Raw genomic sequence first — 54,467 nt, 5'->3', positions numbered from 1 at the left:
TCTTCTGTGCCAGGTCACCAGGCAGGAAGCCGAGTTTCTCGCCGGCCTCGACTGCCGGGCGCACCAGCAGGATGCGCCGTACCTGCTCGCGCTCCAGTGCGTCCACCGCGCAGGCCACGGCCAGGTAGGTCTTGCCGGTGCCGGCCGGGCCGATGCCGAAGTTGATGTCGTTGTCGAGGATCGCCTTGACATAGCGCTGCTGGTTGGCGCCGCGCGGCTTGATCACGCCCTTCTTGGTGCGCAGGGTCACCTGCGGCAGGTTGCTCGGGTTGACCAACTCCTCAACGCCGGACTCCTGCAGATACAGGTGTACCAGATCGGGCGACAGCTCGGTGGCTTTGGTTTCGCGGTACAGCTTGCGCAGCAGGGTTTCGGCGGCCTGGGTCTTGTCGGCGGCGCCGAGCATCTCGAACTGATTGCCACGGTTGCGGATTTCCAGGCCGAGGCGCTCTTCGATCAGGCGCAGGTGCTCGTCGAACTGGCCGCAGAGGTTGGCGAAACGGCGGGCCTCGAAAGGTTCGAGGGTGAAACGATGGGGTTCTAGGGAAGCGTTCAAGGTGATGGTGTGATCGTCACTTGGCTAGGTATGGAAAGGCAGCATAACGCTGGCCGCCGACAACGCAAAGTGTCGGCGGCTGCGTCTTTAGTGGAGGGTCTCGGTATCGAGCAGGGTGCCGCGCAGCGAGTGCGGCAGGGCGTCGTCGATGTGCACGTCGACGAACTGGCCGATCAGGCGCGGGTTATCGCAACGGAAGTTGACGATGCGGTTCTGCTCGGTGCGGCCCTGGAGCATGCCCGGGTCTTTCTTCGAATAGTCGCTGACCAGGATGCGCTGCACCGTACCGACCATGCGTCGGCTGTTCTCGAAACCGTTCTGGTTGATGCGGTGCTGCAGCAGGGCCAGACGCTGCTTCTTCACTTCTTCCGGGGTATCGTCGACCAGATCAGCGGCCGGGGTGCCCGGGCGCGAGCTGTAGATGAAGGAGAAGGAGAAGTCGAAACCGACGTCCTCGATCAGCTTCATGGTCTGCTCGAAGTCTTTTTCCGTTTCCCCTGGGAAGCCGACGATGAAGTCCGAGCTGATCAGGATGTCCGGCACGGCGGCGCGCAGCTTGCGGATGCGCGACTTGTATTCCAGCGCGGTGTGGTTGCGCTTCATCGCTGCGAGGATGCGGTCGGAGCCCGATTGCACCGGCAGGTGCAGGTATTTGACCAACTGCGGGATCTCGGCATGGGCGGCGATGATCGCGTCGGAGAACTCCAGCGGGTGGCTGGTGGTGTAGCGAATGCGCTCGACACCATCGAGGGCCGCCACGGCATGCAGCAGTTCGGCGAAATCCGCGATATGACCGTCCGGCGCTTCGCCACGGTAGCCGTTGACGTTCTGCCCAAGCAGGGTGATTTCCTTCACACCCTTCTCGGTGAGGGAGGTGATTTCCATCAGTACGTCGACCAGCGGGCGGCTGACTTCCTCGCCACGGGTGTAGGGCACCACGCAGAAGGTGCAGTATTTGCTGCAGCCTTCCATCACCGAGACGAAGGCGCTGGGGCCGTCGACGCGCGGTTCGGGCAGGCGGTCGAATTTCTCGATCTCGGGGAAGCTGATGTCCACCTGGGCGGTCTTGGTGGTGCGCGCGGCGTCGATCATTTCCGGCAGGCGGTGCAGGGTCTGCGGGCCGAACACCACGTCGACATAGGGTGCGCGGTCGCGGATCGCCGCACCTTCCTGGCTGGCCACGCAGCCGCCGACGCCGATCACCAGATCCGGGTTGGCCTGTTTCAGCTCGCGCCAGCGGCCGAGCTGGGAGAACACCTTGTCCTGTGCCTTCTCGCGGATCGAGCAGGTATTGAGCAGGATCACGTCGGCTTCTTCGGGTTTTTCCGTGACCTCCAGGGCCTGATGCTCACCCAGCAGGTCGACCATGCGCGAGCTGTCGTACTCGTTCATCTGGCAACCGTGGGTTTCGATATAGAGCTTCTTGGTCATGGCACTGTCTGAGGTGGTTAAAAAATGACCGCGCATTATAGGCGTGTGCCAAGGGCGATGCTACCGCTCAACGTGTGCGCGAAAAATCTCGCTGGGGTATCAGCTCGTTGTCCTGCAACAGGTAGAGGGCATCGATCAGATCGTAGGCGCTGCCGCCATAGCAGTCGCGCCCTTCACCGGTCAGGCGCAGACGGTACTGGCTGTCATCTTCTGCCACCCGCAACGCCTGTATGCTGCAGCAGCGCGACGTATCGACGAACGGACTATCGATATCGGTCTTTACGGAGCGAATCTGGCGGATAGGTTTTCCCTGTTGCCATTGCTCAAGCCGGGGGCAGTTTGCCGCTTCTGCGCCAGGCATGAGCGCCAGGCAACCTCCTGCAGCGGTGGCAACGCTGGCCAGTGCGCCGCTTACGGGGTATGGGCAAGGCGTCGATGCATAAGCGCCAAGCCGTGCCTCATGAGCCGCGGTGCATAACCGCTGGTTGGTTTCCAGAGCGTGCTGCAGTCGGCCCGAGTCCTCCAGATTCTGCTGGATGATGTTCTGGGGGCTGGCCGGGTTGTCGATCAACTGTGCGAGCAGGGCGATGCAGTCCTGTTCACGACCGGCCTTGAGGTAGCTGAAAGACAGATCGCTGCGTAGCCAATACCAATTGGCATCCAGAATTTCGGGATTACAGGCATCCTGACGCTGTTTGACCTGCTCCAGGCGAGTGATCGCGGTCTCGTAATCGCCCCCGGATACCAGGGCGTCGACCAGCGGGCGGCGCAGCGCCTCTGTCGAGCAATCCTTTTCTGTAGCGTACGCGGGCAGTGCCAGTACGACGCTGAGCAGCAGGGCGTATGAAATACGATGGCGTGGCATGGGGTTCATCCTTGATGGGCGTTGCATGTTATTCCAGTTGCTGGTGCGCGGTGTCGTTCGGGTGTGCTGTGCTATCCTGCGCGCCCCGTTTTTCCTGACTTCGAGCCTTCATGAGCAAGCGCGATCCCATCTACAAGGTGATTTTCCTCAACCAGGGCCAGGTATACGAGATGTATGCCAAGCAGATCTACCAGAGCGATCTGTGGGGCTTTCTGGAGGTGGAGGAGTTCGTCTTCGGCGAGCGCAGCCAGCTGGTGGTCGACCCCAGCGAGGAGAAGCTCAAGGCGCAGTTCGAGGGGGTGGTGCGCAGCTTCGTACCAATGCACGCGATCATCCGCATTGACGAAGTGGAGCGCCTGGGCACGGCGAAGATCAGCGAAGCCAAGGGCGGCGGCAATGTCATGCCATTCCCCATGCCGATGCCGGACAAATAAGCGGAAGGTTACAGCTGTAGGATGGGCCGGGCGGCGTTCCGCTTCAGCCCACCGGCGGTGTATTTGGTGGGCTGAAGCCCACCCTACGGGTCAGGGCAGCGGCGCGAAAGGCGAGCGACCTTCGGCGGTCTGCAGTTCCAGCAGATAGCTGCGGAAGATCTGCCCCAGCACCTGGCTGGCGATTTCCAGTTCATCGCGACGCATTTGCGCCGAGACCAGGTCGGCGCTGTCCATGGCTTCGTCCGAGCCATTGACCGACGCCATCTTCAATACGATGTAGGCCTGCACGTTGTTGGCCGGTACGCCTTCGCCGCGGAAGAACATGGTGCCCAGGCGCAGTTGCGCTTCGGCGTGACCCTGTAACGACGCGCGCTCGAACCAGGTCAGGGCTTGCTTGAGGTCACGTGGGGTGCGTTTGCCGTCGTAGTAATACTCGCCCAGCTCATAGGCCGCCTGCATATTGCCGGCGCGTGCCATTTCCTGGCAGCTGGCCAGTGCATCGGGCATTTCTTCGGGAGCGGCGTTCAGGGCGCAGCTGCCGCTGGCGGGGATCAGCAGAGAGTTGCCGCCTGCGAACGCAAACAGCGGGAGGAAAAGCAACAGGCAGCCCAGGGACAGGGTGCGGCCGGTGCGGTTCATCTGGATAACGGGACCTCGGCAGTTCAGGTCGGGTGACGTGCCCGGTCGGCGCAAAACGTGCCGACCGTCGCATTATGGAATAAACCGCGTGCTCCTTACAAAGGCTTTACCCGGTCTGTCGTTTCGCACTTCCCGGCAGGCTCAGCAGCAGCCAGGCCAGCAGCGGGTACGCCGGTGTGAGCAGCACGTGAAACAGGTCGATACGGCGCAGCGGCCCGATCACGCCCTCGGTGCCGACCGCCAGGCCAGCCAGCAGAAACAGGCCCACCACAACAGCTGCGCTGATCGCTGGCGCCCGGCGCGGCCATTGGACTGCGCCGGCATAGAGAATCAGCACCAGCGTGGCCAGGTTCAGCGCCAGGCGGTAATCCTCCAGGTAGCCAAGCTGGCGGAACAGTTCGAAGAAGGCGCACAGCCCGAGCAGGATTCGCCCCCAGTTCGGTCGGCTCCAGGCCCAGCCACGGCCCAACGCCAATGCCGCAGCGCCGAGCAGGGGCAGGCCGAGAAAGCTGCTGGCCTGCGAGAGCCACAGGTGCGCGGGCTGCCAGCTTGGGTCGAAGCCGTAGCGGATCACGCCGACGCAGGCCGCCGCAGCTGGCAGCAGAAAACCCAGCAGCGCGCAGAACAGCGCCGGCTGATCGCCTTCGCCGTAACGCCCACGTGCCCGGCCGATCAGCCAGACACAGGCGGCGCACGCCAGTGCCAGCAACGCATCACTGAAGGCGGTGCTGTATTGCATCAGGCTTTTTTCAGCTCGGCGAAGGCGCGCTCGGCGGCGGCGAAGGTGATGTCCAGCTCCTTGTCGCCATGGGCGATGGAGGTGAAGCCCGCTTCGAAGGCGCTCGGTGCCAGGTACACGCCACCGTCCAGCATCAAGTGGAAGAAGCGGTTGAAGCGCGCGCTGTCGCTGGCCATCACGTCGGCGAAGGTGACGATATCGTCGGCGCCGCTGAAGTACAGACCGAACATGGCGCCAGCTTGCGTGGTGACGAAGGGGATGCCAGCGGCATCGGCGCGCTCCTGCAGGCCCGCGAGCATGCGCGAGGTGTAGTCGCTCAGCTCGGCGTGAAAGCCTGGGCGGCTGATCAGCTTGAGAGTGGTCAGGCCGGCAGCCATCGCCAGTGGGTTACCCGACAGGGTGCCGGCCTGGTAGACCGGGCCGAGCGGGGCGATGCAGCCCATGATCTCGCGCTTGCCACCGAAGCAGCCGACCGGCATGCCACCGCCGACGATCTTGCCGAAGGTCGACAGATCCGGCGTGATGCCGTAGTGCGCTTGCGCACCGCCGAGGGCGACACGGAAGCCGGTCATCACTTCATCGAAGATCAGCACCACGCCATGCTGGTCGCACAGTGCGCGCAGGCCTTCGAGGAAGCCCGGCGCCGGCGGCACGCAGTTCATGTTGCCGGCCACCGGCTCGACGATGATGCAGGCCACGGTCTGGCCGACTTCGCTCAGGGTTTGCTCGACTGCGGCGATGTCGTTGAAGGGCAGGGTCAGGGTGTGTTTGGCGAAGTCCGCCGGCACCCCGGCCGAGCTCGGCACGCCCTGGGTCAGCAGGCCGGAGCCGGCTTTCACCAGCAGGCTGTCGGAGTGGCCGTGGTAGCAACCCTCGAACTTGATGATGCTGTCGCGACCGGTGTAGCCGCGGGCCAGGCGGATGGCGCTCATGGTCGCCTCGGTGCCGGAGCTGACCATGCGCACCATTTCCATCGACGGCACCAGGCTGCACACCAGCTCGGCCATTTCGGTTTCCAGGGCAGTCGGCGCGCCATAGGACAGGCCATGTTCGAGCTGACGACGTACCGAGTCGAGTACGTCCGGGTGGCTGTGGCCGAGGATCATCGGGCCCCAGGAGCCGACGTAATCGACGTAGCGTTTGTCGTCCTCATCCACCACGTAGGCGCCTTCGGCGTGCTTGAAGAACAGCGGCGTGCCGCCGACGCTGCGGAAGGCGCGCACCGGCGAGTTGACGCCGCCGGGGATGTGCTTCTGGGCGTTGGCGAAGAGGATTTCGGAGCGGGACATGGCAGGTTCTCTCTGAAAGGGATCAATCGAACAGCGCGGCGAAGGCGCGGGCGCGGTCTTGCACCTCAAGGGCGGAGTCCGCAGCGAACAGGGCGTGGATCACGGCAATCATGCTGGCACCACGGGCGATCAGTCCGGGTGCGGTTTCCAGGGTCACGCCGCCGATGGCGACGATGGGCTGTGCAAAGCGCGTGCGTGCCTGATCCAGCAGCTCCACGGTAGCCGCCGGAGCGCCGGGTTTGGTGTTGGAGTTGAAGAAGCGGCCAAAGGCGATGTAGCTGGCGCCTTCGGCGACGGCGCGCTCGGCCAGTTCTAACTGGGCATGGCAGGTGCCGCCGATCACTGCCTCGCTGCCGAGGCGGGCGCGGGCGGCGGCCAGCGAGCCGTCAGTCTGGCCCAGATGCAGGCCGACGCCCAGGCGCGCGGCCAGCTCCAGGTCATCGTTGATGATCAGCGTGGCGCCGTGGCGTCGGCACAGTTCGGCCAGCGCCTGCGCTTCATCGAAGCGGCGCACGGCATCGCCTAATTTGTCGCGGTACTGCAGCAGGCGCGCGCCGCCAATCAGCGCTGCTTCGGCGTAGGGCAGCAGCTTGCCGCCGGCCAGCAGCGGTGTGTCGGTTATGGCGTAGAGGCCGCGCAGTGACGTCATTGGCCGTAGTCCAAAGGCAGACGGCGTGGCACGTACTGGCCGTGGCCGGGTTGTTCGGCGTCGCGCAGGGTACGCCAGGTGTAGTCCAGGGCACTCTTCACCGCGCTGACCAGTTCCTCGCCCAGCGCCAGGCGACCAGCCAGGGTGCTGGCCAGGGTGCAGCCGGAGCCGTGGTAGCTGCCGGGCAGGCGTGCGCAGGTAAAGGTGTGGCGGCTGCCGTCGCGGCTATAGAGACGGTTGTGCACTTCGGCTTCGTCGCCATGGCCGCCGGTGATCAGCAGGTGCTCGATGAAGGGCAGCAGCTTCTCGGCGCATTCGTCGGCCGAACCTTCCGGCAGCTCGGCAAGGATGCGTGCTTCCGGCAGGTTCGGTGTGGCAATGGTGGACACGGCGAACAGCCGTTCACGCATGGCGAAGCCGACGTCGTTCTTGCCCAGCGAACCGCCGCCGCCGGCGCGCAGCACCGGATCGCAGACCAGCGGTACGCCAGGCAGCTGGCTCATCACTTCGAGCACGTTCTCGACCATCTCTACCGAACCGAGCATGCCCAGCTTGACGGCGGCCACGGGCATGTCGGCAATCACGGCGCGGGCCTGGGCCAGTACCCAGTCGCGATCGAGTACGCGGAAGTCGGTGACGTTGACGGTATCCTGCACGGTCAGGGCGGTCACCGTCGGGGCGGCGTGGCAGCCTTGAGCCAGCAGGGCTTCGATATCGGCCTGCAGACCGGCACCACCGCTGGGGTCGTGACCGGACATGCAGAGCACTACGGGGCGGGAGTTTGGCATTTTCATGGTGCGCGAGCTTATCACTAACGGCCACCTGATCGCTGCACGGCTTGGGTGATGGCACTGGCTCGAGGTAGCTGGCATGCGACGCCTCTGAGCGGCATGTGCTGAGGAGGCGAGTCTCGAACTGCGGCCTGAATCTGGAAAAGCGCTACGCCAGCCCCTAGAGTAGGGCGATTCGAATATAAGTCTGCCGTGCGTGACGACATCATCAGATGGGGTAATGGGGTCCCGATGTCGTCCGACAGGGCTCGTGGGGTCGTATGCACCGGCTGCTCCTGCTCTTCTTGAGCCTCGTTTTTTCCTCGCTCGCGGGCGCCGTTACCTTCGACGAACAGATGCGCATTCTGCCTTTGGGGCAGAGCATGTACGTGTTCGAGGACGTACGTGGCGACGCCAGCATCGATGATGTCGCTTCGCCGGCCGTGCAGGGCAGCTTCCGCCTGCATGACAAGCCCGTACTCAATGCCGGTTATTCGCGCTCGGTTTTCTGGTTGCGTCTGGATCTTGAATATCGCCCGGTGAAGGCGAAGGGCGACCGCAACTGGCTGCTGGAACTGGCCTACCCGCCGCTCGATCACCTTGAACTCTACCTTCCCGACAAGCATGGCGGCTTTGCCCTGGCGCAACGCACCGGCGATGCGCTGCCGTTCGACAGCCGGCAGATTCGCCAGAACAACTACCTGTTCGAGCTGAACCTCGAGCCGGGGCAGGTCAAGCGCATCTACCTGCGTCTGGAAAGCCAGGGTTCGATCCAGGCGCCGCTGACGTTGTGGGCGCCCAACGCCTATCTGGAAGAACAGCCCGGTCGCATCTACGTACTTGGCATCATCTACGGCGTGCTGCTGGTGATGCTGGTGTACAACCTGTTCATCTTCCTCAGCGTGCGCGACACCAGCTACCTCTACTACATCCTCTATATCGCCTCGTTCGGCCTCTACCAGATATCGGTCAACGGCGCGGGCATCGAGTTCTTCTGGCCCAACAGCCCCTGGTGGGCCAACGCCGCCACGCCTTTTTTGATCGGCTCGGCGGCGCTTTTCGGCTGCCAGTTCGCGCGCAGCTTCCTGCACACCGCCGAGCACAGCGCCTGGGTCGATCGCCTGTTGCTGTTGCTCATGGCCTGTGGGGCCGTGGTGATGATCCTGGCGCTGTGCATCAGTTATGCAACGGCGTTGCGCCTGGCCACCTACCTGGCATTGCTGTTCACCGTGGTGATCTTCGCAGCCGGCATCCTGGCCTGGTTGCGCGGCATGCGCGTGGCGCGCTACTTCATCTTCGCCTGGACGGCGTTCCTTGTCGGCGGCATCGTCAACACGCTGATGGTACTGGGCTATCTGCCCAACGTCTTTCTGACCATGTACGCCAGCCAGATCGGCTCGGCGCTGGAGGTCAGCCTGCTGTCGCTGGCATTGGCAGACCGCATCAACGCGATGAAGGAGGAGCGCGCACGCATCCTCCAGGAGGCCGGGCGCAAGCTCGAGGAGTTGAACCAGGAGCTGGCTGACAGCAACCGCTTCAAGGACGAGTTCCTCGCCACCGTCACCCATGAGCTGCGCACGCCAATGAATGGTGTGATCGGCTCGCTGGAGCTGATGCAGACGGTGAAGATGGATGTCGAGCTGGAGCAGTACCAGAAGACCGCAGCTGCCTCGGCGCGCGACATGATGCGCATGGTCAACGATATCCTTGCCCTGACCGAGCTGCAGGCCGGCAAGCTCTACCCACGGCGAGAGGCATTCAGCCTGCGCGGCCTGTTCGACGGGCTGCGCGCGCAGTACGCGCCGCGTGCCGAGGACAAGGGCCTGACCTTCACACTGGAGCTGGACGACAGTTTGCCCGACACCCTGGAAGGCGATGCCACCAAGCTGGCACAGGCCCTGGGCTACCTGCTGGACAACGCCATCAAGTTCACCAGCGAGGGAGGTGTGAGGCTGCAGGTCGGCCGCGCTGGCAGCCAGGGCAATAATCTGCCGTTGAGCGTGATGGTCAGTGATACCGGCATCGGTTTCGCCCATGGCGAAGGCGACCTGTATCAGCGTTTCCACCAGCTCGACGGCTCCATGACCCGCAAGTACGGCGGCCTGGGCATCGGCCTGGCGATCTGCCGTCAATTGGTCGATCTGCTAGGCGGCAGCCTCAGCCACGAGTCGCAGCCTGACGTCGGCAGCCGCTTCCGCCTCAACGTACCGCTGACCCTGCCGGAACAGCAGTCGGCGCCGGTCTCGCGCTCACAGCGCTTGCCGAGCGGCATCGCGCTACGTCAGGCACAGCAATGCACGGTGCTGATCGTCGAGGACAACGCGATCAACCAACTGGTGACGCGCGGCATGCTGCTCAAGCTCGGCTATCGGGTGCGCACCGCCGACAACGGTGCCGAGGCACTGGAGTTGCTGCGCGGCGAAAGCGTCGATGCGGTGCTGCTGGACTGCCAGATGCCGGTGATGGACGGTTTCGCCACCTGCCGTGCGATTCGCGCCTTGCCTGGTTGCACCGATGTACCGGTGCTGGCGATCACTGCGCACAGCCACAGTGGTGACCGGGAGCGTTGCCTGGCCGCGGGCATGAGCGACTATCTGGCCAAGCCAGTCAAGTTCGAAGAGCTGCGCGTATTGCTGCACGACTGGGTGCTGTGCCAGCCAGCAGCGGCCTCCGGTGGCGCTGCACCGGTCTGACGGACGGCCAGATGTGGATCGCTGAATTCCCGATTCGGCGGCAGATTTGGCCGGATCGTCCCTTTAGCCATGGTCTGAATCCTGATTCACTGACCGGCAGTGAATCAGGATTCAGACCATGGCCTACCGCATCACCGAAGCACGAATCGACCGCGACCAGGCGCAGCGTCAGCGCATTCTCGCTTGCGCGCTGGAACGGGTCAGTGCTGGTGGCTTCGCGGCCCTGACCATGCAGGCGCTGGCGGAGGATGTCGGCATCGCCACAGGCAGCCTGTACCGCCACTTTCGCAGCAAGGGCGAGCTTGCCGCCGAAGTCTTCGCCGCTGCCAGCCAGCGTGAAGTCGATGCCCTGGCCGCCGCCCTGCGCGGGCCGGGCAGCGCCAGCGAGCGTCTACGCAACGGCCTGGAGCAGTTCGCTGCCCGTGCCTGGCACAGCCGCCGCCTGGCCTTTGCGCTGATTGCCGAACCGGTCGATCCCGAAGTCGACGAGCAGCGCCTGCTTTACCGCGAAGCCTACGCCGAACTGTTCAGCGACCTGCTGGAGGAGGGCGCCGGAGCCGGCGAGTTTCGCGTCGAGCCGATCGGCCTGGTGGCGGCCTGCCTGGTTGGCGCTATTGCCGAGGCCCTGGTCGGGCCACTTTCACCGCCTGCTCGCGCTGCGCGCGAAGCGGGTAAACCCACTCTGGAGCTGGCGCAGGTCAGCGCCAGCCTTGCCACCTTCTGCCTGCGCGCCGTCGGCGCCGAGGAGCCCACGCGATGAGACCCAGCCTGCACGCCGAAACCCATGAGGTGTTCAACCAGGTGCCGAGCCTGGACGGCGCCAACCTCTATCGCCTCGACTTGCCGCTGCAGGAATGGGTTCGCCGCTATGACGGCGCCTGGGCGGACGAACGCCTGAGCGCCTATGGTGCGCTGGCCGGCGGTGCCCTGATGCAGGCCGGCTTTCTCGCCAACGAGAACAAGCCGGTGTTCAAGAGTCATGATCGCTACGGCAATCGCATCGACCTGGTCGAATTCCATCCGGCCTATCACGAGCTGATGCGTACGGCCGTCGAGCACGGCCTGCCGTCGCTGCCCTGGACCGATCCGCGTGCCGGCGCCCATGTCGCCCGTGCTGGTCTCACCTACCTGCACAGCCAGGCCGAAGCGGCCAGCGGCTGCCCGCTGACCATGACCTTTGCCGCGGTGCCCGCCATTCGCCTGCAGCCCAACGTGGCCGAGCAGTGGCTGCCGAAGATCCTCGCCACCGAATACGACCCGCGCAACCTGCCGATGGAGCAGAAGACCGGCGTCACCATCGGCATGGCCATGACCGAGAAGCAGGGCGGCACCGACGTGCGCGCCAACACCACTCGTGCCTATCCCATCGGTCTCGGCGGGCCGGGGCAGGGCTACGAGTTGGTTGGCCACAAATGGTTCTGCTCGGCGCCGATGTGCGACGCCTTTCTCACCCTGGCATACACCGACAAGGGCCTGTCGTGCTTCCTGCTGCCGCGTCACCGCCCGGACGGCACGCGTAACGCGTTCTACATCCAGCGCCTGAAGAACAAGCTGGGCAACTGGGCCAACGCCTCCAGCGAGGTGGAATATCGCGGCGCCTTCGCCTGGATGCTCGGCGAGGAAGGGCGCGGCGTGCCGACCATCATCGAGATGGTGGCCATGACCCGTTTCGATTGCATGGTCGGCTCCAGCAGCCTGATGCGCCAGGCTCTGACCCAGGCCGCCCATCACTGTGCGCATCGTCAGGTGGGCGGCAAGCTGCTCGCCGATCAACCGCTGATGCAGAACGTGTTGGCCGACCTGGCGCTGGAGAGCGAAGCCGCTCTGGCACTGTGCATGCGCATGGGCCGAGCGCTCGACCATCAGCATGACCAGCAGGAAGACAAGTTCGCCCGCCTGGTCACCGCCGTGGGCAAGTACTGGATCTGCAAGCGGGCACCGGAAATGATCTACGAGGCCAGCGAGTGCATGGGTGGCGCCGGTTACGTCGAGGAAACCATCCTGCCGCGCCTGTACCGCGAAGCACCGGTCAATTCGATCTGGGAAGGCTCCGGCAACGTGCAATGCCTGGACGTGCTGCGCGCATTGTCCAAGGAGCCCGGCGTACTCGATGCGCTGTTCGCCGAGCTGGGCGACGGCCACGGCGATGCTCGCCTGAAGGCGCATATTCAGCGTTTGAAAGCCGATTTTGCCGATACCGCCGATATCCAATACCGCGCGCGCCAGCTTACCGAAGACATGGCCGTGGCGCTGCAGGCCAAGCTGCTGCTGGAGGCGGGCAACGCCACCGTCTCCGATGCCTTTATCGCCAGCCGCCTGGAGGGCCGTGGCCGGGTCTACGGTACTCTGCCACGCGGCGTCGACGCCGAGGCGCTGCTGGCGCGTAGCACGCCGCACCTGGCCTGATCGGAGATCCGCATGCAAGCACATCCGCGTTATCGCGAGTTGGTCGAGCGAGGCTTCGCCGATGCCAATTTCATCAACGATCTGGGCATTCGTGCCACTGATTGTGGTCCGGGGTGGGTCGAGGCGGAGCTGGATATCCAGCAGCGCCACTTGCAGCAGAACGGTTTCATCCACGCCGGTGTGCAAACCACTCTGGCCGATCATGCAGCCGGTGCCGCTGCTGCGACGCTGGTGGCCGAAGGGCAGACGGTGCTGACGCTGGAGTTCAAGGTCAACCTGCTACGACCTGCGCGCAGCTCGCGGTTGTTCTGCCGCGCCGAGGTGCTCAAGGCCGGGCGCCAGGCGACAGTGGTCGAGGCCGAGGTGTTTGGCGAGGAACACGGCCAGAAACGCCTGTACAGCAAGGCTTCGGTGACCATGGCCGTGGTGACTCTGTCGACCTGAGCGAGGCCCAAATGTGATCACCGGCACGCTGTTTTTTAGCTGGGCAGGCGAGTAATCTTGCCGCCGATGGTTCTGCGTGCACGCATGTGACGCGGATGAAAAGGGAACAGGGTGCGGCGAATGTCGCCAATGCCCTGGCTGCCCCCGCAACTGTAAGCGGCGAGCGATGCCCGGATGCCACTGACTTCGGTCGGGAAGGCGGGCGAAGTGCCAAGCCGTGAGCCAGGAGACCTGCCATCGGCAACGGGCGTTTCGCCCACCCTTCATCCGAATCGCCGCGCGGTGGGCGCGGCAAAGGAACTCGCATGCATATCGAACCCGGTGTCGTCGAAGGCGCCAAGATTCTGCTCAGCTACGCAACAGCCGTTACCGCGTTTGGCCTGACTGCCAAACTCGCCCTGGACAGCGTCCGCAACAATGGTGGTGTCGCCGCCCTGGCGCTGCGCAGCCTGCTGACCACCGTCCTGGTGTTCTGCTTCTTCGAACTATTCCCGCATCACCCGGTAGGCGTTTCCGAGGTGCACCTGATCCTCGGCTCGACACTGTTGTTGCTGTTCGGTGCCGGTGCCACCGCCATTGGTCTGGCGGCTGGTTTGCTGCTGCAAGGCCTGCTGTTCGCTCAGTTCGACCTACCGCAATACGGCATGAACGTCACCACGCTGTTGATCCCGCTGTGGGGCATTAGCCTGCTGGCCAAGCGCATCGTCGCGCCCGGTACCGCGTACGTCGATCTTTCTTACAAGCAGGCGCTGGCGCTGTCGACTGCCTATCAGGGTGGCATCGTCGCCTGGGTCGCTTTCTGGGCCTTCTACGGTCACGGTTTCTCTAGCGACAACCTGGCAGCCGTGGGCAGCTTCGGCCTGGCCTACATGAGCGTGATCCTGATCGAGCCGCTGATCGACCTGGGTGTGCTGGCCGGTGCCAAGGCGCTGTCGCGCTTCAGCCAGGGGCCGCTGTTCAACGTGCGCCTGCATCAGGCGGCCTGATCGGCGCACTCAGCGGCGGCGTTGCCAGATCAACTTGCCGGTATTGCTCTCGGTGACCAGGTACTGGTCGCTGAAACGGTAGTAGGCAGCAGGCTGATAATCGGCAGCGCCAGCCAGGCGCACCATCAGCATGTTGCCCTGGCTGACCCAGTGGCCGCTGTACTGCACCTCGCCGGGGCTGTCGTAGTTCCAGTCGCTGCCGCCGCCAACGGAGCGACTCCACTGAGTGACGCTGCCGTCGGCATTCAACTGCAGGGTCATCAGTGTGTTGAACGAGGCGAAGTCGGCGCCGTTACTGTTGATGATCTTTTCGTGCACCCAGATGCCGACCAGCTTCGGGTCCTGAGCGCCTGACGTGGACGGCTTCGCCACTGCCGCCTCGCGCTGGAACAATGCCTGACGCTCCAGTACTTCGCCGTTTCTTGGATTACGCGCGGCGATGCTGGCGTTGAGCATGGCGTTGGCGTAGTTGGCGTTCATGTTCGCCAGCAGCAGGCCCGATTGCGGGTCGCTGATCTCGGCGCGCAGCAGCTTGCCGTCATACTGGCCCTTGACGGCCAGGCGCAGCTGTTTGCCTTCCACGTACTCGCCTTCCACTGCCGTACCGTTCTGGCGCAGGATCAGCTCGCTCGGCTGGCCGTCGAGCACGGCGCGGTAGTGGCCGTCCAGTTCGCCCGCTCGAGCGGCGAAACAGAACAGGGCAAGTAGCAATGGCGTGATGATGCGGAGCATGGGGTGGCACTCTGGCTGGCTGATTGCCATAAGCCTAGCGGCGGGCCGGGCGTCGCGCGCTATGTTTTCGTCATCGTATGCAGGCAAGATAGGCGCGTACGTTCAGTCAGGAAGATGCGCCGTGAAAGCCTGCTCAGATGATTTCATCATTGCCCACACTCCCGAAGAGGCGGTCGACTGCCTTGCCGCTTTGCACCAGGAAGCCACCGGCGCCCTGAGCCACGCGCTCAAGCGCTACCTCAAGGAGCGCATCCGCCCGGATGCCAGCGAGCACTGCCTGTTCCGCTATCCCGAACTGCGCCTGACCTACCTGTGCCAGGGCGAGGTGCCGACCACCGTGCGTGCCTATGCCAAGGTGCAGGTGCCGGGCACCTACGCCATCACCGTGACCCAGCCGGCAGCCTTCCGCAAATACCTGCTGGAACAGCTGCGCCCGCTGATGAACGACTTCACCCTGCGTGTGGAAGTCGGCCGCAGCCAGCAGAACATTCCCTACCCGTACGTGGTTGAAGGTGGTGACGAGCTGGCCGGCAGCGGTGTGACCGCCGCCGAGCTGGCGCGGGTATTTCCCAGTACCGACCTGTCCGCTGCTACCGACGGCACCGCCGATGGCCTCTACGACTGGGAGAACATCGATCCGCTGCCGCTGGCGCTGTTCGATGCGGCACGCACGGACTTCTCGCTCAAGCGCATCCAGCACTACACCGGCAGTGACTGGCGCCATGTGCAGCCATGGATCCTGCTGACCAACTACCACCGCTACGTCGACCAGTTCATCCGCCATGGGCTGGACATGCTGGTGGGCAACTCGCGCTTCACCCGCATGGTGCTGCCGGGCAATGTGGTGGTCGAACGTGGCATGGCCGAAGGCGAGATGCAGGCGATCATCGAGAACGTGGTCTGGCACCGTTACCAGATGCCGGCCTACCACCTGCAGGCCGAGGACGGCCACGGTATTACCCTGGTCAATATCGGCGTCGGCCCGTCGAATGCCAAGAACATCACCGACCACCTCGCCGTGCTGCGTCCGCACTGCTGGCTGATGATCGGCCACTGCGGCGGCCTGCGTCAGTCGCAGACCATTGGCGACTACGTGCTGGCCCACGCCTACATGCGCCGCGACGGCATTCTCGACCGCGTGCTGCCGCCGAACATTCCTCTGCCGGCGCTGGCCGAAGTACAGCAGGCGCTGCAGGAAGCCGCCAAGCTGGTCACTGGCGAAGAGGGCGACGAACTGAAGAAGCGCCTGCGCACCGGCACCGTACTGACCTACGACGACCGTAACTGGGAACTGCGCTGGGCTCAGGAGCGCCCGCTGATCAACCTGTCGCGCGCGGTGGCGGTGGACATGGAGAGCGGCACCATCGCCGCGCAAGGCTATCGCCTACGGGTGCCCTACGGCACGCTGCTGTGCGTATCGGACAAACCATTGCACAGCGAGATCAAGCTGCCCGGTGCGGCTGGTGCCTTCTACGAGCGCGCGGTGACCCAGCACCTGCATATCGGCATCGCCGCGCTGGAGCTGATGCGCAGCCAGCTCAACTCGCTGCATTCGCGCAAGTTGCGCAGCTTCGACGAGCCGCCGTTCCGCTGATTAAGCAGGGCGTGGCCTGACGCACAGTCCGGTCACGCTCTGGCGGCACTGATCCTTGCTCTGGTTTAGACTCGTCCTCGTCATGGACGAACGAGACAATACGCATGGAACAGGCACGTCTACTGCTCACGGCGCTGTGGGAACCCTTCAGCTTTTTCAGTCTTTTCCTCTACACCGGCCTGGCCCTGATGCTTGGTGCGGTTGCCGGTCTGTTGCTGGCGCTCAAGCTGCAGCGATTGGGTTGGCTGGCACGCAACAACCGCTGGCACCACTGGCTGCTCAAACTCTACTTTCTGCTGTTGCCGCTGGCCGGAGGTTTCCTCGGTTTCCAGGGTGGGCTGTTGTATGGCAGCCAGCAGCAGATCAATCGCCATCTCGATAGTTACGCGCCTTTGGTGCAGGAGTTGGCCGACGATATCTGGAGTGATTTCCAGGCCTATGTCGAGGCGCAGGAGGCGCAAGGGTCGTTGGCGGTCCGCGAGGTCAGCGTGCAGACGCTGCTCAATCAGTTGGCGTTGGAGTACGTCCGCAACGAGCGCTTGCTGGAAGCGGCCGAACGTACCGAGGCATCGATGGCAGAGCGTATCGCCTTCGACCTGCTCGACCGCCTGCGTGCCAGCCTGCTAGGCAAGGCGATTGGCGAGATGGCGGTCGAGAAAACCGCCCGCTACAGCGGGCTTAACGAGAAGGTGTTGAATCAGGTGCTGGATGCCCGTATCGAGCAGCTGTTTCGCGCCGAGTTTCTGCTGGGGCTGCTCAAGCAGCAGATCGGTCACGTCTTCAAACCGCTCTATATCGCCTTGTTGATTCAGCTTGCCCTTCTGCTGGCACTGATCGCGGCGGAGTGGGGCGTTTCTCGCTGGCTACGGCAGACGCCCAGAGGTTTGCCTTCCGAGCCGCTTGCAACGGTCTGAGTTTAGGCCGCGACCGGCGCCTCGTCGCGCAGCAGCTCGGCCAGGGCGGCACGGTCAATATTGGCGCCGCTGAGTACCACGGCTACGCGCTGGCCGGCATTGAGCTCGCGCTCCTGCATCAGCGCAGCCAACGCCGCTGCGCCGGCGCCCTCGGCGAGATTGTGAGTGTCCTCGTGGTAGGCGCGGATGGCGGCGCGGATCTCCTCGTCGTCGACCCGAACGATGCGCGCGGCACCGGCGCGAATCATGTCCAGCGCCAATTGCTGCGGCTGGCGGCAGGCCATGCCGTCGGCCAGCGTATCGGCGCGTTCGGTCTGCACCAGACGGCCCTGCTCGAAGCTGCGTGCATAAGCGTCTGCGCCGCTGGCGACCACGCCGATGATCTCGGTATTGAGGCCGAGCAGGTCGCGGGTGCGGATCATCCCGCAGATGCCCGAACCGAGGCCGATGGGCACATAGACCCGGCGTAGATTCGGCACCGCCTCCAACAGTTCCAGGGCGTAGGTGGCTACGCCGCGCACCAGATCCTCATGCAATGACGGCACCCAATGCAGGCCGTCGCGTTCGGCGATGCGCGCGGCCTCGGCTCGGGCCTCGTCGAAGTCGCGGCCATGTTCGATCACTTCGGCACCGAGGGCGCGCATCGCGGCGTTCTTCTCGCGGGCGTTGCCATGCGGCACCAGGATGCGAATGGTCAGGCCTGCCGCTCGCGCGGCCAGCGCCAGGCTCTGGCCATGGTTACCACGGGTGGCGGTGACCAGCCCGCGCACCTGCGGCTCGCGGCGCAGCAGGGCGTCGATATAGACCAGCCCGCCGCGTACCTTGAAGGCGGCCGTCGGGGCGTGGTTCTCGTGCTTGACCCAGACCTCGCAGCCGGTGCGCTGCGCCAACAATGGCCAGCTCAATTGCGGCGTAGGTGCCATATGGCGGTGAACCAGTTGCGCGCTCTGGCGCAGTTGGGCGAGGTCGAACATGACGGATGCTCCGGGTGGCGTTGACCTGGATGCTAGTGCGGCGCATTGTATGGGTAAATCTTTATATTGCATGGCAAGCAATGTGGCTTCCTGATCTTCAAGACAGCTCTCTACCGACTTACCTGGCATTGGTCGAGGCCATTGCTGCGGCCATCGGTCGTGGCGAGCTCAAGCCTGGCGAACGCCTGCCGCCGCAGCGCCGACTGGCCTGGACGCTGGGCATCAACCCGAGCACGGTGATGCTCGCCTACCGCGAGGCGGCCCGGCGGCATCTGGTTTCCGGCGAGGTTGGCCGTGGCACCTACGTGCTGGCTGGCAGCCGCGAAGCGAGCCTGTTCCGGCTCAAGCAACCAGCCATGCAGGGCGACCTGATCGATCTGTCGACCAACGTGCCGGTGCATGACCCGGACAACCACGATCTCTCCACCAGTCTTGCCGCACTGGCTGCACGTGGCGAGCTGGACGCGTTGCAGGCCTACCCGTCGGCAGCCTTGGTCGAGCGCGCCCACCTGGCGGGGGCGACTTGGCTGCGTCGCCGTGGCCTGGCGCTGGCGCCGGGTGGCCTGCTGCTCTGCGCCGGTGCCCAGCAGGGTGTTTCGGCGGCGCTGCTGGCGTTGTGCGAGGCGGGCGAGCCGATCCTGGTGGAGCGCTATACCGCGCCTGGAATCAAGGCCGCTGCACGCCAGTTGCGTCTGCCACTGCACGGCGTGGCGATGGATACACGCGGCATTCTGCCTGATGAGCTCGACCGCCAGGCGCGTGCCACTGGCGCCCGTGTGGCGGTGCTGACGCCCTGTTTGCAGAACCCCACTGGCGCCAGCCTGGACGCCGGGCGCCGCGCGGCCATCGCCGAGGTGGCGCGGCGCCGTGGCTTGTGGATCATCGAGGACGATGTCTACGGCGTGCTCGGCAGTGAGGCGCCGCTGGCGGTTCAGCTTCCCGAGCGTTGCCTGTTGATCAGCAGCCTGTCCAAGAGCGTCGCGCCCGGCTTGCGCCTGGGCTTTATCGCCGGCGCGCCGGAGCTGCTCGAACGTATCGACCCCGAAGCCCAGGCAACCCGTTGGGCGGTCACGCCGCTGAGTCTGGCGCTGGGCTGTGAATGGATCGAAAGCGGCATCGCCGAACAGCGCCTGGCCTGGCAGATCGACGAACTGCAGCAGCGTTGGCGCCTGGCTGCGCGCGTGCTCGGGCCGCGCATGCCGCAGGGCAGAGCGGTGGCACCGCATCTGTGGCTCGATGGTGCGCCGCCGGCTGGTTTGGCTGAGGCGTGTCGGCAGAATGGTGTGGAGGTGGTGCCGGCAGAAGTGTTCGCGGTGGAGGCCAATCCGGGGCATGCGGTGCGCATCAGCCTCGCGGCGGCAGCCAGTAGGGTCGAACTCAAACGGGCGTTGGAGGGGATAGTTGCGGCTTGGCCGCTGGGGTAGCCGGCGTAGTCGCGAAGCAGTACGCCGTTGTGTGGACTCTATGGCGGGGGACGTTTCCTGGTGGGCTTGGTGTGCGCCTTTGCATGGCCCGGCGGGCTGTTCGCTTCGCTCCTGAGCCCGCCCTACGGGGTTGCGAGTTTCATATGCAGGATCGGGAAGGGGCGGCCGGCACCGTCCAGTCGCGAGCGATCGGTCACGACGAACCCCAGGTGCTGATAGAAGCCGACGGCCTGCGGGTTTTGCTCATTGACGTCGACGCGGGTGGAGCCCAACTCGTCGATCGCGTGAAGCATCAACCGCTTGCCCACGCCCTGGCCGTGGCAGGCCGGATCGACGAAGAGCATTTCCACCATGCCTTCGCTGGTGCCGAGAAAGCCCAGTACTCGCCCCGACTCATCGCGTGCGCAGGTCAATTGCACGGCCGGGAAATACTGCTCGCGGAGCAACGGCTTGATCACCTGCAGGTCGCTTTCGGGCAGGAAGTGGTGGGTGGCGCGCACGGCAGCCTCCCAGATTTCCACCAGAGTGGGCAGTTCGGCATCGGTGGGTGTGTCGAGAATCAGCGGCATGATGGCGGGTATCCTGAGTGAAACAGGGCGCAGAGCATGCCAGCTCCGCGCCCATGCTGTCATTTGCTCGCGTCAAGCACCACGCGATAACGCGCCTTGCCGCTGCGCAGATGCTCGATAGCCGCGTTCACCTGGCTCATGGGAAATTGCTCGACCTGCGGCAGAATCTGGTGCCGCGCGCAGAACTCGAGCATGGTCGCCATGGTTTTTGGCGAGCCCACCGGCGAGCCGGACAGGCTCTTCTGCTGCGGAATCAGGTTGAACACGTGCACAGGAATGGCGCTGGGCACGATGCCGACGAAGTGCAAGCGCCCCTTGCCGCGCAAGGTGCCGAGCAGGGCAGTCCAGTCGAGGTCGGCGCTGGCCGTGACCAGAAGGAAATCCAGGGTGCCGGCAATCGCCTTCATCGCCGCGCTGTCGGTGGAGGCCACCACCTTGTGCGCGCCCAGGCGCTTGGCTTCGTCCTGCTTGTTCAGCGACGAGGTGAAGGCCGTCACCTCGCAGCCCCAGGCGTTGAGAAAGCGTAGCGCCAGATGGCCGAGGCCACCGATGCCGACCACGCCGACGCGGTCGGTGGGCTTGATGTCGAATTCCAGCAGCGGGCTGAACACCGTGGAGCCGGCGCAGAACAGCGGGCCGACCAGCGCCGGGTCGAGGCCGTCGGGCAGCGGCACAGCCCAGGCCCAGTGCGAGCGCAGGCGGTCGGCGAAACCACCGTGGCTGCCGACGATGGTCGGCTTTACCGAGCGGCACAGCTGGTGCGCGCCTTCCATGCACGAGCCGCAATGCATGCAACTGCCCTTGTACCAGCCGATGCCGACCCTCTGGCCCAGCTTTAGCCCGCGCGCCTGCTCGCCGAGACGAACGATGGTGCCGACCACTTCATGGCCGGGAATGAAGGGATAGCGCGCATTGCCCCATTCGTTGTCGATCATCGACTGGTCGGAATGGCAGATGCCGCAGTATTCCACCGCTACTTCCACCTCTTCGGCGCCGAGCGGGCCGGGGTCGTAGCTCAGGCGCTCCAGTGGCGCCTTGGGGGCCGTGGCGGCCCAGCCGGTGAAGGTAGCGAGTTCGGCACTGTTGCTCATGGGAGGCTCCCGATTGCAGAGGTTGAGTCAGCAGCTTAGCTGCCGCTGCGCAACTGGGAAGCACCATCAGTGCCGCTGATCGTGGGTTACACTGCTTGGCTCATTTTTATCGAAGCCTGTTGCATGTCACGCCCTCGTCCTCCTGCCAATCGCCGTCCTGCCGCGCCACGCCGAGTGGCCAATGCGCCACCCGCGCAGCCGCGCCTGTTGATCCTGAACAAGCCGTTCGACGTGCTCACTCAGTTCAATGACGACCAAGGCCGCGCCACGCTCAAGGATTTTGTCGATGTGCCCGGTGTCTACCCGGCCGGTCGTCTGGATCGCGACAGTGAAGGCCTGCTGTTGTTGACCAACGACGGACGCCTGCAGGCGCGTATCGCCGACCCCAAGCACAAGCTGGCGAAGACCTACTGGGTGCAGGTGGAGGGCGAGCCGAGTGAGGAGCAACTGCAGCAGTTACGCACTGGCGTGATGCTCAACGACGGCCCGACTCTGCCGGCCGAGGCACGGCGCCTGGACGAGCCCGAGCTATGGGAGCGCAACCCGCCGGTACGTTTTCGCAAGAGCGTGCCGACCAGCTGGCTGGAACTGGTGATTCGCGAGGGGCGCAATCGTCAGGTGCGGCGCATGACCGCTGCGGTTGGCCTGCCCACCCTGCGCCTGGTGCGCGTGGCCATCGGTCCCTGGCGGCTCGATGGCCTGCAGCCGGGGCAGTGGCGTGAGTTAGCGGCCAGGCTGGATTGAGATCAGGCGTTTTGTCGCAGGGGCGGCCTTGGCGAACATGACCTGAATCAATAACCGGCCTTGATCACGGCGATACCTTTGTTCAGCACTTCACGCCAGGCCTGGCGCACATCCGCGTCGCATTCCTTGTCGTGCTCGCTGATGGTCAGCAGCAGCGCGTCGAGCCACAGGTCGTAGAGTTCGGGGCGGATGTCCAGACGCTGGCGCGAGTGCGATTCGCCGAGGGCACGCAGCTTGGTATCGGGCATGCCACGGGCGTGCATCACCAGGTTCATGATGCCCTGGCGAAGCAGCTGCTTTTGTGCAGGCATATCGGTATCGGTGAATTTCTCGCGGATCAGCGGTGAGCTGGCGAGGAAGTGCCGGTAAAAATCATCGAAAAAGGTGAGGCTGGCGCAGCAGCGTCCATAGCTCTGCATCACCAGATTGGCGGCGCTCATGTGTGGCTCCTTAAGTGGGCAGCTGGCCGCATCGAAGCGGCGGCCTGGAGACGATCAGACGTATCGTACGGGCTCGGCGATACCGCTCAACCGTGAATGCCGCGCGCGGTCTCGATGATGTAGGTGATGATCGGCTTGGCCAGGAAGGCGAACAGGCACAGGCCCAGGCCCAGGAACAGCACGGCAGTGCCCAGGCGCCCGGCCTTGGATTTCTTGGCCAGGTCCCAGATGATGAAGAACATGAACAGCATCAGGCCGCCCACCAGGACGTACATCATCAGCGCTTCGAATTGTTCGGTTTCCATGGGGCCTCGTGATTCGCAGGGAAAACGCAGGGCGAAAATTATACGCGCCCTGGCTTGGACCGCGGCATGATCCGTTTCACCCTGCGACTTTCAGTCGCGCAGGTGCTGCAAAGGCAACTGCGTGCTGGAAAGAATCTGCTGCAGCACGAAGCTCGAACGCACGCTGGAGACACCGTCGATTCGAGTCAGGGTGCCCAGTAGCAGCTTCTGGTAATGATCCATGTCCGGCACTACCACCTTGAGCTGGTAGTCGGCGTCCATCCCGGTGACCAGGCAGCACTCCAATACCTCAGGGCATTTGCGTATTTCGTCCTGGAAATGCTCGAAGCGTTCCGGCGTGTGCCGGTCCATGCCGATCAGGACGTAGGCTGTCAGGCTCAGGCCGAGTTTCTTGCGGTCGAGCAGGGCGACCTGGCCAGTGATGTAGCCATCGTCTTCCAGTTGCTTGACCCGCCGCGAGCAGGGTGAGGGCGACAGGCCGATACGTTCGGCGAGCTCCTGGTTGGACAGAGCGGCGTTGCGCTGCAGTTCGGCGAGAATATTCAGATCGTAACGGTCGAGTTTGTCCATTTTTTTATCGCCTCGTTATTGTATTGCGATGAATTGTGCTCCTTTAGTGATTTATTGCGCAATGGTCGAGTTGATAAGCAATCTTCGCAATCTTATTTCGGTGCCGCAGGCGTAAGCTTTATCTCAGTTTCACGGCCCGGACGACAAGTCCTACCGGCCTCGCCCAACCAGGTGAGCCGGCGCCGACGGTCCTACCGGATCGCACCGGCACCCGGGTCCGCACTGCCCAACCAGGCAGGCGACGAAAGCGGCGACAACATCGCCAGCACCGGACAGATTTCCCGAGGGGGCCGTAAGGCCCCTTTTTTATTGACTGGAATTTTGGCCTGAGCGCTGAGCGGGAATGTTCGGGCGAGGCGACTAGTGCTGGACCACTTCCTGCGGGTCGGCATGCACCAGCACTTCGGCACGTGGATAGTGCTCGTGGATGGCCTTTTCCACCTCGACGCAATGGGCGTGGGCCTGCGACAGGCTCATCTCGCCCGGCAGTTCCAGGTGCAGCTGGACGAACCAGCGCGTGCCGGAGATGCGTGTGCGCAGATCGTGCGCACCGAGTACCCCCGGCACCGAGGTGGCCAGCGTGTACATGTGCTGGGTGGTTTCGCCAGGGAGCTCCTCGTCCATCAGGACGGCAATCGCGCCACGCACGATGCTGATGGCGCTCCAAAAGATGTAGAAGGCGATGCCGATGGCGAAAATCGCGTCCATCTGCTGCCAGCCGAAGCGGGTCAGTAGCAGGGCGACGAGGATGCTGCTGTTGAGCAGGATGTCGGAGCGGTAGTGCAGCGAGTCGGCGTGGATGGCGGTGGAGCCGGTTTCACGCACCACCTTGTGCTGGAAAAGCAGCAGGGCCACGGTCAGTGCCAGTGACAGCAGCATCACGGCGACGCCGACCCCTTCGGCTTCCAGCGGCTGTGGTGATTGCAGGCGCTCGACACCCTGCAGGCCGATGAGGATGGCGCTGACGCCGATGAACAGCGCCTGGCCCAGCCCGGCCAGTGCTTCGGCCTTGCCGTGGCCGTAGCGGTGGTCTTCGTCGGCCGGGCGCAGGGCGAAGTGCACGGCGATCAGGTTGATCAACGAGGCCGCGCTGTCGAGCAGCGAGTCGGTGAGGCCCGCCAGCAGACTGACCGAGCCGCTCAGCCACCAGGCAATCGCCTTGGCCAGCACCAGGGTTAGCGCCACCGTCAGTGCTGCCCGGGTGGCCAGGCGCATCAGCCTGGCGTGTTGCGGGTTGTGCATGAGTCAGGCAGCCGGGCGCAGGCCGTAGGCAGCCAGTTGCTCGGCGCTGCCGTTGTGCTGAATCAGGCGCGGGTCGTCCAGCGGCAGTTGATGCCCAGTGCTGGTTTCGATCAGTGTCTTGAGCGCGTACTGGTCGACCTTGCCGTCTTCGCCGATCAGTTGCTTGAGCTGCTGTGGGTCGACCTGAACGGTCTGGCCCTCGGGCAGGTAGATGGCGCCGGTGGCGAAGTCGATGGCAAAGGCGATCAGGCCGGGAATCACATAGAACAGGATGCCGATGGCATTGGCCCCGGCGATCACTGGGTCGATCCGGCCCTCGATCTGGCCGCGGCGATCCGGGTAGAAGATAGAACCGCAAGCGCTCAGTTGAGCGAGCAGAGTAGCGGCGACGACGCCGGCGATGACACGGGATTTCGTGCGCATGAGCACCTCCAGAAAAAGTGGCGCAACTATAGCAAGGCGTTGATTGCAAAACTGCTGTCCGCTGCTTATGACTCGCGGGGTGTCTGGCAGTTCGCCGTTATAATCGCTGGTCTGTTGTGGAGAAACCATGAACGACCTGCCGATCGACGCCCTGTTACCCGCCCTGCGCGATGCCTTGAGCACCCGCGACGAAGTCGTGCTGGAAGCGCCGCCCGGCGCCGGTAAGACGACCCGCGTGCCGCTGGCGCTGCTCGAGGCGCCCTGGCTGGACGGGCAGAAGATACTCATGCTCGAGCCCCGTCGCTTGGCGGCGCGCGCTGCGGCCGAACGTCTGGCCAGCGAACTGGGCGAGCGCGTTGGCGAGACGGTCGGCTACCGCATCCGCCTGGACAGCAAGGTGGGGCCGAATACGCGTATCGAGGTGGTCACCGAAGGCATTCTCGCTCGCCGCCTGCAGGATTATCCGGCACTGGACGGCGTTGGCCTGGTGATCTTCGACGAATTCCACGAACGCAGCCTGGATGCCGACCTGGCCTTGGCCCTGACGCTCAATGGCCGCGCCATGTTCCGTGCGGCGGACAGCGGCGAGGCGCCGCTCAAGGTGCTGCTGATGTCCGCCACCCTCGAAGGCGAGCGCCTGTCCGCGCTGCTAGGGGATGCGCCAGTGTTGCGCAGCGAAGGGCGTATGTTCCCGGTGGATATCCGCTGGGGCGCGCCGTTTCAGCCAGGGGAATGGATCGAGCCGCGTGTAGTGCAGACCGTGCAGCAGGCGCTGGTCGACGAGCCCGGCAGCCTGCTGGTGTTCCTGCCGGGTCAGGGCGAGATTCGCCGCGTGGCCGAGCAACTCGGCGAGGCGTTGGCGGGGCGCGCCGATATCCTGCTCTGCCCGCTACATGGCGAGCTGGAGCTGTCCGCCCAGCGAGCGGCCATCGAGCCGGCGCCGGCCGGCAAACGCAAGGTGGTGCTGGCCACCAACATCGCCGAGACCAGCCTGACCATCGACGGTGTACGCGTGGTGGTCGATGCCGGTCTGGCGCGGGTGCCGCGCTTCGACCCGGCCAGCGGCATGACGCGTCTCGACACGCAGCGTATTTCTCGCGCTTCGGCCACCCAGCGTGCTGGGCGCGCTGCTCGCTTGGAACCGGGCGCCTGCTACCGCTTGTGGTCGCAAGCGCAGCACGAGCAACTTAGTGCCTATTCCAGCGCGGAAATCCTTCAGGCCGACCTGTCCGGGCTGGCTCTGCAACTGCTGCGTTGGGGCGTAGCGCCGCAGGAGCTGAGCTGGCTCGATGTGCCACCACCGGCGGCCTATGCCCAGGCGCTGGACTTGCTCGGTCGCCTCGGTGCGCTGGATGAGCGCGGCGCGCTGAACGCCCATGGCCAGGCCATGGCCGAGCTGCCGAGCCATCCGCGCATCGCCCATCTGCTGCTGCGTGGTCAGGCGCTGGGGCTCGGTGCGCTGGCTTGCGACCTGGCAGCGTTGTTGTCCGAGCGCGATATCCTGCGCGGTGGTGGCGCTGATCTGCACAGCCGCTTAACCCTGCTATCTGGTGAAAGCCGCGCCGCGCGCAGTGCCCAAGGTGGCGTGCAGCGCGCGCGGCAACTGGCGAAACAGTTTCACGGGATGATCAAGAATCGTCCGGTGACTCAAGCGGTGAGCGACCCCAAGCACCCACGCTGGCTCGGCTGCCTGCTGGCTTTCGCCTACCCGGATCGCATCGCCCAGCAGCGCCGTGCCGGTGGCGCCGACTACCGCCTTGCCAATGGCCGCGCGGCGCAGTTCGGTGAAACCGATGCCCTGATGAAGTACGAATGGCTGGTGGTTGCGGACCTGGGCAGTCGCCAGGGCCAGCGCGAGGAACGCATCTACCTGGCTGCCGATCTCGATCCGGCGCTGTTCGCCGGGGAATTGGCCGAGCAGGTGCAGACGCTGGAGATGCTCGACTGGGACGAGCGCGAGGGCGCGCTGCGTACCGAGCGCCAGCGCAAGGTTGGTGAGCTGGTGCTGGAACGCCAGGCGCTGGCAGCGCTGGACGAGGCCGCGCGCTGCCGGGCTCTGGTCGGCCTGGTGCGGCGCAAAGGTTTGGAGCTGTTGCCCTGGACGCCCGAGTTGCGCCAATGGCAGGCGCGCGTGGCGCTGTTGCGTGAACTGGACATGCAGCAACAGGGGCAGAGCGAATGGCCGGACTTGTCGGATGCCGCGCTGCTGGCCAGCCTCGATCAGTGGTTGACGCCATTCTTAAGCAAGGTCAACCGCCTCAGTCATTTCGCAAGCCTCGATCTGCCGTCGATCCTGCAGACGCTGCTGCCCTGGCCGCTGCCGCAACGCCTTGACGAGTGGGCGCCGCGCGCGCTGAGCGTGCCGTCCGGCTCACGCATTGCCATCGACTACACGGAAAACCCGCCGGTGCTCGCCGTGCGCCTGCAGGAGCTGTTCGGCCTGGCCGCCACGCCGCGCATCGCCGGTGGCCGCCTCGGCCTCAAGCTGCACCTGCTATCACCCGCGCGCAGGCCGGTGCAGGTGACCCAGGATCTCGCCAGTTTCTGGGCCAATACCTACATCGACGTGAAGAAAGATCTGAAGGGGCGGTACCCCAAACACTACTGGCCGGACGACCCGCTGATCGCCGAGCCCACTGCACGGGCCAAGCCGAGAAAGTGAGAGATCAATGCTGACCCTTAACATCGGGCCGCTGGCCCTTGGCGTTAATCATGTGCTGCTGTTCGGCAGCCTGCTGGTGGCGACGCTGGTTGGCTGGCTGATTGGTCGCCGTTACGGTTGCAACCCCGAGCGCCAGCTGTTTCGCTCGCTGCTGGTCGGGCTGTTGGTGGCGCGGCTGGCCTTCGTTCTGGTGTACGCCGAGTTCTACCATGATGCGCCGTGGCGGGCGTTGGATATCCGTGACGGTGGTTTCATCGCCTGGCCCGGTGTGCTCGCCGGGTTGGCGCTGGGCGTCTGGTACTGCTGGCGTCAGACGCAGTTGCGGCGTTCGTTGGGTGTGGCGATGGGCGTCGGCCTGGCGCTGTGGCTCGGCGGCAGTCTGCTGTTGCACGCGTTGGAGCAGGGTACGCGATTGCCTGACTTGCAGGTACGGGACATGCAGGGCAATGCGGTGAACCTGCGTGATTACGCCGGTCAGCCATTGGTGGTCAATCTATGGGCCACCTGGTGCCCGCCGTGTCGGCGCGAGATGCCGGTGTTGATGCAGGCGCAGCAGCGTGAGGCGGCTATCACCTTTCTTTTCGTCAATCAGGGGGAAAGCGCTGCGCTGGTGAGCGAGTTCCTCGCTGCGCAGCAACTTAGCCTGGGCCATTTGCTGCTCGACGAACAGGTCAAGCTGGGGCAGCTGGTGGGCTCGCGTGCACTGCCCACCACGCTGTTCTACGACGCCGAGGGGCGGCAGATTGGCAGCCATCTTGGCGAGCTGTCGCACGCGAGTCTGGAGCGAGCGCTGGCCAGGCTGCGCGGCGATTGAAGGGTCAGTACAGCCACAGGTTCTCGCCTGACTCCTGCAAGCGCTGGTAGACCTTGTCCAGGTCGTCGCGCAGGCGCTCGGCACCTGGTGCATGGCGAGAGTAGATCAGCCTTAGCGGCAGGCGTTGCACTTCGACGAAGGGTAATTCGTCCATGCCCAGCGTGCGCATCGCCTGCTCGACGGGGGCGCGGTAGTCCAGCAGATAATCGGCGCGCCGCCGCTGGAGCATTTCCAGAGCCGAGGTATGGCTGCGGGTGCGGTGATGGATGATGTTGCGCGCCGGATCTTCCAGCCATTGATTGACGTCCTGCCAGTAGCTGTAGCCAGTGATCAGGATCACCCCTTGGCCCTGTAGCTCGTCCGGAATGATGGGCGCCGGCGTGTCGAGGCGAAAGTACAGGTTGAGGGTGATTTCCCCCAGCAGGTGTCGGCCCTCCAGAGTATGGCCGGCCAGCTCAGGCTTGCCGGATGCGCCAGCCCAGAGCTGGATGCTGCCGTCGAGCAGGCCACCGTAGAGGCGGGCGCCGGGGTAGGAGCGGAAGTCTGCCTCATAACCCGCCTCATCGAGCAGGCGTGTGGTGAGTTCAAGCCCCGATCCGCTCGGCTGGCCCTGAGCGTCGGTATAGGAGTACGGCGGAAACTCGTAGTAACCCACATGAATGCGTTGCCTGGCCTCGGCAGCGTGGGTAGCCGGCAGCCAGAACAGGGCGATGAATATCAGGCAGAAGCGTCTTGGCATTGGCGTTGCGGCTCTTCGCCGTCTTTTCATTTTTCATGGTGCCCGCTGAGGATGGACAAGACCGGGTTGGCTTGTCCAGCGCGGTCTATCCTGGCTGGGCAGGAAGAAGCGACCGATCACCGGTAGGTGATCGGAAATGCTCAGCGTATCGTGCTGACGAACCTGGCTGGCGAGCGGCGTCAGGCGCGGGCTGTAGAACAGGTAGTCGAGGGTACGATCCGGGCCGTGGGCGGCCGGGTCGTTGGGGTAGTGCGTGTACCACTGCGCCTGCTCTGCGCCACTGGCCTGTTGCAGGCTGGGGATCATCGGGTAGCGGCGGGTCAGGTCCTGCAGCTCGCTGTCGGCGGCGTACCAGCTGCGCTGACCCTCTGGCAGACGCTGGAACTGACCGGGTGGCAGCAGGTTGAGGTCGCCGCCCAGAACCCAGGTCTTGCCCGTACCTTGCAGTTGCTGGAGCAGGTCGTCGGTCATCTGCACCTGGCGTTGCATGGTGTTCTGACCCTGGGCGAAGGCATCGAAATGGGTGTTGATCGCCACCAGTTCTTCGCCGCCGCGAATCGGTAGGTAGCTGACCAGCAGCGCGCGTTTGAGTTGGAACTGGCGGCTTAGCGGATCTGCCTCCAGCATGGGCAGTTGCAGGCGTTCGGCGCGGGCGATCTGGAAGCGGCTGAGGGTGCCCAGCTTCATGCCGACGCTGCCGAGAATGCGTGGATGTGGAACGAAGCCGGCCTTCCAGTAGAACGCCTGGCTGCTGCATGGATAGAGGTCGCCCAGGCGTGCCTGGAGCAGGGCCAACTGGTCCTGGTGGTCGCTGGCCTTGGCGTTGTCATGCAGTTCCTGCAACAGCACCACGTCCGGTTGTTCGGCGCGCAGCACGCGCACCACTTCATTGAGCGTCAGCGCCAGGTCTTCGCTGCTTGGGCGCTCGTCCGGGCCATCACCGCCGGGCAGGTCATACCAGAATACATAGCGCTTGCCGGCCAGATACTGCACGTTCCAGGTCATCACCTTGAGCGCCTGACCCGGTTGCAGTTGCGCCACCTGGCCATTGCAGGCCACGGGCGCGTTTTCGTGCGGTAGTGGACGCCAGGTCAGGCTGTAGATCAGCGCGACTAGTACCGCGAGAGCAGGCAGCGCAATGAACAGAAGCAGGCGAAGCAGACGGTGCAGGGACATGGCGGAGCGGGCGGCTATGCTGGAAGCAGGCGAGGATACCCGAGTGCGCCGCTTCGTCCCAGGCATGCGAGCTGCGCGTTCTCCCGCCCGCTTCGCCCTGTCATGCGCCTGCAGTACCATGCCGAAAGGTTCGACAGCCCGGGTGATCGATCGGGTTTGTCGCTGACACTGGGCTTCCGGGAGCCAACCATGTATCGCAAGGTTTTTGCCAACAAGGTATTCGACCGCAAGGTGGTGCTGATCACCGGCGGTTGCGCGGGGATCGGCAGGGCGTTGGCCATGCGTCTGGCGCAGGCCGGGGCGCGGCTGGTGATTCTCGACCTGCAGCAGGCAGCGCTCGACAGCCTGGTGCAGCACCTGGCCGACCATCACAACGCCGAGGCCCTTGGCCTGGTCTGTGACGTCGCCGAGGCCGAGGCGGTGCAACGCGCCATAGCCCTGGCGGTGGAGCGTTTCGGCGGGATCGACGTGTTGGTCAACAATGCCGGCATCACCCACCGCAGCACCTTCGCCGAGACCAGTCTGGAGGTCTTCCAGCGGGTCATGGCGGTCAACTATTTCGGTGCCCTGCACTGTACCCAGGCGGCGCTGCCGAGCCTGATCGCCCGCCGCGGCCAGGTCATCGTGCTCAGCTCGCTGTCGGGCATCGCGCCGTTGCTCTATCGCAGTGCCTACAACGCCAGCAAGCATGCACTGCATGGCATGTTCGAGACGCTGCGCTACGAACTCAAAGGTTCGGGAGTCAATGTGATGCTGGTGTGCCCCGGTTTCACCGCTACCGACCTGCGCAAGAACGCCCTGGTTGGCGACGGCTCGGTGGCCGCACAGGCACCGCTGGCGATGGGCAAGGTCGCCTCGCCGCAGGATGTAGCGGAGGCCATCTACCAGGGTGCGCTAAAGCGCCGACGTCTGTTGGTGCTGTCGAATGTCGATTGGCGCGCGCGGGTGCTGGCGCGCTTCTTCCCGAGGCTCTTCGAGCGCGTGCTGTTGCCACGCCTGTCCGGGTTGCGGCCGCAGGATTTGGGGCGCCACTGATGCGCCTCTGGCTGCTCGTGCTGTTGATGCTGGCGCCGCTGTACCGCGCCGGCGCAGCCGAGCCCTTGCGGGTGATGACCGACCTTTGGCCACCGTTTCGCATGGACGACGAAAATGGCCAGTTGCAGGGGCTGGATATCGATCTGCTCGCTGAGCTGTCGCGCCGTACCGGGCTGCACTTCGAGGTGCAGCGGGCGCCCTGGGCGCGAGGCCTGGCGGCGCTGGAACAGGGCTCTGCGGACCTGATGACCGGCCTGGCCAGGACGCCCGAGCGGGAGCGTTACATTCGCTATCTGGACGTGCCTTACTACGCCTGCTCGCCGCGCTTCTACGCCAGCCCGGCATTGGCCATGCGCTTGAACGACTACGCCTCGTTGCGCGGTTTGCGCATCGGCTACGTGCTGGAATCGGTGTACTTCCAGCCGTTCGACGACGACAGGTCGCTGGACAAGGTCGGTGTCAGCAGCGAACAGCAACTGCTGGATATGCTGGTGCGTGGTCGTCTCGATGTGCTGGTCGGCACCGATTGCCAGGTCGACTACGCCTTGCTGGCTCCGGAACTGGCCGGCCGCATCGTCAGGGCCGCCTATCACCCCGACGCGCGCACCGCGCTCTATATCGGCTTCTCGCGCAAGCGCCTGGAGCGCCTGCCGGCACTGGCCGCTGCGCTCGATGAGTTGCTGCGCGAAGGCTGGGTCGCCAACGCCGCGCTGCGCTACCAGCCCGTGGTGGCACATCAGTAGGCAGGCCGACCTCAGCCGTGCTCGTGTTGCGCCGCACCCGCCAGCATCAGTTCCATGTCCCAGAAGGCCGCTTCGATCTTGTGGCCGTCGAGATCCCTGACGAAGCAACCGTAGTAGGGCTCGCCATAGTCAGGGCGTGGCCCTGGCTGGCCTTCGTCCTGGCCTCCGGCCGCCAGCGCTGCCTCGTGAAAGGCATGCACCGAGGCCTTGTCCGGGGCGACGAAGCCGAAGTGGCTGCCGTTGCCGAGTGTCGCCGGCTGACCGTTGATCGGCGTCTGTACCCAGAATTCCGGGTACTCGCGGCCAAAGGCCACCGCTCCGGGATGACGCATGATTTCCCGGCAACCGAGGGTGGCCAGGACCTTGGCGTAGAAGGCGCTGGCGGCGTCGAAATCGTTGGTGCCGATGGATACGTGAGAGAGGATGCTGGGGTTGGTTTCGCTCATGGCGCGCTCCGGGCCGGGGAAAACAGCAAGCCTAGTCACTGTTCTCGTCATTTGCTGCCTGCTGTGGTTCCAGCAGCATGAACAGGCGGAACAGCACGACGATGGCGAACAGTTGCAGAAAACCATTGCCGGTCTGATGCAGCACCCACAGCAAGGTGTCGCTCTGGCTTGGCTGCGTCCACCAGTCGAGCAGCCACAGCGGCACCAGCACATTGGCCAGGCAGGCGAACACCGGCCAGAAGCGCCCGTCGGTCAGCGTGAAACTGGCTTGCAGGGCACGCAGTGGCGGCTCCTGGCGGAGCACCAGGATCAATTCGGAGAAGGCCAGGCGCATCATGATCCAGATGCCCGGCACGATGAACAGCGACAGGCCTAACATGATCGCCAGGGTGCTCAGGCCGGTCATCAGAGCGAAGGTCGGCCATAGCTGCAAGCCAGCCGCGAACAGCTGGGCGTTGCCAGGCGACTGGCCGATGCTGCGGGCGTGTAGGAAGAGAATCAGCGGCGCGGCGTACAGCGGGTAGAAGAGAATGCCGAGCAGCACGCCATAGGCCGGGTTGGCGCCTTCGCCGAGCTGAGCGGCGAGGATCGTCTGGGCGATGGCTTCGAGTAGCAACAGCGGCAGGGTCAGGCGGGCAATGGCGGCGAGGTTGTGGCTGGAGAAGAACCAGGCGTCGCGTAAAACGGAAAGTGGGCTCATCGACGGGTTACCAAATGTCAGGGTACCCGCACTGTGGCGGGTTGCCGGGATAGGTTCAAGGGTACTCCAGCTGCGCATTGGGCAGCGCGGCGAGCAGGCGCGGCAGTTCATCGCCAGGTACTTCCAGGGTCAACTGCGGCGGGCCGGGTGAATACAGCAGAAAGTCGCAGGCCAGCACCGCGCGGTCGATCAGCAGGGTGATAGTGGCGTCATGGCCGAATGGGCAAGCGCACATCGGCACGCAGCCGGTGTGCTCGGTCAGCTCTTCATCGCTGGCGATACGCGGGCGTTTGCCGAGCAGCGCTTTGAGTCTGGCCCAGTCGGCGCGAGCGCCTTCAAGGGTGACCAGCATCGCGTAGCGCTGCGCATCGACGCGCAGGAACAGGCTCTTGCTCTCCACGCCGCGCAGGCCGAAGCGCCTGCGCACGGCGTGGGCGGTGGGGTAGTCCAGCACGGCTTCGTGCTCGATCAGGCGATGGCTGATTTGCAGGCGTTGGAGCAGGTCGAGGTTGCGCTGGCAGAGGTGTTCTAGAGGCGTCATGGCGGCAAGGATAGGGGCTGCGTCGCGCCCCGGCCAGCCCTGGACGCAGGATGCCGCCAGCTCTGGCATACTGGCGCCTTCGTCACCCCCGAGGACTCCCGGTGAAGAAGATCGCCGTATTCGCCGATGTGCAGAACCTCTACTACACGGTGCGCCAGGTGCATGGCTGCCATTTCGACTACAGCGTGCTGTGGGCCGAGGTCAGTCGTCGTGGCGTGATCGTCGAGGCCTATGCCTACGCCATCGACCGTGGTGACGCCAAGCAGCAGCAGTTCCAGCAGATCCTGCGCAAGCTGGGTTTCACCGTGAAGCTCAAACCCTATATCCAGCGTGCCGACGGCTCGGCCAAGGGCGACTGGGACGTGGGCATCACCATCGACGTGCTCGATGCGGTCGAGCGCGTCGACGAGATCGTCCTGGCCTCGGGCGATGGTGACTTCGACCTGTTGCTCGAGCGCGTGCGCAGCCGTGGCGTGGAAGCCATCGCCTTCGGCGCGCCGGGGCTGACGGCGCAGTCGTTGATTCGTGCCGCCAGCCTGTACGTGCCCATCGAAGGCGAGTTGTTGCTGAGAAATCACTGAGAGCTTCGTAATGCGCTCGGCATCTCGCGCTTCGGCGCTGCTCGCATTCAATGCACTCCGCTTGCCCTAGGCAGGTTCAACGCGAGGGGCCTTCGCTCGCGACGACATCTTCACCAGCTCCGAGGTTTTACGTGGAATCCATCGCCGTCATCGACTTCGAAACCACTGGCGTATCGCCGACCCAGGCGCGCGCCACCGAGATCGGCGTGGCGATCATCGAAGGCGGGCGCATCGTTGACCGCTACCAGAGCCTGATGAACAGTGGCGCCTGGGTACCGCCGTTCATCGAGCAACTGACCGGCATCAGCAACGCCATGCTGCGCAAGGCACCGCCGTCTGACCAAGTGATGAACGAAGTGGCCGACTTCATCGGCGAAAGGCCGTTGCTGGCGCATAACGCCTCTTTCGACCAGAAGTTCTGGGACGCCGAACTGGCGCGCGTTCGGCGCCGTCGCCTGCAGCCTTTCGCCTGTTCGTTGCTGCTGTCGCGGCGTCTGCTGCCGGAGGCGCCAAGTCACAAGCTGGGCAACCTCAACGCCTGGGCCGGCTTGCCGGATACTGGCCGCGCTCACCGTGCGCTGGCCGATGCCGAGATGGCGGCGAATCTGACCCTGCACCTGTTCGGCCTGCTGCGCGAGCGCCATGGCCGGCACCAGGCCGATCATGCCTTTCTCTGCCAGTTGCAGAACCTTTCGGCGGCCAAGGTGCGGGCGTTGCTGGCCACTGCCTGCTGAGGTTTTCCTCGTACCTGTAGGAGCGGCTGGGCGGCATCCCGCTTTAGCCGCGAGCTTTTATCGCGGCTAAAGCCCCTCCCACGAAGTCCCAGGCTGCATTGGCGAGGCTACGCCGGAGGAATTTCGCGCCTGAAGCCGCTCTTGCGTAGCCCGGATGCAATCCGGGGAAACGGTGACAGTGGCCCCGGATTGCATCCGGGCTACGTGCGCCCTCGGCGCGGCTAGAGGCCTGTGGCAGGCGCTTTCGACCGGGCATCCTGCTTCGTTCTGCCTCCTGCATTCATGCATGCAGCCGCAGCGGCGATTTTCGCGGCTGAAGCCGCTCCTACGGGTGGGGAAAGGGTAAACTGCGCGACTGTTTCCATTGCCATCCTGGTTGCCCCATGACCTTCGCCTCCCTCGGTTTGATCGAGCCGCTGCTGCGCACCCTCGCTGACCTCGACTACAAGACGCCGACCCCGGTGCAGAGCCAGGCCATACCCGCCGTGCTCAAGGGGCGTGACCTGATGGCGGCGGCGCAGACCGGCACCGGCAAGACCGCCGGTTTCGCCCTGCCGCTGCTGCAGCGCCTGACCCTGGAAGGCCCGCAGGTCGCCAGCAACAGTGTGCGTGCGCTGGTGCTGACGCCGACTCGCGAACTGGCCGAACAGGTGCTGCAGAGCTTCCAGGCCTACGGCCAGCATCTGCCGTTGACCAGCTACGCGGTGTACGGCGGGGTCAGCATCAACCCGCAGATGATGAAACTGCGCAAGGGCGTCGACGTGCTGGTGGCCACGCCAGGTCGGCTGCTCGACCTGTACCGGCAGAACGCCGTGAAGTTTTCTCAGTTGCAGACGCTGATCCTCGATGAGGCCGATCGCATGCTCGACCTGGGCTTCGCCCGCGAGCTGGACGAGCTGTTCAGTGCGCTGCCGAAAAAACGCCAGACCCTGCTGTTCTCCGCCACCTTCTCCGATGCCATCCGGCAGATGGCTGGCGAGCTGCTGCGCGACCCGCTGTCGGTGGAAGTCAGCCCGCGCAATGCCGCCGCCAAGACCGTCAAACAGTGGCTGATCCCGGTAGACAAGAAGCGCAAGAGCGAGCTGTTCCTGCACCTGTTGCAGGTCAAGCGTTGGGGCCAGGTGCTGGTGTTCGCCAAGACCCGCAAGGGTGTCGATCAGCTCGAACAGGAACTGCTGGCCATGGGCGTGGCTGCCGACTCGATCCACGGCGACAAGCCGCAGCCCAGCCGCCTGCGTGCACTGGAGCGCTTCAAGGCCGGTGAGGTGCAGATCCTGGTGGCCACCGACGTGGCCGCACGCGGCCTGGATATCGACGACCTGCCGCTGGTGGTCAACCTCGACCTGCCGATCAACGCCGAAGACTACGTGCACCGCATCGGCCGTACCGGTCGCGCGGGCAGCACGGGTGAGGCGATCTCGCTGGTCTGCGCCGACGAAGTCGACCAGTTGGCGGCGATCGAGAACCTGACCCAGCAGTTGATCAAACGTGTCGACGAGCCGGACTTCATTCCCGATCACCGCGTACCGCTGACGGCGGTCGGCGGCCAGGTGCTGAAGAAACCCAAGAAGCCCAAGCAGAAGCTGATCCCCGGCGCGGGCAAGGCAGGCGGTAAGGGCAATATCCACCTTGGCCGCTGGTTCGAGGAAGAGGACGCCAAGCCCAAGGCCAAGGCGGTACGCAAGGTACCGAGCTTCGGCAGCAAGCCCAAGGGCGGCAAGAAGTAGTCTGCAAAAGGCTCGCGGCTAAAGCGGATGCCGCTCAGCCGCTCCCACAGGCGCATGTCTTCCGATGTGGGAGGGGCTTTAGCCGCGACTGCTTAGATGTTCTGGCCGATTCGCCAGAGCACGCCGCTGGGGTCGAACACCATGAACTCGCGTATGCCCCAGGGCTGGTCCTGCGGCGCGATCAGCCGCGTACCGAAACGCTCGTCAAGGCGCGCTGCCTGAATCTGCTGCCACCAGGCATCGACTTCCTCCACCAGCAGGTGCATGACGAAGTTCTCCGCCTGCTCCTTGACGTAGAAGTTCTGCAACAGGAAGGCGCAGTGATCGCCGTGGCTGAAGTACGCCATCTGTTCGTCCGACCAGCCGGGCTTGAAGCCCATGGCCTGGTAGAAATCCATGCTCAGGGTGAAGTCCCGTGCCGGGACGAAGGTTTTCAGTTCGACGCTGCGCAGCATGTAAATCCCTTTTTCGTCAGAACCGTAGCCCGGATGCAATCCGGGAGCATCGATGCATCCGGGCTACGGTGGCATCATTGAGTCGTTCGCGCGGCCACGGCGGCGGCGGTCATGTCGTAGATTACCAGGCACACGTGCTCCACTGGCTGGCCGGCCAGCGGCAGCAGGGTAACGTTCTGGTACATGAAGTCGGCCTGGCCGGTGATCGGCTGGTAGCTTTTGAAACGCATCAGGTAGGGGCGTTGCTGCCACAGGCTGAACGCACGCGTGCCCAGTTGCACCACGCTTTCCACCTTGCGTTCCAGCCAGGGGCGGTCGATGTCGGGGAACAGCTCGAACAAGGAGCGGCCCTGTACCTGATCCGGGCCCAATCCCGAGTGGTTTTCCATAAAGGCGTTCCACACCTCGACGCGGTACTGGCGGTCGAGCACTACCACGCCGACGTCGATGCACTGCACGATGTCGAGCAGCCAGTGGACTTCCTTGATATCGATCTGCGCGGGCATGGCCTTACTCCATCAGGTAGCCGATCTTGGCGGTCAGGCGCTTGATCGAGTCTTCGGTGAACAACAGCAGCAGGTCGAAATGAATGGCGTGGCCCTCCAGGCTGTAGCTGATCTCCACGGCTAGGGTCTTGCGCCAGCGCTGGCGGTTGACCTGGATGATCTGGTCGAGGCTGGCGTGCTGGCCGAGCAATTGCGGGTGGCCCTGGGAGAAACGCAGGTCGAGCTGCTCGGCGACGCCGGCCAGGCAGGCACCGATCAGGATGCTGGCCAGATCCAGGAGCATCTCCGAGGTTTCCGCTTCGTTCTTTGGCTGCCAGCCGAGCAGGCGCGCCATGTCGTTCACTTCCGAATCATGGAACAGCAGCAGCGCTTCGCCGGCGATGGCTTCGCCGATGAAGCCCTGGCAGATGGCGCTGAAGCGCTCGCCGCGTTGGGCGTCGAGCAGGGTCATGTGCAGTTCGCTGACCTCGAAGATGTTCACCTGTGGCACCGGCAGCTGCACGAATACTCCGAGCACCTTGGCCAGCAGCGCAGCGGCGCGACCCATGGCGACGTTGCTCACCTCGCGCAGGGCATCACGGAAGCTGACCTTGAGCTCCGACAATGCCGCAGCCTGGGCCTGCGCGGCCGGTGTGGCCTGAGGGTCGAACAGTTTCAGATCGATCAGCGTCTGGCGCAGGATTTCCGGATCGGCTGGTTTCTTGATGAATGCCAGCGCACCCAGTTCGCGTACGCGACGCACGGCTTCTTCCTGCACGTCGCCGGACACCACGATGACCTGGCTCTTGAGTGCTTCGGCGCGTAGCGCCGCGAGGGTCTGGTAGCCGTCGAGCACCGGCATGGTCAGGTCGAGCAGCATGACTTGGCCCAGGCCCTGGCGGATCAGCGCCAGCGCCTCCTCGCCGTTGCTCGCCTGACTGAGGGAAACTGGCCATTCAGCCGGCAAGGCGCGGATCAATTGCTTGCGCGCCATATTGGAGTCGTCGCAGACCAGCAGCGGGATCACGGCGGAGGATTACCTGTGTGGGAGAGCGCTGAAGCTCAGCATAGTCGCAGCCCGTGCGGCGTCACAGTGGTTTCAGCGGTTTTTCAGGCGTAGGGCGGGTTAAACCCGCCAACCGGATATGGCGGGTTGCACCCGCCCTACGGCCTTAGCCAGTCCGTAGGGTGGGCTTCAGCCCACCGACAGCGGCCAGCTTTGGTGGGCTGAAGCGGAGCGCCGCCCGGCCCGCCACAACTACACGGCTTGTAACCAGTCGAGTACGCCCTGCGCCGCGACCCGCCCGCTGGCGAAACACGCAGTGAGTAGATAGCCGCCGGTGGGCGCTTCCCAGTCGAGCATCTCGCCGGCGCAGAACACGCCGGGCAGTGCCTTGAGCATCAGACCGTCATCCAGTGCCGCGAAGGGCACGCCGCCGGCGCTGCTGATCGCCTCGTCCAGCGGCCGGGTACGCAGCAGGGTGATGGGCAGCGCCTTGATCCAGAGTGCCAGATCGACCGGCTCGGCAAAGGCTGCGGCCGGCGCCAGTTCGCGCAGCAATGCGGCTTTCACGCCTTCGAGACCGGCCTGGCGATGCAGGTGTTTGGCCATCGAGTGCTTGCCGCGTGGCTTGGCCAGCGCCTGTTGCACCTTGGTCAGTGGCATCTGCGGCAGCAGATCGAGGTGGATCAGCGCCTGGCCATCGGCCTCGATGGCGCGACGGATATCGGCGGAAAAGGCGTACACCAGGCTGCCTTCGAAACCGCCAGCCGTCAGCACGAATTCACCGATGCGGGCGGGCTGGTCGGGCAGGCTGAGGGCGACATTCTTCAGCGGCGCACCGGCGAATTTTTCCCGCAGATGGTCGCTCCATCCGGCGACCTCGAAGCCGCAGTTGCTCGGTTTCAGCGCCGCCACCTCGATGCCGCGCGCCTGCAGCAGCGGCACCCAGGCGCCGTCTGAGCCCAGGCGCGCCCAACTGCCGCCACCCAAGGCCAGCAGGCAGGCATCGGCGGCCACGGCGCGTTCGCCGTCCGGCCCGGCAATACGCAGGCTGCCGTCATCGTTCCAGCCCAGCCAGCGGCTGCGGGTATGGATCGCCACCCCCAGCTCGCGCAGGCGGCGCAGCCAGGCACGCAGCAGCGGCGCGGCCTTCATGTCGCTGGGGAATACGCGGCCGGAGGTGCCGACGAAGGTGTCGATGCCCAGGCCGTGAATCCAGGCACGCAGGGCATCGGCATCGAACTCGCGCAGCAGCGCCGCGACCTCGGCCTGGCGCTCGCCGTAGCGGCCGATAAAGGCATCCTTGGGCTCGGAGTGGGTGATGTTCATGCCACCGACGCCGGCCAGCAGGAACTTGCGCCCCACCGAGGGCATGGCGTCGAACAGCTCCACGCACACACCGCCTTGCGCCAGCACTTCGGCAGCCATCAGCCCGGCGGGGCCGCCGCCGATGATGGCGACGTGATGAGCGGTGGGCTTGGTGGCTGTGGTCATGGCGGTGAGCAGGTAGGAGAAAGGCTGCGCATTCTACCCGAGAGCCTTGCGGCCTTGTCATTTGCTCGGGGTTGGGGCAGGTTCTGTTCGAACCTTTTTCGGCTGGAGCCTGCCATGTCCCAAATCTGTCCCGACATCGATCCCGATGGCCTGATCGAATATTCGGTGGTCTACACCGACCGCTCGCTGAACCATATGTCGCAGTCGTTTCAGGGTGTGATGCGCGATATCTCCGCCACCCTGAAACAGGTCTACAACGCCCATGCCGTGGCAGTGGTGCCGGGCAGCGGCACCTACGGCATGGAAGCGGTGGCGCGGCAGTTGGCGACGGAACAGAAGTGCCTGGTGATACGCAACGGCTGGTTCAGCTACCGCTGGACGCAGATTTTCGACATGGGCCGCATTCCAGCCGAGGCCCAGGTGCTCAAGGCGCGCCCGGTCGCCGACGGCCCGCAAGCCGCCTTCGCGCCGGCGCCGCTGGACGAGGTGCTGGCGACCATTGCCGCCGAGAAACCACAGGTGGTGTTCGCCCCGCACGTGGAAACCTCTTCGGGCATGATCCTGCCGGATGATTACCTGCGCGCGGTGAGCGATGCGGTACATGCCGTCGGTGGCCTGTTCGTGCTCGACTGCATCGCCTCCGGCACCCTCTGGGTGGACATGCGGGCCTGTGGCATCGACGTGCTGATCAGCGCCCCGCAGAAGGGCTGGAGCGCCTCGCCCTGCTGCGCCCTGGTGATGCTGAGCGAAGCCGCACAGGCGCGCGTCGAGGCGACCCAGAGCACCAGCTTCGCCTGTGACCTGAAGAAGTGGCTGCAGATCATGCAGGCCTACGAACAGGGCGGCCACGCTTACCACGCCACCATGCCCAGCGATGCTCTGGCGCGCTTCCGTGACGCCATGCTGGAGGCCAAGGCCATCGGTTTCGCCAAGGTGCGCCAGCAACAACAGGAACTCGGTGACCGTGTGCGCGCCCTGTTGGCTGCACGGGGCTTCAAGAGCGTCGCGGCCAAGGGCTTCGAGGCGCCGGGCGTGGTGGTCTGCTACACCGATGACGCGCAGATCAAGACCGGCGCCAAGTTCGCCGCCATCGGCCTGCAGATCGCCGCCGGCGTGCCGCTGCAATGCGACGAGCCGGCGGACTTCCAGACCTTCCGCCTTGGTCTGTTCGGGCTGGACAAGCTGGGTAATATCGAACGCACCGTGACCACACTGGAGCAGGCGTTGGACAAGGTGCAGGCCGGCTGATCCTTAGCGCAACCCTCGCGCCGCCCACACCCTTGCGGCGCTGTGATGGAGGATGCCGTGGCGGCGGGCGAGGGCGACGTGATCCTTCGAGTAACCGCCGCCTATCACCCCCAGCACCGGAATGTCGCGCCCCAGGCAGTGCTGCAGCACGGCTTCATCGCGGGCGGCCAGGCCGGCGTCGGTGAGTTGCAGGTAGCCCAGGGCATCGTCTTTATGCACGTCGACACCTGCGTCGTAGAGCACTAGGTCCGGCTGGTAGATCGGCAGCAGGTAGTTCAGCGTGTCGTCCACCACCTTCAGGTAATCGGCGTCGCCCATGCCGCGTGGCAGGGGGATGTCCCAGTCGCTCTGCGCCTTGCGCGCCGGGAAGTTCTGTTCGCAGTGCAGCGATACGGTGATCGCGTCCGGCTCGTTTTCCAGCAGCCGTGCGGTGCCGTCGCCCTGGTGCACGTCGCAGTCGAAGATCAGCACGCGGTGCACGCGACCCGCTTCGAGCAGGTAACGGGCGATCACCGCCAGGTCGTTGAAGATGCAGAAACCCGAGGGAAAGTCATAGTGCGCATGGTGCGTGCCGCCAGCCAGGTGGCAGGCCAGGCCGTGACGCAGCGCCAGTTCGGCGGTCAGCAACGAGCCGCCCACGGCGCGCACGGTGCGCTGCGCCAGCGCTTCGCTCCAGGGCAGGCCGAGACGGCGCTGATCCTCGGAGGGCAGCTCGCCGGCCATGTAGCGGGCGATGTAGTCCGGGCAATGAACCAGGGCGAGAATCTCCGCCGGGCACAGCTCCGGGCGTTGCAGTTCGGCATCGCTGGTCAGGCCGCTATCGACCAGGTGATCGCGCAGCAGGCGGAATTTCTCCATGGGGAAACGATGCCCGGCCGGGAAGGGCGGGCTGTAATCCTCGTGGTAGACCAGCGGTAGCGGCATACAATGACGGCTCAAGCGAATTGACGACGTATGGTCGCAGCCAATCGAGACAACTGCCATGCCCCTGATCGAAACCTCCTCCGAGCGCCTGTTGCTGCGGGCCTGGCGCGCCACTGATCTGCCGGCGCTGGTCGCGCTGAATGCCGATATCGAGGTGATGCGCCATTTCCCTGAGCCGCTGGATGCCGAGCAGAGTGCCCAGTTGCTGGCGCGCTTGCGTGCACATCACGAGCAACATGGGTTCACCTTCTGGGCACTGGAGCGGCGCGACGACGGCGAGCTGATCGGTTTCACCGGTCTGGCTCAGGTCGGTTTCGAGGCGCCCTTCGTACCGGCTGTGGAAATTGGCTGGCGTCTTGCTCGGGCGCACTGGCGCCAGGGCTATGCCAGCGAGGCGGCGCGTGCGGCACTGGCTGTGGCGTTCGAACGCCTCGCGCTGGACGAGGTGGTGAGCTTTACCGCGTCGGCCAACCTGCCGTCGCAGGCGGTGATGCGCAGTATCGGCATGCAGCGTGACGAAAGTGGCGATTTTCTCCATCCGCGTGTGCCGGATGGCCACCCGATGCAACCTCACGTGCTCTATCGCATCCGCCGTGAGCAGTGGCAGGCGCAGCAATGAGCGAGGTGCTTGCCTATCACCAGCTCAGCAAGCATGAGCCTGAACGTTTCGCGCCGGGGCCGGGACGTCTGGATTGGGCGACTCAGCCCGCGCCGTTTCGCCGCTACGAGGGCGCACGGCTGATCGAGCTGTACCACCGCCCGATGGAAGAGGGGCCAGCGTACGACACTGTATTCGCCGGTCCGCAGGCAGCACCCGCGCCAGTGGATCTGGCCAGCATCTCGCAGCTGCTGTACGACAGCCTGGCTATCTCTGCCTGGAAGGAGGCTGGCGGCAGCCGCTGGGCGCTGCGGGGCAACCCGTCATCCGGCAATCTGCACCCGACCGAGGCCTATCTGTTGCTGCCGCCGGGGGGCGTGGATGAGGGCGGTGTGCTGGCCCACTACGCGCCGGATATGCATGCGCTGGAGGTGCGCAGCGAGCTACCGCCGCCGCTTGGCCGGCAGCTTGCCGACAGTCTGCCGCCCGGTGGCTTTCTCCTGGGGCTGAGCAGCATCGTCTGGCGCGAGGCCTGGAAGTATGGTGAGCGCGCCTACCGTTACTGCCAGCACGACCTGGGGCATGCCCTGGCGGCGCTAGCCATCGCCGCTAGCGTGCAGGGGTGGCAGGTGCGCATGCTGCATGGCGTGGCCGAGGCTCGTCTGGACGGCCTGCTGGGACTGGACGGAGACGACTTTCATGAGGCCGAACACGGCGACTGCCTGCTGTGGATCGGCCCGGCGCAAACGATGGAGTTCGCGCTGCCCGAAACCCTGCTGAACGGGTTGGCGCACCTCGAGCGGATTGGGGCGCCCAATCGTCTGTCGCGCGAGTATCGCCACTGGCCCGAGTTGCAACGCGTACACGCACTGTGCCGCGCGCCGGCACGTGGGCGCGCTGCCTGGAGCGCGGATGCAGCCAGCGTTCGCAATGACAACCCCGGCCTGCCACTGCGGCCGATCCTGCATCGCCGGCGCAGTGCGCAGGCCATGGATGGCCGCAGCGGCATCCAGGCCGAACTGCTGCTGGCCTGGCTGCGTCGCCTGCTGCCGCAGCGCTCGCCGGTACCCTTCGCCGTGAGCGGCGAGCCGAGCGAGATCGATCTGCTGCTCTTCGTGCACCGCGTGCAGGGGCTGGCGCCGGGGTTGTACTGGCTGGATCGCACGGGCAACGGTGTACAGCCGCTACGCGAGGATTACCAATGGCAGCGAGTGGATGCCGAGCTGCCGCTGTACCGCCTGCTCGAAGGCGATGCCCGTGGTCTGGCGGGATTTCTCAGTTGCGGCCAGGACATCGCCGCCGATGGCTGCGTGGCCTTGGCCATGCTGGCGCGGGTGGAACGCGTGGTGGCCAATGGCGACTGGCGCTATCCCAGGCTCTACTGGGAGTGTGGCCAGATTGGTCAGTTGCTCTATCTGGAAGCCGAAGCGGCAGGGCTTTCCGGTACGGGCATCGGTTGCTATTTCGACGATGCTTTGCGTGAGCTGCTTGGAGATGCCGACAGCGGGCTGCAAAGTCTTTACCATTTCACCCTTGGCCGCGCCGTTTGGGATGAACGCCTGACATCGCTGCCGGCCTACCCGCAATTGCGTATACCCCCATGCAAGGAGACGACACCCCATGACTCAGGTTCTCGATGATCTGGTGGCGCTGCTCAGCCTGGAGCAGATCGAGGAAAACCTGTTCCGTGGCCGCAGCCAGGATCTTGGTTTTCGCCAGCTATTCGGCGGCCAGGTGCTTGGCCAGTGCATCTCCGCTGCCAGCCAGACGGTCGAGGAAGCGCGTCACGTGCATTCCATGCACGGCTACTTCCTGCGCCCTGGCGATGCCAGCCTGCCGGTGGTCTATCAGGTCGAGCGTACCCGCGATGGTGGCAGCTTCAGCACCCGTCGCGTGGTGGCGGTGCAGAAGGGCAAGCCGATCTTCTTCTGCAGTGCGTCGTTTCAATATGAAGAAGAGGGCTTCCACCACCAGAGCCAGATGCCGGACGTACCCGGCCCCGAGGGCTTGAAGTCGGAAACCGATCTGGCGCGAATGGTGGCGCCGATGATTCCCGAGCGCATGCGCGAGCGTGCGATCAGCGACAAACCCATCGAGATTCGCCCGGTCACCCTGATCAACCCCTTTGCTCCGCAGCCTTGCGAACCGGTCAAGTACGTATGGTTCCGCGCCGCTGGCGAGCTGCCGGACGACCCGCAGTTGCACAAGTACCTGCTGGCCTATGCCAGTGACTTCAATCTGCTGACCACCTCGATGCAGCCGCATGGCGTGTCGGTGTTCCAGAAATTCATGCAGGTGGCGAGTCTCGACCATTCGCTGTGGTTCCACCGCAACCTGCGCATGGACGACTGGTTGCTGTATGCCATGGACAGCCCCTGGGCGGGCAATGCTCGTGGTTTCTCCCGCGCCAGCATCTACAACCGCCAGGGCGAGCTGGTCGCGTCGGTGGCTCAGGAGGGGCTGACGCGCGTGCGCGAGGACTGGAAGTGAAGGTACTGCGCGAAGCACGTCACTGGGTGTTCGACATGGACGGCACCCTGACCCTGGCGGTGCATGATTTCCCGGCGATCAAGCGGGCGCTGGGCATTCCTCAGGAAGACGACATCCTCCACCACCTGGCGGCGCTACCGGCAGACGAGGCAGCAGCCAAGCATGCCTGGCTGCTGGAGCACGAACGCGAGCTGGCAGTGGCCTCACGCCCGGCACCAGGGGCCATCGAGCTGGTGAGGGCGCTGTGCGAGCGCGGCTGCCAGCTCGGCATCCTGACTCGCAATGCCCATCCGTTGGCGTTGCTGACGCTGCAGGCCATCGGCCTGGATGACTGCTTCGCCACGGCCGATATCCTCGGCCGCGATGAAGCACCGCCCAAGCCGCATCCGGGCGGTTTGCTGCATCTGGCCGAGCGCTGGGCGGTCAAGCCGCAGGAACTGGTGATGGTCGGCGACTACCGCTTCGACCTGGAATGCGCCCAGGCTGCGGGCGCGCGCGGGGTGCTGGTCAACCTGCCGGACAACCCCTGGCCGGAGCTGACCGGGCTGCATGCGCAGGATTGCGCGCAGTTGTTGGCTGCGTTGGGCTGAGCGGCGGCACGGCACTACAGGATTGCGGCATTTTCAGTTGATCAAGCAGCAGCGGATGGCGCTTGTGAGTCAAAGAGCTATCGCGGACAAGTCCGCTCCCACAGTTGTTCAGCGCTCGCAGCGGGTACGGCTATCCCTGTGGGGAGCGGACTCGTCCGCGAAGCCTAGTGTTCTGAATTACGACTCGATGCAGCGGCATCGTCTAGAAAACCTTAACCGGCAGGCATTAGCCGCAGGCCAGTCCTAATCGCCGACACGCAGCGTTCCCGGCCCCCGGATTTCATCCGGGCTACGAAACGTCGTAACCCAGCAAAAAAAACGCCCCCGCAAAGACTGCGGGGGCGGCGCGTTGGGGAAGGTCGTCCTTGAAGCGGGTTACGCGCGGTCAACCTTGTGGAGCATTGCTCCCCGTATCGCTCCAGCCACCACCCAGGGCCTTGTACAGCTCGACTTCGCTGCTGAGCTGGGCCAGGCGGTCGGTGATCAGCTGCTGGCGCACGCTGAACAGCTGGCGCTGGGCATCGAGCAGGGTCAGATAGCTGTCCACACCCGTGCGGTAGCGGCGCTCGGCCAAGTCGTAGTAGGTCTCGGTGGTCTCCAGCAGGGCGCGTTGGGCGTCCAGCTGTTGGCGATAGGTGGTGCGTGCGGCGAGGCGGTCAGCGACTTCCTGGAAGGCCACCTGGATGGCTTTCTCATACTCGGCGACGCGGATATCGCTTTGCAGCTCGGCATAGTCGAGGTTGGCGCGCAGGCGGCCGGCGTTGAAGATCGGCAGGCTGATCTGCGGCTGGAACAGCCAGGTGCCCGAGCCGCTGTCGAACAGGCCGGACAGTTGGCTGCTGGCGGTGCCGGCATTGGCGGTCAGGCTGATGCTGGGGAAGAACGCCGCGCGCGCTGCGCCGATATTGGCGTTGGCCGCCTTGAGCTGGTACTCGGCTTGCAGCAGGTCAGGGCGCCGCTGCAGCAGGTCGGCGGGCAGGCCGGCCGGAACCTGTTCCAGCAGTTCGGCATTGAGCGCCAGGCCCTGCGGCAGGTCGGCCGGCAGGCCGGTGCCGAGCAGTTGGGTCAGGGCGTTGCGATCCTGGGCGACCAGGCGCTGGTACTGGGCCAGGCTGACGCGGGCGCTGTCCACCGAGCTGCGCGCCTGGCTCAGGGCCAGGGCGTCGGCGACGCCCACGTCGAAGCTGCGTTGGGTCAGCTGGTAGCTTTCTTCAAAGGTCTTCAGGGTGTCCTGGGTCAGCTGCAGCAGCGCCTGATCTGCCTGCCATTGCAGGTAGGCGTTGGCGACGCTGGCCACCAGGCTGATCTGCGTGCTGCGCTGCGCCTGTTCGGTAGCCAGGTACTGCTGCAGGGCCTGCTCGCTGAGGCTGCGGATACGGCCAAAAAAGTCCAGCTCCCAGGCGTTGACGCCTAGGGTCGCGCTGTACTGGCCGCTGGTGCGGGCTTCGCCGGTCTGGTTCAGATCGGCCGGCAGGCGCTGGCGGGTGCCGGCGCCATCGGCGGAAACCGAGGGCAGCAGGTCGGCGCGCTGGATGCGGTACAGCGCGCGGTAGGCTTCGACATTCAGCGCGGCGACGCGCAGGTCGCGGTTGTTCTCCAGCGCTACCTGCACCAGCTGCTGCAGCGCCGGGTCACGGAAGAACTCGCGCCATTGCAGGTCGGCCGCCGCGCGGCTGCCCTCGCTGGCGGCGCTGCCATAGGCCTGGCCTTGCGGCCAGTCGGCGGCCACCGGGGCTTCGGGGCGCTGATAGTCGGGAATCAGGCTGCAGCCGCTGAGCAGAGCGGCGGCCACGGCCAGGGACAACAGGGACTGCCTCATTGCAGTACCTCCTTCTCGTTTTCACTGGTCGGCTCGGGGCGCTTTTTCTCGAATATCGAGCAGACCACTACGTAGAACAGCGGAATCCAGAAGATCGCCAGAACCATCGCGCTGAGCATGCCGCCGATCACCCCGGTGCCGATGGCGTGCTTGCTGCCGGCACCGGCACCGCTGGCGATGGCCAGCGGCAGGCAGCCGAGGATAAATGCCAGCGAGGTCATGATGATCGGGCGCAGACGCATGCGGCAGGCTTCGATGGCCGCTTCGGCGAAGGTCATGCCCTGTTCGTATTGCGCCTTGGCGAATTCGACGATGAGGATCGCGTTACGCGCCGACAGACCAATGGTGGTGAGCAGGCCGACCTTGAAGAACACGTCGTTGGACAGCCCGCGCAGCTCGGTGAACAACAGCGCGCCGATGATCCCCAGCGGCACCACCAGCATCACCGAGAACGGGATCGACCAGCTCTCGTACAGGGCTGCCAGGCAGAGGAACACGACGATGGCGGAGATCACGAACAGCGCAAGCGTCTGCGAGCCGGCCAGGCGTTCCTCGTAGGACAGGCCGGTCCAGGAGTAGCCGACACCCTGTGGCAACTGCGACGCGATCTCCTCGACGGCGGCCATGGCATCACCGGTACTGTAGCCGGGCGCCGGCGCACCGAGGATTTCCACCGCCGAGACGCCGTTGTAGCGTGCCAGCTTGGGCGGGCCGTAGGTCCACTCGCCACTGGCGAAGGCACTGAACGGCACCATCCGGCCCTGGTCGTTGCGCACGTACCACTTGTTCAGGTCTTCCGGCGCCATGCGGGCTTCGGACACACCCTGCAGGTAGACCTTCTTCACCCGTCCACGGTCGATGAAGTCGTTGACGTAACTGGCACCCCAGGCGATCGACAGGGTGCTGTTGATGTCCGACAGCGACAGGCCGAGGGCGCGGGCGCGCTCGTCGTCGATCAGCAGCTGGTACTGCGCTTCGTCGCGCAGGCCGTTGGCGCGCACGCTGTCGAGCACCGGATGCTGGTTGGCCAGTTGCAGGAACTTGTCGCGTGCTTCGTTCATCACCTGGTGACCGACGCCGGCCTGGTCCTGCAGGAAGAAGTTGAAACCGGTGGCGTTACCCATCTCCATCACCGCCGGCGGGGCGAAGGCGAACACCATCGCATCACGGAAGCTGAAGAAGTGCATCTGCGCCCGTTGCGCCAGTGCGGCTACGCCATTCTCCTCACCCGGACGTTCGCCCCAGGGCTTGAGCATGATGAAGGCCATACCGGAGCTTTGGCCGCGGCCGGCGAAGTTGAAGCCGGTAACGGTGAACACCGATTTGACCGTGCTGGCCTCGTCGTTGAGCAGGTATTCACGCATCTCGTCGACCACCACCTGGGTACGCTCGGCGCTGGAGCCGGACGGCGTCTGCACCTGGGCGAACAATACGCCCTGGTCTTCCTCGGGGAGGAACGCGGTGGGGATGCGGGTGAACATCCAGGCCATGATGGCGACGATGACCAGATACAGGATCAGGTACGGCGCCTTGCGTTTGATCATGCCCGCAACGCCGCGCTGATAGGCAATGCTGCCGCGCTCGAAGGTGCGGTTGAACCAGCCGAAGAAGCCGCGTTTGGCTTCGTGGTGGTCACTATCGATGGGCTTGAGCAGGGTGGCGCACAGCGCCGGGGTGAAGACCAGTGCCACCAGCACCGACAGCGACATGGCCGAGACGATGGTGATGGAGAACTGCCGGTAGATCACCCCGGTGGAGCCGCCGAAGAATGCCATCGGCAGGAACACCGCCGACAACACCAGGGCGATACCGACCAGCGCGCCCTGGATCTGGCCCATGGATTTCTTGGTTGCCTCCTTGGGCGACAGGCCTTCCTCACGCATCACCCGTTCGACGTTCTCTACCACCACGATGGCGTCGTCCACCAGCAGGCCGATCGCCAGTACCATGGCGAACATGGTCAGGGTGTTGATGGAGAAGCCGAACGCGGCGAGCACGCCGAAGGTGCCGAGCAGTACCACCGGCACCGCCATGGTCGGGATGATGGTGGCGCGCAGGTTCTGCAGGAACAGGAACATCACCAGGAACACCAGCACGATGGCCTCGAACAGGGTGTGTACCACCCCTTCGATGGAGGCCGAGATCACCGGCGTGGTGTCGTAGGGGAAGACCACTTCCATGCCGGCCGGGAAGAACGGCTCGAGATTGGCGATGGTCTCCCGCACCGCCTTGGCGGTGTCCAGGGCGTTGGCACCGGTGGCCAGGCGAATCGCCAGGCCGGAAGCCGGCAGGCCGTTGAACTGCGCGTTGATCGCGTAGTTTTCGCCGCCGAGCTCGACCTTGGCGATGTCACCGAGGCGCACCTGGGAACCGTCGGCCTGCACCTTGAGGAGGATCTTGCGGAACTCTTCCGGGGTCTGCAGGCGGGTCTTGCCGATGATGGTGGCGTTGAGCTGGTTGCCCGGCGAGGCGGGCAGGCCGCCGAACTGGCCCGAGGAAATCTGCACGTTCTGCGCCTGGATGGCGCTGCGCACATCGACCGGAGTCAGCTGGAAACTGTTGAGCTTGGCCGGATCGAGCCAGATGCGCATGGCGTACTGCGCGCCGAACACCTGGAAGTCACCGACGCCCTTGGTCCGCGAGATCGGGTCCTGCAGGTTGGAAACGATGTAGTCGGAGAGGTCCTCACGGGTCATGCTGCCGTCTTTCGACACCACGCCGATGACCATGAGGAAGTTCTTCACCGACTTGGTCACGCGGATGCCCTGTTGCTGTACTTCCTGCGGCAACAACGGAGTGGCCAGTTGCAGTTTGTTCTGCACCTGGACCTGAGCGATGTCCGGGTTGACCCCCTGTTCGAAGGTCACGACGATTTCCATGCTGCCGTCGGAGTTGCTGGCCGAGCTGACATAGCGCAGCCCGTCGATACCATTGAGCTGCTGTTCGATCACCTGTACCACGGTGTCCTGCACCGTCTGCGCAGAGGCGCCCGGGTAGCTGACCTGGATGGAAACGGCGGGCGGCGCGATGCTTGGATACTGGTTGATCGGCAGCTTGAGGATGGACAGGCCACCCGCCAGCATGATCACCAAGGCGATCACCCAGGCGAAGATCGGCCGGTCGATAAAGAATCTGGACATTCAGTACTTCTCCGTTAGTCCTGGCCGTTGGCTTGTTCGGCGTCTTGGGCAGGCTGTTCGGTCTTGACGTTCGTCGCCGGCACGGCCTTCACCTCGGCGCCAGGCTGCACGAACTGCAGGCCTTCGGTGATCAGGCGGTCGCCTTCCTTCAGGCCATCCTCGACCAGCCAGGCGCTGCCGGCGGTGCGATCGGCCTTGAGCACACGCTGCTCCACCTTGTTCTCGGCGTTGACCACCATCGCGGTCGGCTCGCCGCGCTGGTTACGGGTCACACCCTGCTGCGGGGCGAGGATGGCGTTTTGCTTGACCCCGGAAAGCAGCTCGGCATGCACGAACATGCCCGGCAGCAACAGGTGATCGGGATTGGGGAATACCGCGCGCAGGGTCACCGAACCGGTGCTTTCGTCCACCGCGACTTCGGAGAATTCCAGGGTGCCTTCATGGGCGTAGCGGCTGCCGTCTTCCAGTTTCAGTGCGACCTTGGCCGCGCTCTCGCTGGCCTTCTGCAGGCGGCCTTCGGCCAGGTCGCGGCGCAGGCGCAGCAGTTCCTTGCTCGATTGGGTTACGTCGACGTAGATCGGATCGAGCTGCTGAATGGTGGCCATGGCGTTGGCTTGACCGTTGCTGACCAGTGCGCCTTCGGTCACGGCGGAACGGCCGATGCGGCCGCTGATCGGCGCCATCACCTTGGTGTAGCGCAGGTCGATGCGTGCCTGCTCCAGTGCGGCGTCGGCCTGCAGGCTGGCGGCGCGGGCTTCGTCGTACGCCTGCTGGCTGACAGCCTTGTCGCTGACCAGCAGCTTGTAGCGATCAGCCAGGGACTTGGCAGACAACTGCGTGGCCTGGGCGCTCTTGTAGGCAGCTTCGTAGGTGGCCGGGTCGATCTGGTACAGCTGCTGACCGGCCTTGACCTCGCTGCCCTCGGTAAACAGGCGTTTCTGGATGATGCCATTGACCTGAGGGCGTACCTCGGCGATGCGATAGGCGCTGGTGCGGCCCGGCACTTCGCTGGTCAGGGCAAAGGGTTTGGCTTCGAGCGTGACCACTCCGACCTGGGGCGTTTGCTGGGTTTCTGGAGCGCTGGATTCCTGGCAACCGGTGAGACCGAGCATTGCCACGGCGATGGCGGAAACCAAGACAGCGAAGGCTGGCTTCGAGTGCATCTGAGAACCTCGTTTTATCGAATCATGGCCCAAAGGGCGAAGGGGGCGAAGGCAGGGGAAAAATCGATGCAGGAATATACTTACGTACGTGAATGTTTGTAAATGCCTAAAGCTGCCTGCATACTCTCGCCCGTCCTCCTTTACCGGAGCTTTACAAAAGGGCGAGATCAGGTAGACAGATGGCCAGACGAACCAAAGAGGAGGCGCAGGCAACGCGGGTGCAAATACTCGATGCTGCCGAGCGGGTGTTTCATGCCCAGGGCGTTTCCCGTGCGTCTCTGGCAGAAGTGGCGAAGGAGGCCGGCGTCAGCCGCGGCGCCATCTACTGGCACTTCGAGAACAAGATAGACCTGTTCCAGGCCATGCTCGAACGCCTGCGTCTACCCCTTGAAGAGCTGGCGCGTGCCAGTGAGAGCGAGGACGAGCCCGACCCGTTGGGCTGTATGCGCGAGTTGCTGATCAAGGCACTGACGCGCCTGGCCTGCGAACCGCAGACGCATCGCACCCATGACATTCTGCGTTACAAATGCGAATACACCGGTGAGCTGCTCGGCCTGCGCGAGCGTATGCAGGCGCTGAGCCTGGAGTGCGATCAGCGTATCGCCAAGGCATTGGGCAATGCAGTCAACAAGGGCCAGTTGCCCGAGGATCTGGATTGCGTGCGAGCGGCCGTGTGCCTGCATGCCTATATGGAAGGCATCGAGGCCAACTGGCTGTTGGTGCCCAATTTCGACCTGGCGCAACAGGCGCCTGCGCTGGTCGATACCGTGTTGGATATGCTGCGCAGCCCGGCGCTACGCCTGATGCCGGTGTAGGCGCGAATTCATTCGGATTGCATCGCGGATATCGTGGATAAATCCGCTCCTACGAGGCACTGGGCCGAGCCTCAGCCCGCCTTACGTTGCTCGGGCCAGTCGGGCAGGGCGTGTGGCGCGCTTAGTCGCGCTTGCAGCCTGGCGACGAACTGGTGCGCTTCTTCCTCGCTGCGAAAATTAACGCAGTGCTGATCCAGACGAACCTGCCACCGGCGTTTGCCGCCTTGATCCTGCGCTTGGACGACAATCTTCATGTTGATCACCTCCTTGAGCGGCGACCTGCGGTCGCGCTGGTTGGGGAGGGTCAGGATAGTGCGCCTGCGTGACCTTTTTCTGACGTGGATCAAACGCCTGGTCAGGCCAGGCGCGCCTCGCGATGAACGGCACCGCGAGACGCTTGCGGCTGGGGGCTCAGAATCCTTCGAGGACGATCTTGCCTTTCGCTTTGCCGCTTTCCAGCAGCGCGTGGGCACGGCGCAGGTTGGCGGCGTCGATGCGGCCGAAATGCTCACCGAGCGTGGTCCTGATCACGCCGCTGTCGACCAGCCCGGACACCCGCTGCAGCAGGCGATGCTGTTCGATCATGTCGTTGGTCTGGTACAGCGAGCGGGTGAACATCAGTTCCCAGTGCAGTGACAGGCTCTTGCGCTTGAGCTGCATCACGTCCAGCGGTTGCAGCGGGTCATCGATCAATGCCAGGCGGCCCTGCGGCTGCAGGCACTCGATCAGTTGCGCGTAGTGCTGATCGGTTTGGGTCAGGCTGGCGACATGGGTAACCTGGCCAACACCGATACGCGCCAGCTCCTGGCTCAGTGGCTTGCTGTGGTCGATCACGTGATGCGCGCCCAGCTCGCGGACCCAGGCCTGGGTTTGCGGGCGCGAGGCGGTGCCGATCACGGTCAGCCCGGTCAGGCGCCGCGCCAGCTGTGTGAGGATCGAACCGACACCTCCAGCGGCGCCGACGATCAGCAGGCTCTGGCCCTGATCGGCCGACCCTTCGGCAATCTGCAGGCGCTCGAACAGCAGCTCCCAGGCGGTGATGGCCGTCAGCGGCAGCGCCGCTGCTTCGGCGAACGACAGGCTGGTGGGCATGGGGCCGGCGATGCGCTCATCGACCAGGTGCAGCTCACTGTTGGCGCCGGCACGGTCGATGGCGCCGGCGTAGAACACCTGGTCGCCAGGTTGGAACAGGGTCACTTCGCTGCCCACCGCCTTGACCACGCCGGCAGCGTCCCAGCCCAGCACCTTGGCGGCACCGTGCTCAGGCGCGACGTTCAGACGAATCTTGGTATCGACCGGATTGACGGAAATGGCCCGGACCTCCACCAGCAGATCGTGCGGGCCGGGTGAGGGTGCGTCCAGTTGCACGTCCAGCAACGCTTCGGGATGGTCGGCCGGCAAAGATTGGTAGTAGGCGATGGC

At 64.8% G+C, this 54,467-nt stretch carries 55 protein-coding genes and 1 riboswitch (2 of these 56 only partly in view); of the genes, 23 read left to right on the top strand and 32 right to left on the bottom strand.

Going from position 1 to position 54,467, the window contains the following annotated elements:
• The 3 genes from EL191_RS19600 to EL191_RS19590 form a co-directional block, all read right to left on the bottom strand.
• A protein-coding gene (locus EL191_RS19600; protein ID WP_013717160.1) for a PhoH family protein crosses the window boundary here: on the bottom strand, positions 1-556 show its 5' portion. 437 nt of this gene lie to the left of the window's left edge; only the first 556 of its 993 coding nucleotides appear in the window; its start codon is at positions 554-556; the stop codon falls past the left edge of the window.
• Between the two features lie 87 nt (positions 557-643).
• The gene (gene miaB, locus EL191_RS19595; protein ID WP_026042030.1) at positions 644-1,987 is read right to left on the bottom strand and encodes a tRNA (N6-isopentenyl adenosine(37)-C2)-methylthiotransferase MiaB; all 1,344 of its coding nucleotides are present in this window, start codon (positions 1,985-1,987) and stop codon (positions 644-646) included.
• Between the two features lie 67 nt (positions 1,988-2,054).
• Positions 2,055-2,852 carry a hypothetical protein gene (locus tag EL191_RS19590; RefSeq protein WP_041980601.1) on the bottom strand — a complete coding sequence of 266 codons (798 nt, stop codon included), beginning with the start codon at positions 2,850-2,852 and terminating at the stop codon, positions 2,055-2,057.
• Positions 2,853-2,962: 110 nt separating this feature from the next.
• On the opposite strand from EL191_RS19590, the gene EL191_RS19585 reads away from it, so the two are divergent.
• Positions 2,963-3,286 carry a DUF1820 family protein gene (locus EL191_RS19585; RefSeq protein ID WP_013717157.1) on the top strand — a complete coding sequence of 108 codons (324 nt, stop codon included), beginning with the start codon at positions 2,963-2,965 and terminating at the stop codon, positions 3,284-3,286.
• A 90-nt stretch (positions 3,287-3,376) separates the two neighbouring features.
• Here the strand turns inward: EL191_RS19585 and EL191_RS19580 are convergent, their stop codons facing one another.
• The 5 genes from EL191_RS19580 to EL191_RS19560 all read right to left on the bottom strand — a co-directional run bounded on the left by EL191_RS19580 (position 3,377) and on the right by EL191_RS19560 (position 7,396).
• A complete protein-coding gene (locus tag EL191_RS19580; protein WP_041980602.1) occupies positions 3,377-3,925 on the bottom strand; it encodes a tetratricopeptide repeat protein in 549 nt (182 codons plus the stop codon).
• A 106-nt stretch (positions 3,926-4,031) separates the two neighbouring features.
• A complete protein-coding gene (locus EL191_RS19575; RefSeq protein WP_013717155.1) occupies positions 4,032-4,664 on the bottom strand; it encodes a DUF6962 family protein in 633 nt (210 codons plus the stop codon).
• Complete coding sequence (gene hemL / locus EL191_RS19570) at positions 4,664-5,953, bottom strand: glutamate-1-semialdehyde 2,1-aminomutase (RefSeq protein ID WP_041980604.1); 1,290 nt, start codon at positions 5,951-5,953, stop codon at positions 4,664-4,666. Before hemL ends, EL191_RS19575 begins: the two co-directional genes overlap by 1 nt.
• A gap of 22 nt (positions 5,954-5,975) precedes the next feature.
• On the bottom strand, positions 5,976-6,602 hold the full coding sequence (gene thiE / locus EL191_RS19565; RefSeq protein WP_041980606.1) for a thiamine phosphate synthase: 627 nt from the start codon (positions 6,600-6,602) through the stop codon (positions 5,976-5,978).
• Entirely contained in the window at positions 6,599-7,396 is a 798-nt protein-coding gene (locus tag EL191_RS19560) for a hydroxymethylpyrimidine/phosphomethylpyrimidine kinase (RefSeq protein ID WP_041980607.1), read from the bottom strand. Before EL191_RS19560 ends, thiE begins: the two co-directional genes overlap by 4 nt.
• Before the next feature lie 257 nt (positions 7,397-7,653).
• Between EL191_RS19560 and EL191_RS19555 the strand changes: the two genes are divergently transcribed.
• The 5 genes from EL191_RS19555 to EL191_RS19535 all read left to right on the top strand — a co-directional run bounded on the left by EL191_RS19555 (position 7,654) and on the right by EL191_RS19535 (position 13,901).
• On the top strand, positions 7,654-10,065 hold the full coding sequence (locus EL191_RS19555; protein WP_041980609.1) for a hybrid sensor histidine kinase/response regulator: 2,412 nt from the start codon (positions 7,654-7,656) through the stop codon (positions 10,063-10,065).
• Between the two features lie 118 nt (positions 10,066-10,183).
• Positions 10,184-10,825, top strand: coding sequence for a TetR/AcrR family transcriptional regulator (locus EL191_RS19550; protein WP_013717149.1), 642 nt, complete (start codon positions 10,184-10,186; stop codon positions 10,823-10,825).
• Complete coding sequence (locus EL191_RS19545) at positions 10,822-12,471, top strand: acyl-CoA dehydrogenase family protein (RefSeq protein WP_041980610.1); 1,650 nt, start codon at positions 10,822-10,824, stop codon at positions 12,469-12,471. Before EL191_RS19550 ends, EL191_RS19545 begins: the two co-directional genes overlap by 4 nt.
• A 12-nt stretch (positions 12,472-12,483) precedes the next feature.
• Entirely contained in the window at positions 12,484-12,915 is a 432-nt protein-coding gene (locus tag EL191_RS19540; RefSeq protein ID WP_013717147.1) for a PaaI family thioesterase, read from the top strand.
• A 50-nt stretch (positions 12,916-12,965) separates the two neighbouring features.
• A riboswitch (cobalamin riboswitch) is annotated at positions 12,966-13,168 on the top strand.
• 52 nt (positions 13,169-13,220) lie between these two features.
• A complete protein-coding gene (locus tag EL191_RS19535) occupies positions 13,221-13,901 on the top strand; it encodes an energy-coupling factor ABC transporter permease (protein WP_013717145.1) in 681 nt (226 codons plus the stop codon).
• Between the two features lie 9 nt (positions 13,902-13,910).
• Here the strand turns inward: EL191_RS19535 and EL191_RS19530 are convergent, their stop codons facing one another.
• Entirely contained in the window at positions 13,911-14,633 is a 723-nt protein-coding gene (locus tag EL191_RS19530) for a hypothetical protein (RefSeq protein WP_041980612.1), read from the bottom strand.
• A 121-nt stretch (positions 14,634-14,754) separates the two neighbouring features.
• Between EL191_RS19530 and amn the strand changes: the two genes are divergently transcribed.
• On the top strand, positions 14,755-16,227 hold the full coding sequence (gene amn, locus EL191_RS19525) for an AMP nucleosidase (RefSeq protein ID WP_041980614.1): 1,473 nt from the start codon (positions 14,755-14,757) through the stop codon (positions 16,225-16,227).
• A gap of 104 nt (positions 16,228-16,331) precedes the next feature.
• Complete coding sequence (locus EL191_RS19520; protein WP_041980615.1) at positions 16,332-17,141, top strand: hypothetical protein; 810 nt, start codon at positions 16,332-16,334, stop codon at positions 17,139-17,141.
• 2 nt (positions 17,142-17,143) lie between these two features.
• On the opposite strand, the gene EL191_RS19515 is transcribed toward EL191_RS19520, so the two are convergent.
• Positions 17,144-18,115: a threonine dehydratase gene (locus EL191_RS19515; RefSeq protein ID WP_041980617.1), complete on the bottom strand. Its 972-nt coding sequence runs from the start codon at positions 18,113-18,115 to the stop codon at positions 17,144-17,146.
• An 80-nt stretch (positions 18,116-18,195) separates the two neighbouring features.
• On the opposite strand from EL191_RS19515, the gene EL191_RS19510 reads away from it, so the two are divergent.
• Entirely contained in the window at positions 18,196-19,539 is a 1,344-nt protein-coding gene (locus tag EL191_RS19510; protein ID WP_041980619.1) for an aminotransferase-like domain-containing protein, read from the top strand.
• Between the two features lie 122 nt (positions 19,540-19,661).
• Here the strand turns inward: EL191_RS19510 and EL191_RS19505 are convergent, their stop codons facing one another.
• Both EL191_RS19505 and ahr read right to left on the bottom strand, forming a co-directional pair.
• The gene (locus EL191_RS19505; protein WP_013717139.1) at positions 19,662-20,108 is read right to left on the bottom strand and encodes an acetyltransferase; all 447 of its coding nucleotides are present in this window, start codon (positions 20,106-20,108) and stop codon (positions 19,662-19,664) included.
• Positions 20,109-20,167: 59 nt separating this feature from the next.
• A complete protein-coding gene (gene ahr / locus EL191_RS19500) occupies positions 20,168-21,199 on the bottom strand; it encodes an NADPH-dependent aldehyde reductase Ahr (protein ID WP_041980620.1) in 1,032 nt (343 codons plus the stop codon).
• A 123-nt stretch (positions 21,200-21,322) separates the two neighbouring features.
• Here ahr and EL191_RS19495 point away from each other — a divergent pair, with 123 nt between their 5' ends.
• Positions 21,323-21,943: a pseudouridine synthase gene (locus EL191_RS19495; protein ID WP_041980754.1), complete on the top strand. Its 621-nt coding sequence runs from the start codon at positions 21,323-21,325 to the stop codon at positions 21,941-21,943.
• A 47-nt stretch (positions 21,944-21,990) separates the two neighbouring features.
• On the opposite strand, the gene EL191_RS19490 is transcribed toward EL191_RS19495, so the two are convergent.
• From EL191_RS19490 to EL191_RS19470, 5 genes are all read right to left on the bottom strand, one after another.
• Positions 21,991-22,383 carry a globin gene (locus EL191_RS19490; RefSeq protein ID WP_013717136.1) on the bottom strand — a complete coding sequence of 131 codons (393 nt, stop codon included), beginning with the start codon at positions 22,381-22,383 and terminating at the stop codon, positions 21,991-21,993.
• Between the two features lie 86 nt (positions 22,384-22,469).
• Positions 22,470-22,688, bottom strand: a complete 219-nt coding sequence (locus EL191_RS19485) for a DUF2788 domain-containing protein (protein ID WP_013717135.1) — start codon at positions 22,686-22,688, stop codon at positions 22,470-22,472.
• 90 nt (positions 22,689-22,778) lie between these two features.
• Complete coding sequence (locus tag EL191_RS19480) at positions 22,779-23,258, bottom strand: Lrp/AsnC family transcriptional regulator (RefSeq protein ID WP_004424680.1); 480 nt, start codon at positions 23,256-23,258, stop codon at positions 22,779-22,781.
• Between the two features lie 360 nt (positions 23,259-23,618).
• The gene (locus EL191_RS19475; RefSeq protein WP_013717134.1) at positions 23,619-24,500 is read right to left on the bottom strand and encodes a cation diffusion facilitator family transporter; all 882 of its coding nucleotides are present in this window, start codon (positions 24,498-24,500) and stop codon (positions 23,619-23,621) included.
• A gap of 3 nt (positions 24,501-24,503) precedes the next feature.
• The gene (locus EL191_RS19470; RefSeq protein ID WP_041980621.1) at positions 24,504-24,923 is read right to left on the bottom strand and encodes a hypothetical protein; all 420 of its coding nucleotides are present in this window, start codon (positions 24,921-24,923) and stop codon (positions 24,504-24,506) included.
• 127 nt (positions 24,924-25,050) lie between these two features.
• Here EL191_RS19470 and hrpB point away from each other — a divergent pair, with 127 nt between their 5' ends.
• The gene (hrpB, locus tag EL191_RS19465; protein ID WP_041980622.1) at positions 25,051-27,585 is read left to right on the top strand and encodes an ATP-dependent helicase HrpB; all 2,535 of its coding nucleotides are present in this window, start codon (positions 25,051-25,053) and stop codon (positions 27,583-27,585) included.
• A 7-nt stretch (positions 27,586-27,592) separates the two neighbouring features.
• Complete coding sequence (locus EL191_RS19460; protein WP_041980624.1) at positions 27,593-28,399, top strand: TlpA disulfide reductase family protein; 807 nt, start codon at positions 27,593-27,595, stop codon at positions 28,397-28,399.
• Positions 28,400-28,403: 4 nt separating this feature from the next.
• Here EL191_RS19460 and EL191_RS19455 read toward each other — a convergent pair whose 3' ends face one another.
• Positions 28,404-29,138, bottom strand: coding sequence for a substrate-binding periplasmic protein (locus EL191_RS19455; protein ID WP_017363601.1), 735 nt, complete (start codon positions 29,136-29,138; stop codon positions 28,404-28,406).
• 33 nt (positions 29,139-29,171) lie between these two features.
• On the bottom strand, positions 29,172-30,314 hold the full coding sequence (locus EL191_RS19450; protein WP_041980626.1) for an endonuclease/exonuclease/phosphatase family protein: 1,143 nt from the start codon (positions 30,312-30,314) through the stop codon (positions 29,172-29,174).
• Positions 30,315-30,503: 189 nt separating this feature from the next.
• Here EL191_RS19450 and EL191_RS19445 point away from each other — a divergent pair, with 189 nt between their 5' ends.
• Entirely contained in the window at positions 30,504-31,349 is an 846-nt protein-coding gene (locus EL191_RS19445; protein ID WP_041980627.1) for an SDR family oxidoreductase, read from the top strand.
• Positions 31,349-32,092, top strand: a complete 744-nt coding sequence (locus EL191_RS19440; protein WP_013717127.1) for a substrate-binding periplasmic protein — start codon at positions 31,349-31,351, stop codon at positions 32,090-32,092. Before EL191_RS19445 ends, EL191_RS19440 begins: the two co-directional genes overlap by 1 nt.
• Before the next feature lie 11 nt (positions 32,093-32,103).
• Here the strand turns inward: EL191_RS19440 and EL191_RS19435 are convergent, their stop codons facing one another.
• From EL191_RS19435 to EL191_RS19425, 3 genes are read right to left on the bottom strand one after another with little or no spacing between them, the layout of a single operon-like run.
• The gene (locus EL191_RS19435) at positions 32,104-32,538 is read right to left on the bottom strand and encodes a VOC family protein (RefSeq protein ID WP_013717126.1); all 435 of its coding nucleotides are present in this window, start codon (positions 32,536-32,538) and stop codon (positions 32,104-32,106) included.
• A 31-nt stretch (positions 32,539-32,569) separates the two neighbouring features.
• Positions 32,570-33,238: a YciC family protein gene (locus EL191_RS19430; RefSeq protein ID WP_041980628.1), complete on the bottom strand. Its 669-nt coding sequence runs from the start codon at positions 33,236-33,238 to the stop codon at positions 32,570-32,572.
• 55 nt (positions 33,239-33,293) lie between these two features.
• Complete coding sequence (locus tag EL191_RS19425; RefSeq protein ID WP_041980755.1) at positions 33,294-33,779, bottom strand: YbaK/EbsC family protein; 486 nt, start codon at positions 33,777-33,779, stop codon at positions 33,294-33,296.
• Positions 33,780-33,880: 101 nt separating this feature from the next.
• Here EL191_RS19425 and EL191_RS19420 point away from each other — a divergent pair, with 101 nt between their 5' ends.
• From EL191_RS19420 to EL191_RS19410, 3 genes are all read left to right on the top strand, one after another.
• Positions 33,881-34,360, top strand: a complete 480-nt coding sequence (locus tag EL191_RS19420) for a LabA-like NYN domain-containing protein (RefSeq protein ID WP_013717123.1) — start codon at positions 33,881-33,883, stop codon at positions 34,358-34,360.
• A gap of 131 nt (positions 34,361-34,491) precedes the next feature.
• Positions 34,492-35,094, top strand: coding sequence for a 3'-5' exonuclease (locus EL191_RS19415; RefSeq protein ID WP_013717122.1), 603 nt, complete (start codon positions 34,492-34,494; stop codon positions 35,092-35,094).
• 383 nt (positions 35,095-35,477) lie between these two features.
• On the top strand, positions 35,478-36,821 hold the full coding sequence (locus EL191_RS19410; protein ID WP_017363606.1) for a DEAD/DEAH box helicase: 1,344 nt from the start codon (positions 35,478-35,480) through the stop codon (positions 36,819-36,821).
• A 92-nt stretch (positions 36,822-36,913) separates the two neighbouring features.
• Here EL191_RS19410 and EL191_RS19405 read toward each other — a convergent pair whose 3' ends face one another.
• The 4 genes from EL191_RS19405 to EL191_RS19390 all read right to left on the bottom strand — a co-directional run bounded on the left by EL191_RS19405 (position 36,914) and on the right by EL191_RS19390 (position 40,258).
• Positions 36,914-37,276 carry a VOC family protein gene (locus tag EL191_RS19405; protein WP_013717120.1) on the bottom strand — a complete coding sequence of 121 codons (363 nt, stop codon included), beginning with the start codon at positions 37,274-37,276 and terminating at the stop codon, positions 36,914-36,916.
• A gap of 74 nt (positions 37,277-37,350) precedes the next feature.
• The gene (locus EL191_RS19400; RefSeq protein WP_041980629.1) at positions 37,351-37,782 is read right to left on the bottom strand and encodes a PAS domain-containing protein; all 432 of its coding nucleotides are present in this window, start codon (positions 37,780-37,782) and stop codon (positions 37,351-37,353) included.
• A gap of 4 nt (positions 37,783-37,786) precedes the next feature.
• On the bottom strand, positions 37,787-38,788 hold the full coding sequence (locus EL191_RS19395) for a response regulator (RefSeq protein WP_013717118.1): 1,002 nt from the start codon (positions 38,786-38,788) through the stop codon (positions 37,787-37,789).
• Between the two features lie 231 nt (positions 38,789-39,019).
• Entirely contained in the window at positions 39,020-40,258 is a 1,239-nt protein-coding gene (locus EL191_RS19390; protein ID WP_013717117.1) for a TIGR03862 family flavoprotein, read from the bottom strand.
• 114 nt (positions 40,259-40,372) lie between these two features.
• Here EL191_RS19390 and EL191_RS19385 point away from each other — a divergent pair, with 114 nt between their 5' ends.
• Complete coding sequence (locus tag EL191_RS19385) at positions 40,373-41,506, top strand: aminotransferase class V-fold PLP-dependent enzyme (protein WP_041980630.1); 1,134 nt, start codon at positions 40,373-40,375, stop codon at positions 41,504-41,506.
• A 3-nt stretch (positions 41,507-41,509) separates the two neighbouring features.
• Here EL191_RS19385 and EL191_RS19380 read toward each other — a convergent pair whose 3' ends face one another.
• Complete coding sequence (locus EL191_RS19380; RefSeq protein ID WP_041980631.1) at positions 41,510-42,430, bottom strand: histone deacetylase family protein; 921 nt, start codon at positions 42,428-42,430, stop codon at positions 41,510-41,512.
• A gap of 58 nt (positions 42,431-42,488) precedes the next feature.
• On the opposite strand from EL191_RS19380, the gene EL191_RS19375 reads away from it, so the two are divergent.
• From EL191_RS19375 to EL191_RS19360, 4 genes are read left to right on the top strand one after another with little or no spacing between them, the layout of a single operon-like run.
• The gene (locus EL191_RS19375) at positions 42,489-43,049 is read left to right on the top strand and encodes a GNAT family N-acetyltransferase (RefSeq protein ID WP_041980632.1); all 561 of its coding nucleotides are present in this window, start codon (positions 42,489-42,491) and stop codon (positions 43,047-43,049) included.
• Positions 43,046-44,668 (top strand): SagB/ThcOx family dehydrogenase, encoded by a 1,623-nt coding sequence (locus EL191_RS19370; protein WP_041980633.1) that lies wholly within the window; start codon positions 43,046-43,048, stop codon positions 44,666-44,668. The genes EL191_RS19375 and EL191_RS19370 overlap by 4 nt, the downstream gene beginning before the upstream one ends.
• The gene (gene tesB, locus EL191_RS19365) at positions 44,649-45,518 is read left to right on the top strand and encodes an acyl-CoA thioesterase II (RefSeq protein ID WP_013717112.1); all 870 of its coding nucleotides are present in this window, start codon (positions 44,649-44,651) and stop codon (positions 45,516-45,518) included. Before EL191_RS19370 ends, tesB begins: the two co-directional genes overlap by 20 nt.
• Complete coding sequence (locus tag EL191_RS19360) at positions 45,515-46,108, top strand: HAD family hydrolase (protein ID WP_080764307.1); 594 nt, start codon at positions 45,515-45,517, stop codon at positions 46,106-46,108. Before tesB ends, EL191_RS19360 begins: the two co-directional genes overlap by 4 nt.
• A gap of 385 nt (positions 46,109-46,493) precedes the next feature.
• On the opposite strand, the gene adeC is transcribed toward EL191_RS19360, so the two are convergent.
• The 3 genes from adeC to EL191_RS19345 are packed head-to-tail and all read right to left on the bottom strand — an operon-like array spanning position 46,494 to position 52,230.
• Entirely contained in the window at positions 46,494-47,927 is a 1,434-nt protein-coding gene (gene adeC, locus EL191_RS19355; protein WP_041980634.1) for an AdeC/AdeK/OprM family multidrug efflux complex outer membrane factor, read from the bottom strand.
• A complete protein-coding gene (locus EL191_RS19350) occupies positions 47,924-51,067 on the bottom strand; it encodes an efflux RND transporter permease subunit (protein ID WP_017363614.1) in 3,144 nt (1,047 codons plus the stop codon). Before EL191_RS19350 ends, adeC begins: the two co-directional genes overlap by 4 nt.
• Before the next feature lie 14 nt (positions 51,068-51,081).
• A complete protein-coding gene (locus EL191_RS19345; protein WP_017363615.1) occupies positions 51,082-52,230 on the bottom strand; it encodes an efflux RND transporter periplasmic adaptor subunit in 1,149 nt (382 codons plus the stop codon).
• A gap of 179 nt (positions 52,231-52,409) precedes the next feature.
• On the opposite strand from EL191_RS19345, the gene EL191_RS19340 reads away from it, so the two are divergent.
• A complete protein-coding gene (locus tag EL191_RS19340; RefSeq protein ID WP_013717107.1) occupies positions 52,410-53,045 on the top strand; it encodes a TetR family transcriptional regulator in 636 nt (211 codons plus the stop codon).
• A gap of 71 nt (positions 53,046-53,116) precedes the next feature.
• On the opposite strand, the gene EL191_RS19335 is transcribed toward EL191_RS19340, so the two are convergent.
• A complete protein-coding gene (locus EL191_RS19335; protein ID WP_013717106.1) occupies positions 53,117-53,299 on the bottom strand; it encodes a hypothetical protein in 183 nt (60 codons plus the stop codon).
• Positions 53,300-53,456: 157 nt separating this feature from the next.
• On the bottom strand, positions 53,457-54,467 hold the 3' portion of the coding sequence (locus EL191_RS19330) for a zinc-binding alcohol dehydrogenase family protein (protein ID WP_017363616.1). 6 nt of this gene lie beyond the right edge of the window; only the last 1,011 of its 1,017 coding nucleotides appear in the window; the start codon falls outside the window, past its right edge; it ends in the stop codon at positions 53,457-53,459.

Source organism: Pseudomonas mendocina (genome assembly GCF_900636545.1).
Taxonomy (GTDB): domain Bacteria; phylum Pseudomonadota; class Gammaproteobacteria; order Pseudomonadales; family Pseudomonadaceae; genus Aquipseudomonas; species Aquipseudomonas mendocina.
Note: the sequence above shows the minus strand (reverse complement) of the source record. Positions and strands in the feature narration are given on the sequence as shown.

What these genes read in the sequence shown, in the direction of transcription:
- EL191_RS19380 (WP_041980631.1), bottom strand. Translation starts at nt 42,430, where the DNA reads ATGCCGCTACCGCTGGTCTACCACGAGGATTACAGCCCGCCCTTCCCG.
- EL191_RS19440 (WP_013717127.1), top strand. Translation starts at nt 31,349, where the DNA reads ATGCGCCTCTGGCTGCTCGTGCTGTTGATGCTGGCGCCGCTGTACCGC.
- EL191_RS19585 (WP_013717157.1), top strand. Translation starts at nt 2,963, where the DNA reads ATGAGCAAGCGCGATCCCATCTACAAGGTGATTTTCCTCAACCAGGGC.
- EL191_RS19520 (WP_041980615.1), top strand. Translation starts at nt 16,332, where the DNA reads ATGGAACAGGCACGTCTACTGCTCACGGCGCTGTGGGAACCCTTCAGC.
- EL191_RS19390 (WP_013717117.1), bottom strand. Translation starts at nt 40,258, where the DNA reads ATGACCACAGCCACCAAGCCCACCGCTCATCACGTCGCCATCATCGGC.
- EL191_RS19445 (WP_041980627.1), top strand. Translation starts at nt 30,504, where the DNA reads ATGTATCGCAAGGTTTTTGCCAACAAGGTATTCGACCGCAAGGTGGTG.
- ahr (WP_041980620.1), bottom strand. Translation starts at nt 21,199, where the DNA reads ATGAGCAACAGTGCCGAACTCGCTACCTTCACCGGCTGGGCCGCCACG.
- EL191_RS19480 (WP_004424680.1), bottom strand. Translation starts at nt 23,258, where the DNA reads ATGGACAAACTCGACCGTTACGATCTGAATATTCTCGCCGAACTGCAG.
- EL191_RS19375 (WP_041980632.1), top strand. Translation starts at nt 42,489, where the DNA reads ATGCCCCTGATCGAAACCTCCTCCGAGCGCCTGTTGCTGCGGGCCTGG.
- EL191_RS19590 (WP_041980601.1), bottom strand. Translation starts at nt 2,852, where the DNA reads ATGCCACGCCATCGTATTTCATACGCCCTGCTGCTCAGCGTCGTACTG.
- EL191_RS19515 (WP_041980617.1), bottom strand. Translation starts at nt 18,115, where the DNA reads ATGTTCGACCTCGCCCAACTGCGCCAGAGCGCGCAACTGGTTCACCGC.
- EL191_RS19475 (WP_013717134.1), bottom strand. Translation starts at nt 24,500, where the DNA reads ATGCACAACCCGCAACACGCCAGGCTGATGCGCCTGGCCACCCGGGCA.
- EL191_RS19470 (WP_041980621.1), bottom strand. Translation starts at nt 24,923, where the DNA reads ATGCGCACGAAATCCCGTGTCATCGCCGGCGTCGTCGCCGCTACTCTG.
- EL191_RS19580 (WP_041980602.1), bottom strand. Translation starts at nt 3,925, where the DNA reads ATGAACCGCACCGGCCGCACCCTGTCCCTGGGCTGCCTGTTGCTTTTC.
- EL191_RS19485 (WP_013717135.1), bottom strand. Translation starts at nt 22,688, where the DNA reads ATGGAAACCGAACAATTCGAAGCGCTGATGATGTACGTCCTGGTGGGC.
- hrpB (WP_041980622.1), top strand. Translation starts at nt 25,051, where the DNA reads ATGAACGACCTGCCGATCGACGCCCTGTTACCCGCCCTGCGCGATGCC.
- EL191_RS19495 (WP_041980754.1), top strand. Translation starts at nt 21,323, where the DNA reads ATGTCACGCCCTCGTCCTCCTGCCAATCGCCGTCCTGCCGCGCCACGC.
- EL191_RS19340 (WP_013717107.1), top strand. Translation starts at nt 52,410, where the DNA reads ATGGCCAGACGAACCAAAGAGGAGGCGCAGGCAACGCGGGTGCAAATA.
- EL191_RS19505 (WP_013717139.1), bottom strand. Translation starts at nt 20,108, where the DNA reads ATGCCGCTGATTCTCGACACACCCACCGATGCCGAACTGCCCACTCTG.
- EL191_RS19370 (WP_041980633.1), top strand. Translation starts at nt 43,046, where the DNA reads ATGAGCGAGGTGCTTGCCTATCACCAGCTCAGCAAGCATGAGCCTGAA.
- EL191_RS19405 (WP_013717120.1), bottom strand. Translation starts at nt 37,276, where the DNA reads ATGCTGCGCAGCGTCGAACTGAAAACCTTCGTCCCGGCACGGGACTTC.
- hemL (WP_041980604.1), bottom strand. Translation starts at nt 5,953, where the DNA reads ATGTCCCGCTCCGAAATCCTCTTCGCCAACGCCCAGAAGCACATCCCC.
- EL191_RS19555 (WP_041980609.1), top strand. Translation starts at nt 7,654, where the DNA reads ATGCACCGGCTGCTCCTGCTCTTCTTGAGCCTCGTTTTTTCCTCGCTC.
- EL191_RS19535 (WP_013717145.1), top strand. Translation starts at nt 13,221, where the DNA reads ATGCATATCGAACCCGGTGTCGTCGAAGGCGCCAAGATTCTGCTCAGC.
- EL191_RS19460 (WP_041980624.1), top strand. Translation starts at nt 27,593, where the DNA reads ATGCTGACCCTTAACATCGGGCCGCTGGCCCTTGGCGTTAATCATGTG.
- EL191_RS19335 (WP_013717106.1), bottom strand. Translation starts at nt 53,299, where the DNA reads ATGAAGATTGTCGTCCAAGCGCAGGATCAAGGCGGCAAACGCCGGTGG.
- EL191_RS19410 (WP_017363606.1), top strand. Translation starts at nt 35,478, where the DNA reads ATGACCTTCGCCTCCCTCGGTTTGATCGAGCCGCTGCTGCGCACCCTC.
- adeC (WP_041980634.1), bottom strand. Translation starts at nt 47,927, where the DNA reads ATGAGGCAGTCCCTGTTGTCCCTGGCCGTGGCCGCCGCTCTGCTCAGC.
- EL191_RS19430 (WP_041980628.1), bottom strand. Translation starts at nt 33,238, where the DNA reads ATGAGCCCACTTTCCGTTTTACGCGACGCCTGGTTCTTCTCCAGCCAC.
- tesB (WP_013717112.1), top strand. Translation starts at nt 44,649, where the DNA reads ATGACTCAGGTTCTCGATGATCTGGTGGCGCTGCTCAGCCTGGAGCAG.
- EL191_RS19400 (WP_041980629.1), bottom strand. Translation starts at nt 37,782, where the DNA reads ATGCCCGCGCAGATCGATATCAAGGAAGTCCACTGGCTGCTCGACATC.
- miaB (WP_026042030.1), bottom strand. Translation starts at nt 1,987, where the DNA reads ATGACCAAGAAGCTCTATATCGAAACCCACGGTTGCCAGATGAACGAG.
- EL191_RS19540 (WP_013717147.1), top strand. Translation starts at nt 12,484, where the DNA reads ATGCAAGCACATCCGCGTTATCGCGAGTTGGTCGAGCGAGGCTTCGCC.
- EL191_RS19450 (WP_041980626.1), bottom strand. Translation starts at nt 30,314, where the DNA reads ATGTCCCTGCACCGTCTGCTTCGCCTGCTTCTGTTCATTGCGCTGCCT.
- EL191_RS19455 (WP_017363601.1), bottom strand. Translation starts at nt 29,138, where the DNA reads ATGCCAAGACGCTTCTGCCTGATATTCATCGCCCTGTTCTGGCTGCCG.
- EL191_RS19510 (WP_041980619.1), top strand. Translation starts at nt 18,196, where the DNA reads ATGTGGCTTCCTGATCTTCAAGACAGCTCTCTACCGACTTACCTGGCA.
- EL191_RS19490 (WP_013717136.1), bottom strand. Translation starts at nt 22,383, where the DNA reads ATGAGCGCCGCCAATCTGGTGATGCAGAGCTATGGACGCTGCTGCGCC.
- EL191_RS19550 (WP_013717149.1), top strand. Translation starts at nt 10,184, where the DNA reads ATGGCCTACCGCATCACCGAAGCACGAATCGACCGCGACCAGGCGCAG.
- EL191_RS19545 (WP_041980610.1), top strand. Translation starts at nt 10,822, where the DNA reads ATGAGACCCAGCCTGCACGCCGAAACCCATGAGGTGTTCAACCAGGTG.
- thiE (WP_041980606.1), bottom strand. Translation starts at nt 6,602, where the DNA reads ATGACGTCACTGCGCGGCCTCTACGCCATAACCGACACACCGCTGCTG.
- EL191_RS19345 (WP_017363615.1), bottom strand. Translation starts at nt 52,230, where the DNA reads ATGCACTCGAAGCCAGCCTTCGCTGTCTTGGTTTCCGCCATCGCCGTG.
- EL191_RS19560 (WP_041980607.1), bottom strand. Translation starts at nt 7,396, where the DNA reads ATGAAAATGCCAAACTCCCGCCCCGTAGTGCTCTGCATGTCCGGTCAC.
- EL191_RS19530 (WP_041980612.1), bottom strand. Translation starts at nt 14,633, where the DNA reads ATGCTCCGCATCATCACGCCATTGCTACTTGCCCTGTTCTGTTTCGCC.
- EL191_RS19350 (WP_017363614.1), bottom strand. Translation starts at nt 51,067, where the DNA reads ATGTCCAGATTCTTTATCGACCGGCCGATCTTCGCCTGGGTGATCGCC.
- EL191_RS19385 (WP_041980630.1), top strand. Translation starts at nt 40,373, where the DNA reads ATGTCCCAAATCTGTCCCGACATCGATCCCGATGGCCTGATCGAATAT.
- EL191_RS19425 (WP_041980755.1), bottom strand. Translation starts at nt 33,779, where the DNA reads ATGACGCCTCTAGAACACCTCTGCCAGCGCAACCTCGACCTGCTCCAA.
- EL191_RS19435 (WP_013717126.1), bottom strand. Translation starts at nt 32,538, where the DNA reads ATGAGCGAAACCAACCCCAGCATCCTCTCTCACGTATCCATCGGCACC.
- EL191_RS19575 (WP_013717155.1), bottom strand. Translation starts at nt 4,664, where the DNA reads ATGCAATACAGCACCGCCTTCAGTGATGCGTTGCTGGCACTGGCGTGC.